This window comes from Acinetobacter seohaensis (assembly GCF_056431365.1).
The window spans coordinates 57,672-115,342 of the sequence record NZ_JBWKMK010000051.1 but is presented as its reverse complement, the minus strand read 5'-3'; the positions used below and the strand labels follow the sequence as shown (position 1 = coordinate 115,342).

The window sequence follows — 57,671 nt, the reverse complement described above, 5'->3', positions numbered from 1 at the left end:
AAAAAGGCTCTGAAGTTGGTGCGCATATCCTTTCGGGTGCAATTCTTGAGCCTCGCGCCATCAACGAGTTATTTCCTAACTGGAAAGAAGAAGGTGCGCCTTTAAATGTGCCTGTGACTGAAGATAAAACTTTCTTCTTGATGTCACCTGAAAAAGCTCAGCAAGCACCGCATTGGATGGTGCCTAAAACCATGCATAACGATGGTAACTACGTGATCTCGTTAGGCAACGTGGTGCGTTGGTTAGGTCAAAAAGCCGAAGAATTAGAAGTTTCTATTTTCCCTGGCTTTGCGGCATCTGAAATTCTTTACCATGCCGATGGTACGGTTAAAGGCATCCAAACTGGTGACATGGGCATTGGTAAAGATGGCGAGCCAACGCATAACTTCACACCGGGTTATGAACTACATGCCAAATACACCATTTTCGCAGAAGGCTGTCGTGGTCATTTAGGTAAGCGTTTAATCCAGCAATTCAATTTGGATAAAGATGCCGATCCGCAACACTACGGGATTGGTATTAAAGAACTTTGGGAAATTGACCCTGCAAAACACAAACCAGGTTTAGTCATGCACGGTGCAGGCTGGCCATTAAGTGAAACAGGTTCTTCAGGCGGTTGGTGGTTATACCACGCAGAAAACAACCAAGTGACTTTGGGTATGATTGTGGACTTGTCGTATACCAACCCACACATGTATCCATTTATGGAAATGCAGCGCTGGAAAACTCACCCTCTAATTAAACAGTATCTAGAAGGCGGCAAGCGTATTTCTTATGGTGCACGTGCTGTGACCAAAGGTGGCTTTAACTCATTGCCAAAATTCACCTTCCCAGGTGGTTCTTTAATTGGTGATGATGCAGGCTTCTTAAACTTTGCCAAAATCAAAGGCTCTCATACCGCCATGAAGTCTGGCATGCTTTGCGGTGAAGCAGTATTTGAAGCGATTGCTGCAGGTGTCGCAAAAGGCGGTGACTTGGCGATTGCTCGCGTAACTGAAGGCGAAGATTTCTTTGTGAAAGAGCTAACGGCTTACACTGAAAAATTCAACAACAGCTGGCTGAAAGAAGAACTTTATAGCGCACGTAACTTTGGCCCTGCAATGCATAAGTTTGGTCAATGGATGGGTGGTGCGTTTAACTTTATCGACCAGAACGTGTTTAAAGTACCATTTACTTTGCATGATTTAGTGCCTGATTTCAGCGCACTCAAAACTGTAGATGCAACCAGCTTTAAACCGAACTATCCAAAACCAGATGGCAAGCTGACTTTTGACCGTTTATCTTCAGTGTTCGTATCGAATACCGTACATGAAGAAAATCAGCCAGCACACTTAAAGTTGACAGATACCTCTATTCCAGTGAACGTAAACTTACCTAAATGGGATGAGCCTGCACAGCGCTACTGCCCTGCGGGTGTTTATGAAATCATGGAAAATGATGATGGTTCAAAACGCTTCCAGATTAACGCAGCCAACTGTGTTCACTGTAAGACTTGTGACATTAAAGACCCATCACAGAACATCACTTGGGTAACACCTGAAGGTGGCGGTGGTCCGAATTACCCGAATATGTAATTGCGAATCGCAATTGAGAAACCCAAAAGCAGTGCCTCGGCACTGCTTTTTTATACACAGTTTACAAAATTACCAAGGTCTCATAATCCCTTACATTTTTCAGGTATTTCTCTATTCAAAAGCAGGCGATTGAATAACTTTCCTTGTTATGCTGTTTTTGCTTATTTTTTATCTTTTCTATTTTTAGTTTTTTATTTCGTTTTTTTCAGACTTGAACAACCGAAAATGTTGTTTTGTCAGCTTTTATACAATGCTATTCGGCATTTTATGCAGCACTTAGCACGGTAGCAAAATGTTGTAGATGCTGACTAAAACTGACTTGAGTGGAGTATAAAGCAGTACTTTGAGTTTTATCTTGCTCAAGCATTTGGTTGTTCTTCTTATTTTCATTAGAAGAGGAATTCCAACATGCTTAATTTAACAGACACCCTCAACCAACTTAAAAATGTGCAGGCACAACCTGCAGTCAGCTTATTTCTACCCACACATCGTACCTTTCCAGACAATCAGCAAGATGTGATTGCTCTTAAAAACCAACTTAAACAACTCGAAGAACGCCTGTTGGCAGACTATGACAAACGTCTGGTGGCACAAATTTTAGAACAGATTCATCATCAAACCAAAGATTTGAATCCCAACTACCATTTAGACAGTCTGGCTATTTTTGCCACAGCCGACAGTGCACAAGTACTGCGTCTGCCATTCCCTACCCAAGAACGTATTGTGATTGATCAACAATTTTCAGTGCGTGATTTTATTCGTGAGCTATCTTATGCAGTGCAATACTATGTGGTAGTGATCAGTCGTGAAGTTGGACGTCTGATTAAGGCCTCCAATGATCGTGTAATCCATGAGTTTTCTGTAGATGACAGCGACTTGAATGAACGACTGCCACATGGTGCATTTCCTGTTCAAAATGATAACTTATATAGCACCAGCGGTGCAGAACGTGCCACAGCCGCCAATGAAGACCGTTTACTCAAAGAGTTTTTAAACCGTGTCGATAAAAATGTGCAAACTGTACGTGCCAGTGAGCCATTGGGCTTGGTCATTGTGGGTGATCGACGCAATATCAGTTTTTATGAATCTATTTGCGACCAACCCAATGCCATTATTTTCAGTGTAGATAACGTCACTCAGCTAGAACAAGGCAGCGCACAACACATTATTGACAGTATTCAGACCGAGCTAAAAAGCCATCAACAACAATTGCATCAGCAACATGCGCAGCAACTGGATGAACTCTATGCCAGTGACCGTGTTGTGACCGATCTGCAGCAAATTTATCAGGCAGTGTTTCAAAATAATGTCGATACTTTATATGTTCAACAAGGCTACATGCAGGCGGGTTGGGTCGATACCGACCAGCAACGAATTTATCTAGATCAAGCGCACGCACCTGACAGCGCACAAGCCACAGACGATGTGATCAACCATATTATTGATGCAGCACAGCAACACGCTGCCAATATCGTATTTATTCCTGCCGATTATTTACAGTCCAAAGCACCACTGACTTTAATGAGTCGCTATGCGGTCTAAAACTCAGTCCATTTGACTGTGATCTAAAAAACAGCCATGCAGATTTATCTACATGGCTGTTTCAATCAAGATTCAAACTTCTCATTCATACGCAAATCTACGCTTTCGCATGACTTTCTCATGAATAAAACGATCAATTAGAATCGAGTCGTTACCGCCAACTGTACCCGATGACTGTCGCTATGTGATCGCCCGCTATATTCATAATTCAAATTGATAAAACTATGTTGTCCAAAGTGAAGTTGTGAACCTAAGGCAGCATGATATTGACCTTGATCGGCATGCCATGCATCAAACTTCAGTTTCTCCGCTGTGCCTACATAATGGGTATCTAAATATGCTTTTTCCTGAATCGGTTGGCTGTAATACAAGCTGCCTTGCAATTGCCATGCTGGATTCAACTGGTAATTGACTTGCAAACCTGCACCAAAATTCCAGCGCTGCATCACCAAATCATCTAAGCTGTTGACACCATCCTGCTGAGTTTGTTCGGCATGAACATAATGTTGGAACGAAGCGTCTAAATACGGTTGAATCTGCATTTTTTGACTGAGTGGATAGCTATAATCTAGACGCAAACCTGCGGCATACATTTGTCCATCAAACTGTATTTTTTGTGCTTGAGCATGACCACGCTGCGCGTCAACATCCACCTGCATGCCTTTTAACCATGCCGCGACACTTAAATCACGATTAAGCTGCTGTGCTGTCCCCATAGTTAGTGCATAGGCTTTGCTCTGACTGCTATTTTTTGAGCCTGTTTGTACGGCATCATCTAAGTTCAGTTGACTGAAATCGGCCTGCGCTGCCAAGGTCATCCCTGCCAGTTTTGTTGCCACACCAACACCTTGATGATGACTACGGCGCTCACTATTTAAGCCGACATAATCCATATCATAACTTTGGTAATCACCCGAAAACCAAAGCTGTTTGGGTTGTGCGGTTGCCAAACGCTGTGCAAACTGACGTTCTTGCTTGCTGCTTTCTTCTGCGACATTTAAAACGGTATTGGCATAAAAACTTGGATCAAGTTGATGAAACAGTTGATTCAATGCCTGCGTAGAAACTGTACTTTCAGCAGCATTGCTATAACGTATAGTTTGAGCAAAATTGTTAAATAAGCGATTGGCAAAAACTTTTTCAGCATCTTCCAGCGTTTCTAACTGTTGTTTCTGATCAAGACTTGCTAAAACTACATCTAAATTACGGGCAACCTGAGTACGTCCTTCAAGTTCAGCAGCAAGAGCCGCCACCGTTTCAGTCGATTTACGCTTTGCCGTAATCACCACATCGGTATTGATTGTATCTGCCGCACGTACAGGCTCGCCCGTTGCATTCAGTTCAGGACGATAACTAACTTGTGTCAACTCAAATAATGGATTGCTTGAGCGATAAGCATCGAACTCACGCTGTACGCCTTGTTGCGCACGTAATACGGTAGTTTGTGAACCTTGTGCAGTAATAAGTGGCTGATCAAGTGGCACTTCATCAAACAGGTTCAAAGTCCCTGCCAAATTGGCGGTTCCCGTTACCGTCAGCAAATTGCCAAAACGTGCTTTAAAACCCGCATGTTGCTGCTGATCTGCAGCAATCTGCATCGAATAGTTGCCTGTGATGGTTAAATTGCCTTCCTTTCAAGAAATGCACTGCCTGTTTCGACTTCTAAAGTGTTTTGTGAGGGTTCAAGTTCTTGAATCGTACTACCCATCTCAACTTCAGATGTATCTTGTGGTACTTCAATATCTTGAATTGCACTATCGACCAAAACGGTGTCGGTTAAAGCAGGCTCTACTGCAGGTGGAGCTACCACATCGACAGGTTGCTCTGCTTCTGACGGAGGTGATTCAAGTGTAGGTATCGTATCAGGCTGATTGACATCATTATTTTCTAAAACGGTAGCATCATCGCTAGGTACAGCATCATTGCTGTCTAAAAGTGAATCTTCAGTTGGTGATGTATTGCCATGATCTGTACTGCCACCACTCAAACCACCACCATTGGATGATACATCGCCATGATCTAGCTCTAAATTCACAGGAGGTTGATCGGTAATGGGTGCAGATGGTGCGACAGGTTGCTCTACTCCGCTGCCAATGCCTTCATTTGTAGTCGGTTGATCTTCTTGGCTGACATTTTCTGCCCCCAACACATCAGTGACTTGAACCGTGCTTGACTGAGAGCCTGAACCCGATGAACAGCCTGAGATACTCATGGTCAATAAACACGCCACACTCAGTGGCTTTAAAGAAAAGTTTTGCTTTTTATCTAAAATCATACCGTACTCAATCAAAATGATGATAACGCAAGATTTATTGATGATTGATCACGTAAAAAATTAAGCAGATTTTGCTCAGTCTAAATGGCATATTTTTTTAAGATAAAGACAATCAGTTAAGCCCCCCAAAATTATTTTTCTTAACTTGACTACTTTAATGCGACAGCTTAATCAGCTTTTTCAGCCTTATAAAACATAAACACTGCCATATAACATTCAAACCAAGCAAAACCCCAAATCTGCTTAATTTTATCCCCAAATGTTCTGCAATCGAACTCAACAAACTGATCGCATTATAGGCTAATTTCTCCATATATTAAAAAATATTTAAAATAATTTTGTTAAAAATCAACAACTAAACAATAGACTAAACTCACACTCTAAAAATTATTTCTTATACAACACACAGAGCTTTGTTAGATTTTGCACAAGCACACAACTTGCCCTATCAATGCAGAAAAGTTGAAAAGTCCCTTAAAAAATGTGTAGCAGATAACGCAACTCGTGGATCGTTTCGCCATTTTTTAACTCAAACTGTGAAGCAGGTTGGATTGATGCAAAATTGATGAAAAATTAAAAATAAAGTTGAACGTCATGGCTAAAAACACAAAAGGCATATTTCAACTTGCATGAATTGCAAATGAAATATGCCTATATGGATCACATGACTATTTTATCGTGTTTAAATTATAGTGTTCTAAAAGTGCTGAGGCTAATTTTTGCCTATTAGCCTTTTTTCACCAAATAATGAAATTCTTTATTGCCTTGCTCATCTAAGCGTTCTTCTTGCAATAACAACTCATGCCCCAAATGCATGCAAAATTTTGGAATATCCCAAGACGTCGAATTGTCAGTTGCAAACACTTCAACCACATCGCCAGACTTAGATTTGCGAATGGCTTGATGCAGCATCATCACAGGTTCAGGGCAACGCAAACCGCGGGTATTCAGTTGAATACTAGGTGTGACAGGAAGTTCAGACATGCACAGACTCGATATTAAAACATCGGGCTAGTTTAGCATAAAGCGCAGCCTTGTTTTATGTGTTCCCGCTACGCACAGCAACACATCTCGTGACGTAATTGCCGTCATTTTCTCCCAAGATTAGCAATAGACAACTGTATTTTCTAAGGTATGATTAAGCTAAGTTTTTTAGATATAAAGAGTCTTTAGGAAAGATCATGCACGAGGAATCAGGCCCATCGTGGGGTATGCGTGGCCTAAGAAAATGGTTAGGCACTGCACCAGAAACCCGCGATGAATTGCTAAAATTAGTACAAGATTCACGTCGTTTTTTAGAACCCGATACGGTGGCAATGCTCGAAGGTGTTCTGGATTTACCTGCCACCAAAATCCGTGAAGTCATGACCCCACGTACCGCCATGATTAGCTTACAAGAAGATGATGAGCTACTCGACATTTTGCATGTACTGGTCGAATCGGCACATTCACGTTTTCCTGTGTTCTCATCTGACCAACCCGACAACGTGGTGGGGATTTTATTGGCAAAAGATTTATTGCCTTTACTGACCGAACAAAGAACCAAAGTCGATATTCGCGCCTTAATGCGTCAGCCGTTATTTGTGCCTGAAAGTGCTCGTTCAGACCAAGTATTGCGTATGCTCAAAAACACCCAAACCCATATTGCAGTGGTGATTGATGAGTATGGCACCACTTCGGGCTTGGTTACTTTAGAAGATATTTTAGAAGAAATTGTCGGTGAAATTGAAGATGAACACGACAATATTGACGAAGAAGCAGAATACATCATCCCCGATCACGACCCAAAAACGGCAAATACTTGGTTAGTACAAGCACTTACACCAATCGAACATTTTAATAATGTTTTAGATGCAGATTTTTCTGACGATGAAGTAGAAACTGTGGGCGGTTTATTGCTTCAGGAAATTGGTTTGGTGAGTGATTTGCAAGGACAAGTGATTGTGATTGGCAACTGGGAGTTTACCATTCTTGAAGCAGATGCCCGCACTATTCATCTGATTCGAGCCGTACGTCAATGAGGACTTTTTTTTCCAAGCTGTCTAATCCTGCAGAACATCAACAACTGCCCTTAATTTATCCATTAATCATTGCCCTATTGGCAGGTGCAGTGTTTAGTTTGGCACTTGCTCCCTATCATTACTGGTGGATTGCCTTACTTTCACCTGCTTTGCTGTATGCGACTTTAAGCAAACGCACCCCGAAACAGGCCTTTTTGATTGGTTGGTCTTACGGGATTGGGTTGTGGTTTGTCGGAGCATTTTGGCTCTATACATCCATTCACGTCTATGGCGACACCAATGCCTTTTTAAGCGTGCTGATGATTGTCATTATGGCGCTGTTGATGGGTTTGTTTACTGCCGTACAAACGTGGTTATATCGTCGGTTTTTCCCTGAAACACCACTGACTTTTGCACCGCTATGGGTATTTTTTGAATGGGCGAAAACTTGGGTCTTTACAGGTTTTCCATGGCTGTTTGCAGGTTATGCCTTCACCGAACGCTTTTTGGATAGCTATGCACCGTTGTTTGGTATTTTCGGGGTGTCTTTTGTGGTCATCTTGCTGGCCTGTGCGTTGGTTGAAGTCCTTAAAAAGCGTATCTTCTGGCTGATTCCATCGGCAATTTTACTTTTGGGTGCATGGGGTGCAGCACAACTCAGTTTTGTAACTGCAAAATCTGAAAAGCCACTCTCGGTTTCTCTGATTCAAGGCAACATTCCTCAAGACTTAAAGTGGCTAACCGAATACCAAATTAAGACCTTGGAAATTTATACCCGCTTGACCCGAACTGAATGGGGACGCGACATTATTGTTTGGCCTGAATCATCCATTCCAATGTTCCAGACCGATATTGAACCGTTTTTGGATGCCATGAAAACACAGGCTGAAAAAACGGGCAGTTCGTGGGTGACAGGTATTCCGTATTGGGACTTGCCTGAATCACAAGTGCAGCAACATCCAATGTATTACAACAGCATTATGGCAACGGGAGATGCGGCTGAAGGCTTGTATAAAAAGCAGCGTCTGGTGCCTTTTGGTGAATATATTCCGCTTTCAGGCTTACTGAGTTGGGTACTACCTGCGATGCAAAATGACCCATCCATGAGTGGTTTTTCACGTGGAGCGTCTGAGCAAAAACCGCTTGCAATTAAACAGCATCATTTGGGGGCAGCCATTTGTTATGAGGTGGCTTATCCGAACCTGACCCGCCGCAATGCTAGCCAAAGTGACTTTTTGGTAACAGTATCCAATGATGCTTGGTTTACGGGTACTGCAGGGCCATTGCAACATTTACAAATGGTACAAATGCGCGCCAAAGAAAATGGACGCTGGTTTGTTCGTGCCACCAATACAGGTGTGACCGCATTTATTGACCATCATGGGCATATTGTCAAACAAGCGCCAATGGATCAGGAATTTGTGCTGCGTGGTGATCTGCCTGCCATGCAAGGTCAAACACTGTATACCCAACTCAGCGATTGGCCTGTGCTGATTTTCTCATTGCTGTTGTTAATTATGGGGTGGATTTATCGACCACGTCAGGTGGATGTGTCGTTTAAATCACGTCGTTAATAGTACTGTTCAATAGCGGCTAGAAATAACCATTCATAAAAAAACCGAGCATTAAGCGCTCGGTTTTTTTTGGAGTTCACTGAATCAATATATAGACTCAACTCATCTTCTATTAAGGCTGATAATAAATGTCGGCATCGGTACCTTCACCACCCTGCTGACCATCTGCACCAAAAGAATATAAATCAAATGGACGACCTTCTGAACCCGGAATCACATATTGGATGTCATTATCCCAACTGTCTTTCGGATAGCCCCCTTTCACATAACCGCCTGGCAACCAGTTTTTAGCCGAAGCAGGCTGATTCACCAAGGCATCTAAACCACCGTCTTGCATTGAAGGATATTTTTGATTATCGAGTTTGTATTGATCGAGTGCGCCAGCCACACCTTTTAAAGTAATAACCGTAGTATCTACTTTGGCTTTTTCACCACGTCCCATTACGTTCGGTACGATTAAAGCCGCCAACACACCTAAAATTACAATCACCACCATGACTTCAATCAGGGTAAAACCAGACTGTTTACTCGGTTGCTTCTGTTTCATTCAATCTCTCTCATTTATTTATATCAATTCGACATTTATTTTAGATTCTGTTTGAAGAACGATGCTTCAAAACGATTTAAATCATATTGTTCATATTCACAATTGGCAGCATTACCGCAATCACAATCACCAGTACAATACTCGCCATCAGTACCAACATCAACGGTTCTAATAATGCCAACAGGGTAGAAATCAGTGTGGTCACTTCACGGTCTTGCATGTCTGAAGCACGTGACAGCATACGGTCTAACTCGCCCGAGGCTTCACCACTTTTGATCATTTGTACCATCATCGGTGGGAAATAACCACTGCGCTCTAATTGCGTCGCCAAGTTACCACCTTCAGTGACTTTTTCTGCCGCCAAATTGACCGCATCACGAATGACCCAGTTGTTACTGACCGCAGCACCAATATTTAGCGCATCCACCAAAGGCACACCCGACTGAGTCAAAATAGACAAGGTACTGGCAAAACGCGCGGCATTAATCCCACGTGATAATTTTGCAAATAACGGCAACTTTAAGGTTAAACGGTCAAAGGCATAATGCCCTGCGGTGGTGCGTAAAAAACGCACCAACAACAATACCCCCACCACAGAAGCCACCAGTAAAAACGGCCATGCAACACGAATAAAATCACTGGCTTTCATTAATGCCACGGTGATCCACGGCAAGGCATCTTTGCTCTGATCAAAGGTTTTAACAATATCGGGTACGACATAAGTCATTAAACCCATCACAATCGCAAAAGACATCAGCATTAAAATGATGGGATAAATCATCGCCCCTTGAATTTTTTTCTGCATGGCAAAGCGGTTTTCGGTGTAATCTGCCAATTGTTCCAGAATTAAATCCAAATGCCCCGAACGCTCGCCTGCGGCAATGGTGGCAATATATAAGTCTGGAAAACGCCCCGATTGTTGTAAAGCATTGGCCAGTGAATAACCTTCCAAAACTTTGGAACGCACCGACATCAGCAAATTTTGCACATGGGCTTTTTCACTTTGTTTACCCACAGCGCGAACGGCTTCTTCCAAAGGAATCGCAGCAGCCACCAAAACCGATAACTGACGGGTCAGCAAAGCCAAATCATAGGCGGTGATTTTTTTCTGAAACCATTGTTTGCCACTGTGTTTATCTTTTTGTTCAACGGTATCGACACTGACAGGAATCCATTCTTTGTCACGTAATTGCTGACGGATTTGTCGTGCAGAATCACCCTCTAAAACACCTTTTTGCTGCTTCCCTGAAGCGTCAATGGCAGTAAATTGATATGCTGGCATTGTAATGCTCTAATTTTCCAAAATTTCTTGCAACGCAGTTGCGTCTGACCACTAAAATCATTCATATTCTTAGATATAAATTCTGTGCTCACTCTAACACATGCCAAAGTCGAGCACGAAGCCATTTTTCACAGGACGATACGACTTTTTCTATGCCAGATTCCACTTTAGACCCACAGCCTGTTTATCGTATTCGAGTGGCTGTACCCGTATATCTTTACGACTGCTTCGATTATATGCTCAGTGCAGCACAATATCAGCAAGCAGAAGTGGGCGCGCGGGTCTTGGTTTCTTTTGGTCGGCAAAACTTGGTCGGAATTATTGTCGAAAAACTGGCACTCGACACCCCAATTGATCCACGTTTTAAACTCAAAGCCATTAGCGAACTGTTAGATGAGCAAGCGATTTTAGACCCTAAAGTTTTAACTTTGTTGACATGGTCGGCACAATATTATCAATTCCCGATTGGTGAAGTGATGCAAAGTGCCTTACCTAGCTTATTGCGCCAAGCCAAACCCTATAATTTATTGGCACGTACTTGGAAATTGTTGGATGCACATGCCGAAGCTAAAATTACACGCTCAGAAAAACAACAAGAAGCCTATAAAATTTTAAAGCTGCATCCTTCGGGAACTTCTGAAAATATTTTAAATTTGGCAGGCATTGAAACAGCAACCCTAAAAGCCTTGGCGAATAAAGAAATTTGCGCATGTGTTTTGGAAGCCCAAGATTTTAGCCCAATGCCAGTGACTTTGGCGCAAATGCCTTTAACCCCTAATCCAGATCAGAAAAAAGCCATCGACAGCGTACTTAAAGTACGGCAGCAATATAAGGCATTTTTACTGGATGGTTTAACGGGTAGCGGTAAAACTGAAGTGTACTTACACATCATGCATGAGGTACTAAAACAGGGCAAACAAGTGTTGGTGTTAGTACCTGAAATTGGTCTAACGCCACAAACCATTAGCCGTTTCCAATCGCGTTTTCACTGCCACATCGCCCTCTTACATTCAGGTTTAAATGATTCCAAGCGTTTGCAGGCGTGGCAAGCCGCACAAACGGGCAAAGCCTCGATTATTTTAGGTACACGTTCTGCGATTTATACCCCATTGCCAAATTTAGGCTTGATTATTTTAGATGAAGAACACGACCTGTCTTTTAAACAGCAGGAAGGTTTTCGCTACCATGCCCGTGATGTTGCGCTCTATCGTGCCCATCTGGAAAATTGCCCTGTTATTTTAGGTTCGGCAACTCCAAGCATTGACAGCTATGCACTAGTCGATCAAGGCAAAATGCAATGTCTGGAATTAAATCAACGCGCGGGCACGGCACTCATGCCCAAAATCCACCTGATTGATTTAAAAATTGCCAAAAAACAGCACGGTATTAGCCAACAATTGATTGATGAAATCAAAAAACGCTTGGCTAAAAAAGAACAAGTTTTGGTGTTTTTAAACCGACGCGGCTATGCACCCGTATTGATTTGTGAGAGCTGTGCATGGCAAGCCAAATGCCCGAATTGTGATGCCAACTTTACCTTGCATCATCAACCTTATACACATTTGCATTGCCACCACTGCGGTACGATTCATCGTAAACCTGAGCAATGCCCTGCCTGCAACCATGCAGAACTCAAACCAATTGGCATGGGCACTGCCAAAGTCGAAGACAGTTTAAACGAGCTGTTTCCCAATGTAGATGTGATTCGGGTAGATCGTGACTCAACCAGTCGTGTTGGCAGTTGGCAAAAAATTTATGACCGTATTCAACGCAGCGAACCACTGATTTTATTGGGCACGCAAATGCTGGCCAAAGGGCATCATTTTCCGTATGTGACATTGGTGGCAATTTTAGATATTGATTCAGGCTTACTTAGTGTGGATATTCGCGCACCTGAACGCACGGCTCAACTGATTGTGCAAGTGGCGGGACGTGCAGGGCGTGGTGAGCATAAAGGTGATGTTTATTTGCAAAGTGTGCGTCCTGATCATCCACTTCTCACCACATTGGTCGAGGGAGATTACCGCAAGTTCGCCAAACAAAGTTTAAAAGAACGCAAAGCTGCACAATTACCGCCTTATCGTTACAGTGCTTTGATTCGCTGTGAATCTAAAAGTCAGGAATTAAACCAGCAATTTTTACAACAACATGCACAATGGCTTAGAGAACATTCAGAACAATTAATTGAAATTTGGGGGCCGATTCCTGCGCCAATGGAACGTAAAGCAGGACGTTTCCATGCACACATGGTGTTGTTGTCTAAAGATCGGGCACGCTTACATTTTTATATCAGGAACTGGTGGCAAAATATGTTGCATGAAAAGCCATCCAGCATGAAACTAAGTTTAGATATAGATCCGCAAGAATTTAGCTAATACTGTAAATTGAAACTTAGCTGTATCAGCACTTATTTCAATAATCCACCGCTTTAAACTTTGGATGACCACATGTCCTTATTGTTACAAATAACCATTTTTCTAGGCGCTTCATTGGTTTTGGTTCCCTTACTAAAACGCTTTGGTATTGCGACCGTATTGGGCTATTTGTTTACAGGCATTTTGCTAGGGCCTAGCGTATTCAATATTGCCAGCGACCCCGATGATATTCAGGAACTGGCAGAATATGGTGTGGTGTTCCTGATGTTTATTATTGGCTTAGAACTGCGTCCACAACGGCTGTGGGAAATGCGCAAGCCCATTTTTGTTTTGGGTAGTTTACAGGTCGGCATCACGGGTATTCTACTTGCAATCTTGGCTTTTTTTGCCTTACAGCAAGGCATTGCCTCAAGTGTGGTGATAGGTTTTGCACTGGCACTTTCCTCTACAGCCTTTGTGCTACAAATGTTGCAAGAAAAGCAGCAACTCAACAGCAGTTATGGACAACAATCCTTTTCCATTCTGCTGTTTCAAGATATTGCCGCCATTCCTTTAATTGCCATCATTCCCATGTTAGCAGGTGCAGAATCGACTCATCATGGCATTGCTTATTTTGCTGCAATCATGGCGACCTTTAGCGGTTTGTTCTTATTTAGCCGTTATCTCATGCGTCCATTTTTTCGTTTTGTGGCTAAAAGTGGCGCACATGAACTGATCACTGCTGTCGGTTTATTCATTGTACTTGGCGTGGTCAGCATTATGGATGTGCTGGGCATTAGCACCACCTTAGGTGCATTTTTAACAGGCGTATTGTTGGCAGATTCCGAATTTAGACATGAGTTAGAAGCCAGTATTGCCCCATTCAAAGGCTTATTGCTAGGCTTATTTTTTATGACCGTCGGGATGAGCACCGAACTGGCAATCTTAATGAATACCCCTTGGCTGATTGTAGGCGGTGCATTGCTGCTCCTGCTCATCAAACTGATTAGCCTCACGGCCATTGCCCGTTATTTCCAATATTCTTGGCGCAATAGTTTGTTGTTGGCGACTTGCTTGGCACAAGGCGGTGAGTTTGCCTTTGTGGTGCTCAGTGTCGCACAAAGTGAAAGTGTGCTCAGCCAGGCCATGCTGCAACCACTGACCTTAATTGTGACTTTGTCGATGGTGTTGACCCCAATTTTATATTGGTTGATGAGCAGTCAAATTATTCCTCGCTTAGAACGTGAAAAATCGCCTGAATATGACGAAATTCCCGATACACATCACCCCATGATTATTGCGGGTTTTGGTCGTTTTGGACAAATTATTGCCCGTGTGGCGTACTTGCAGCATCTGCACTTTACTGCCATCGACAGCAATATGGATAAAATTGATTTTGTGCGGAATTACGGCGGTAAAGTCTATTATGGCGATGCCACTCAACCTGAAATTTTACGTGCCGCAGGCATCGAGCATGCCAAAATCTTTATTCTAGCCATTGATGATATTGAAGACTCAATGAACGTGGCACGGCATATTCGCCTGAATTATCCAGCGCTAAAATTACTGGTACGCGCTCGTGATCGTCATCATGTGCACTTATTGCGCGATTTAGGCGTTACCTATATTTGGCGTGAAACGTATTTATCCTCTTTAGGCATGGCCTATCAGGCTTTGCGCGATTTGGGCATTAATGAAAAAGATGCCTATAAAAGCATTGAGTTGTTCCGTGATTATGATGAACAACTCTTGGCACAACAGCAGCACATTTATACCGATGAACAAAAAGTATATGAAACCCATCGTAACGCTTTGGCAGAACTGGAACACCTGTTTGAAAGTGATGCACAAAACCGTGAAATGCCCTTGGGTGTCGATTTAAAACGCGGCTTGCATAGCAGTCATATTGATGTAACACGTGATGCAGCAAACTGACTTGTGTTTTACAATATTGCCACCATTAAAACAGGGTTATGGAGAATTTTATGTCTGATTTACGCCAACGCTTTTTTATTGAAGATAGCCCTGTTCGTGGTGAAGTAGTTCATCTCGAAGAAGCTTTGCAAACCATTTTGAAACAACGTGATTATGTGCCTGCGGTACAAGTGTTGTTGGGAGAAATGCTTTGCGCCACTGCCCTACTGGCCAGTACCCTAAAAATTAAAGGGCGCATTAGCTTACAAATTCAGGCATCTGGCACATTTAAATGGGCCATGGCGGAATGTAACCACTTGGGTGAAGTGCGTGCGTTGGCAGACTACGAACAAGACCCGCGCTTTTTAAGCGCTGAAGACAGCAGTACCGTCCTGAAAAGTTTGGTCAGTCCTGTACTGTTTATTAATATCGAGCCTGAATTTGGTGAGCGTTATCAAGGTATTGTGCCTTTGGACAAAGCCAATTTAGCTGAATGTTTAATGCAGTATTACGACTTATCGGCACAAATTCCAACTCGTATTGTGTTGGCAAGCAATGCCGAACGTGCGGGCGGTTTGCTGATTCAATTGTTGCCGCGTAACAGTGAAGAAGAACAACAACGGGTCGATGAAGATTTATGGCCGCGTGTGACCATGCTGACTGAAACCTTAAAAGCGGAAGAATTGACTGATTTAGACGTCAATGAAATTTTGTACCGTTTATACAATGAAGAACAAGTGCGTTTGCCTGAAGTGGAAGCCTTACGTTTTGGTTGCACTTGCTCCAAAGAGCGCTGTGCCAATGCCTTAATGCAAATTGGTGTTGCTGCGGTACGTGAAACTTTGGAACATCAGAACCCTATTACTATGGATTGTCAATTCTGCAGCACACAATATAGCTTTAGTGCCGAAGAAGCCTTAGGTTTATTTGGAGAACATCTCAGTTAAATGGCATGGTGAATACCATGATTAATATGTGATGCAATGCTGAAAATTCATCAAAAATGAGCAGTACATTCTGCTCATTTTTTATTTACGTGATGACCATCGTCAAAACCTATTATTTTATTACTTTTCATGTGATTAATTTCACAAAACTTTCATGCAATTACTAGAAAATACCGCGTAAATTGGGTATAAATAATCCCATATTTTTTTTATGCCTTTATATATTTTAGGCTGCTTCTTCTCTGGGATATTGATTTTATGAACACCCTGTTCTTTTCTCGTTTAGCATTCATCAGCGCGATTTGCTGTTCAAGTTTAGCTTATGCAGCCAATGCAGACCCACTTTTGGGCAAATGGAAAACATTAGACTACCGCACAGGTTTTTCATTGTCTGACGTAGTCATGAGTAAAGATAAACAAGGTGCGTATGCCGCTACGATTATAGAACTACGTGCGGTTCCTGGCGCACCGCGTTTGGAAAATTGCACACTCTGTACGGGTAAAAATAAAGATAAGCCACTGTTAGGTTTTGTGCCATTAAGTCACTTAAAAGCTACGCCAAGCAATCAAATTGAATTTTATGAAGGTGACTATTTAGACCCACGCACAGGTAAACAATATAAAACTCGTGCACGTTTAAGCAGCAATGGCAAACATTTAACCCTTTATAATGTAGACCTTGCCACCAATGCCAGCCGCAAAATGACGTGGGTGAAATACTGATTTTATTCCTCACCAATGCGATAAAAGCTGTGTTCTGCACACTTTTATCGGAATGATTAGATTTAAATTACCAACTCCATAACACTTATATCTTTTCCTGCCTGACATCTCACACTGCTCAATTTGCTTGTTTATTACATTCTTGCTATAAAACCCGAAATAGAATTTTTACTCTATTTTTTAAAATAACAATTTTGGGGATGCTGTTCATGAAAATAAATTTCAGAGGGATTTTTGCGGGTTTCGTTTTAACAACCCTCTCAAGTGTTGGCTTTGCAGAAAGCGATCTACTGGTCGGTAAATGGAAAACCATTGATGATCGCACAGGTTATTCACGTGCCGATGTCGAAATTCGCAAAAAGCCAGATGGCACTTATGAAGGCATTATCGTGGAAACCCGTAATATTCCGGGTGCAGAAAAAATGGTGATTTGTAGCAATTGTCCAGGTAACTTAAAGAACAAGCCTTTTATTGGCTTGCCATTTATTTGGGGCTTTAAACAAGATACCAAAAACCCACGTGAATTTAACCAAGGCCATGTTTTAGACCCTATTGGCGGTAAAGTTTATAAAGGCAAAGCACGTTTAAGCGCTAACGGTAAGCGCCTTACCTTACGTGGCTATGTGGGTGTTTCGGTGATTGGTCGCAGCGTGACTTGGGTAAAATACTAATTTTAAAAGCTAAAACATTGATTTACAGGGTTCTTTTTAAGAACCCTTTTTATTACCAAATTTTGAAACAATCCTTTTAAACACCATACGACCGTTCAATCCAAAATATTGAAATAAAGGATGGCATTGAATAAAAAATAGACTAATATCTATAAGACATCTATACGCACAAGCCAAATTGACACATCAATATAACAGGCGTGAGCACAGCAAAGGGTTGGCTGAATTTCACCAAAGGAATACAAATAAAAGATTCTATTACAGCGTACACAGGCTAAATTAAAGAGAATCACTTATTGGATATCCACCAATTATTGATGTAAAGCAATCCCTCATTTCAGGCGAGCCAACTCGTTTGAATTCGATCAGAAGGAGTATGCCATGACCACTATTTTATATCGTGAAATCACTTCAGACGGACAGCACACAGAAATTATTGAAGAATTTACCCAGTTAGATTTAAAAAAATTTGCCGAAGCGTGTGGGCAAAGCCCTGAATGGGTCTTACAACTTTTAGAATATGACATCCTGCCTTCCCGCCCTGCCGAACGTATCCACCAATTTTTTGGTGAAGATGTCAGCCGTGCACGCCAAGCCTATCGGTTGCAACGTGATTTTGATGCCAGTTTTTCAGCTGTCGCCATGATGCTTGACCTGATTGATGAAGTGCAAAAATTACGTAAAGAAGTTAAACATCTGAATTTTCAACATAGTTAATCCTCACGCTCTAGTTGTGTGATTCATCACCTTGCTAGAGCGTTTTTCTTTCTATGCCCGTAAATTTTTTTGATGAGAATGATCTACACAATGAAAACTAAAGACTGCAACAAGAAGATTAAAAATATGTTTCCTGAGTTTCGTGATTTAATTCAGGGATTACGCGACAGCAATCCACATTTTTCAAAAATTTTTGAAGATCACGAACAGCTAGACCGTGAAATTAGCCAGTTAGAGCTTGATCCTGTGCATCAGATTAATGATGACATTGAAGCGCTGAAACGCAAAAAATTAAGACTGAAAGATGAAATGTATCACTTGCTGCTTAAAGCGCAAAATGATCAATTAGCTTAAAAGCTCATACAAGTCTAAACCGTACATCTAAATGCAATGATATGCAGGACACAGCAAGAAAAGGCAAAAAGCAAAAAAGATGGCGTATTCAAGTCTGAAAACAGCATTCAAAAAACTGCCATCTTGAGCTAAGTGTCTGCCTATCTGGTTCAATCTGTGGATAAGCTTATCAGTCCTATGGATAACTTTTGAGGTCTGTGGACAACTTTTATCAACGAATTATCTTGTGACATATATTGGATGTGGAACTCAATTTATCACCACATCTGCAAGTCTATCTTCTGGATTATTTAATTTTAGTCAGTTTTTCGACTTCTTTAATGGTGCCTTTCACGGTTTGCTTAATGGGTTCATAGTCTAAAAACCAAAATAAATTCATGGTTTGGTCATTATGTTGCTGTGCCAACATATCAATCACACTTTTTTCACCCAGACCGACAAGGTGCCTACGATAAAAATAATACAGCAACAACAAAGTAGTCATCACCATTACCCCAAGCATGATCCAAAAGGCCTGTGCGTGTTTCAGCCCTGGCATAAACTCAAAGTTCATACCATACACCCCTGTAAATAAAGTCAAAGGTGCAAAAACTGCGGTAATGATGGCTAAAATCCGCATGTTTTCATTGGTCTGGTTGGCAATAGCAGAAAAATGCAGATCAATTGCGGTTTGCACTGCAGAGCGTAAGCGAATGGTATGCTTTTGAATTCGTTCAATGTGACTGGTCAAATCATCCAAACGTACCAAAATAATATCCTGCCGTTCACTACGTTTTTTGCCACGTAAATGTGGGTAGTTATCGACAATTTCATCACGCAATTCCTGCAAGGCTTCTATTTGCTCTTCACATAAATTTTCAACTTGCTGAAACGCCATATTTTCTTGCAGCAATTGATGCCAACGGGTAAAACGACGATGTCCCTGCAACAACTCTTGTTGCCAATATTCCACACGGCGGGTTAGCGGCATGCGAATATCCAAGTAATCATCCGCTACCAAATTCAGTAAACGCAACGTTAAATCTAATGGTGTTGCTGCCAGTTTGCGTGCTTTATTCTGTTCTTCAATCGGGCGTTGTACCGCTGCTTCCACACGTGACAAATAGCTTTCCATGACTTTATTGCCCTGTTCCCGCACACTAATCAAAATCTGCGGTGTCATAATAAAGCTCATCGGCGTAGTGGCCAGTCCAAAAATCCGTTCATGTTTCTCCCCGACTTGTTGCCCTGTTGCAATACGGTCTTCGGGTGTGATCAGTTTACGGAAAATCAATAAGTCATAATCATCTAAAGTATCAAACGCACATGGATGCTCTATATTTAAAATATCGCGCACATGATATTCATTGAGCGATAATTGACTGTACTGAAAAATCTCTTGTTGCCACTGTTCTGCACGGTTAAGCACATCATCACGGGTGCAATCAATCCAGATAAATTCAGGCTCAAGCCCTTCAATTGGCTGTTTTTGCACATAAATATTGGTTTTATGATTGGTATGCAGATAAAAATAATAACTTTGCATAGAACGGGCACTCTATTTCAGTTTTCTTGTACGGTTTTTTGAGATTTTAAGATGTACTCAGTTTAAGCATGGATCAGGCTTCTTTTCAAATACATGCTGTAATTTATGCCGCTTTTCATACAACAAAGATGGTTTGTACGATGCAACAAAATTTTTAGCATAAAAAAACCCGCATTCAGATTGAATACGGGTTTTTTGACCATTTCAGATCATCAACACAGCATTACGCTTGTTCGATATCTTTCATAGTTAATTTGATACGACCACGGTTGTCTACATCAGCAACCTGTACTTTCACTTCCTGACCTTCTTTCAACACGTCTGCAACGTTGGCAATACGCTCATTTGAAATTTGAGAAATGTGAAGTAAACCGTCAGTACCCGGAAGGATATTTACGAACGCACCGAATTCAACAATACGGATTACTTTACCTGTGTAAATTGTACCCGGCTCGATTTCAGCAGTTAAAGCCTGAATTTTTGCAACAGCAGCTTGTGCAGCAGCTTTGGTTTCACCAAATACGCGCACTGTACCGTTGTCTTCAATATCAATTGCCGCTTTAGTTTCTTCAGTAATTTGGCGGATGGTAGCACCACCTTTACCAATCACGTCACGAATCTTGTCTGGGTTGATGTTAATCACTTGGAAAGTTGGTGCATGCATTGAAATTTCTGGACGCGCACGTGAAATCACTTGGTTCATTGCATTTAAGATATGCATACGACCTGCATAAGCTTGGTTTAATGCAACTTCCATGATTTCTTCAGTGATGCCTTCAATCTTGATGTCCATTTGCAATGCAGTAATACCGTTGGCAGAACCCGCAACTTTAAAGTCCATGTCGCCAAGGTGGTCTTCATCACCCAAAATGTCAGAAAGTACCGCGAAACGCTCGCCTTCTTTCACTAAGCCCATTGCGATACCCGCAACTGGTGCTTTCAATGGAACACCTGCATCCATAAGTGATAACGATGCACCACAAACAGACGCCATAGAAGATGAACCGTTTGATTCAGTGATGTCCGATACGATACGAATCACATACGGGAAGCGATCTGCTGCAGGAAGAACTGCTTGCACACCACGACGTGCCAAACGACCATGACCAATTTCACGACGTTTAGGGCCAGATTCACGACCTGTTTCACCTACTGAATATGCAGGGAAGTTGTAGTGCAACATGAAGTTGTCAGTTTTAGTACCCGATAAGGTATCAACCATCAAGGCATCACGTGTATTACCTAAAGTAGTGGTAACCAAAGCCTGAGTTTCACCACGGGTAAACAATGCAGAACCGTGCGCACGGTCTAGAACGCCAACCTGTACGTCAAGCGCACGAACGGTTTTGGTGTCACGACCATCAATACGTGGTTTACCAGACAAGATGTTGTCACGTACGGTACGGTATTTAAGATCTTCAAAGAGTTCGTTCAAGTCATCTGCAATGCCAGTTTCGTCATTTTCAGGAACGAATTGCGCAACTGCTTCTGCTTGAAGTGCATCTAATGCAGCATAACGGTCTTGTTTGATCGCAATGGTGTACGCTTCAGAAATTTTTGCTTCAAACGCTTCTTTTAGTTTTGCACGAAGGTCTTCGTTTTTCTCTGGAGCAGTCCAAGTTGACTCAGTTGCACCTGCAGCCGCAGCAAATTCTTTGATCGCTTGAATCGCGATTTGCATTTCGTCATGACCGTAAAGCACTGCGCCTAACATTTGGTCTTCTGAAAGTTCTTTTGCTTCAGATTCAACCATCAATACAGCAGATTCTGTACCTGCAACCACAAGGTCAAGGTCAGATTGCGCCATTTGTTCAAAGTTCGGGTTAAGCACGTATTCGCCGTTGATTAAACCCACACGCGCCGCACCAATTGGGCCACGGAACGGTGTACCTGCAATTGCAAGTGCAGCAGACGTACCTAACATTGCAGCAATGTCAGCTTCCATGGTTTTGTCAGAAGATACAACAGTCGCAGTAACTTGAATTTCGTTGTAGTAACCTTCTGGGAACAACGGACGAATTGGACGGTCAATTAAACGTGAAATTAAAGTTTCTGCTTCAGAAGCACGGCCTTCACGCTTACCATAACCACCTGGGATACGACCTGCAGCATATTGTTTTTCTTGATAGTTAACAGTCAGTGGGAAGAAATCTTGACCCGCTTTTGCTGTTGGTTGAGCAACCACTGCAACCAATACAGTCACGCCACCCATAGTAATCATTACCGTGTTGGCTTGACGCGCTACACGACCAGTTTCAAGTACAACTTGGTGCTGACCAAATTGGAATTCTTTACGAATAATATTAAACATCGACATGTTTTATTTTTTCCTAGTTCTTGTGAACAATTATTCTCGTGGAGACCCCTAAGGTTTGGCATTCACAATACAATTGTTTAGGTAAATGACAAAGCTTAGAAGCCGACCTCACTCGAATGAAACACGATTTTTAAACACAAAGAAGGAGCGAATCATTCGCCCCTTCCACTGATCTAGCCAAGGCTAGATATACTTTAGTTTTCAGTAATACAGCATTCAACATGCAATAGTCCGAAAATAAAAGCTTAAATCGAATTAACGACGTAAACCTAAAGCAGCAATCAATGCGCTGTAACGAGTCACATCTTTGCCTTTAAGGTAGTCAAGTAACTTACGACGTTGGTTAACCATACGGATTAGACCGCGACGGCTATGGTGGTCGTGTTTGTGCTCTTTGAAGTGACCTTGTAAGTCATTGATTTGAGCAGTTAAAAGCGCTACTTGAACTTCTGGTGAACCAGTGTCGTTTTCAGCACGAGCAAATTTAGCGATGATCTCTGCGCGATCTGCGTTTGTTAAAGCCATTCGATTTCTCCGAGATGCTTAATAAAAAGATTTGATACCGATCAATTGATTGCTCAATTGACTGCCGTGCATCACTACAGCAAGGGCATTATTTTAAGGCAAAAACGTGCCGATTGCAAAACAGAACGACAAACAAGCACTTTTAATTTTGAGATGTACCAATAAAAGTATGATTTATGCTAAGGGTNACTGGAATATTTTGCCGTTAAAATAAAACAGCCCGAGCATAGCTCGGGCTGTTTTTTGCGCTGTAGTTTCTTGTCTTATTATTCTTATTGTCTTGTTTATTGTGGTTATTTGCGCGTTTTCGCGTCTTATTCTCTGAACATTCCTGTTCTTGCTTTCACGTCCTTGTGTGGTAGATTTTGCCACAATACTAAAGTGAAAGAAGTCGTATTTCTCGTATCTGTTTGTAAGCTTTTTCTTACAACAGGTAAGCATTGTCAGCATTTTGCAAATCACCCAAACTTACAGGCATAAAAAAGCCCTGTAGTCTCTCCCAAAACTACAAGGCTTAGCGGCTGTAAGTTTCCTCTTCTCACTCACGTCCTGTCAGTTCGCTGTCTTTCGACATTTATCGTTATTATTCTGCGATTATGCTCAACTATCCCTATTGAGCTTTTTATGTGAAGTCATCTTCTCAAAAAGATCTTGAAATCTCTATGCGCAAATTTCTCGAATCAATGTAAGCCATTTCGTACAAAACCATCTCTTATTCAGTTTTACTTAACAATCCAAAGCGTCATTAATTCTGGCTAATAAACCACTGCTGCGACGGGTACGAATCATCAAAGCTTGCTGCAAAGCTTGCGTATCCACCAACAAACTTACGACTTTTTTAGCACGGGTAATGGCAGTGTAGATCAGCTCCTTACTCAGCAAGTTTTTTGCCGCAGCATCCAACACCACAGCTGTATGAGTAAATTCAGAACCTTGCGATTTATGAATAGTAAGTACAAATGCGGTTTCAATATTTTTAGGTAAGCGTGTTGCAGGCACCCACTTATTTAAACTTGGAAAATATACTTCAAACTGGCGCTGATCATTCTGCTCTCGCATAAAACAGATGCCAATATCACCATTCGACAACCCCAGTTGATAATCGTTATAGGTCATCATGACGGGGCGTCCTGCATACCAATCGCCATGTTTGGTTTGTTTTAACTGTTGCAACAAGCGTTTTTCAATCTGCAAATTCAGTTGTTGTAAACCCAAATGACCATGACGAATTGCGGTTAAAATACGGTAATCATCAAATACATTCACCACATTCTCAACATGCGCTTGAAATGCTGTACTTGATTGTTCCAAGCCCAAAGTATGTGCTTTTAATACCGCTACATAAGCCTGATAACCATACATCAGCTGATCATAATAATGCGCTAAATTTTCCGCTGAAATTTGCCCATTTTGCTGAGGTAAATATTGCAGTTGTAGGGCATCTATTTCGACTTGCTTAAATTGAATTGGCTTTAATTCACCTGCTGCCACGACTTGCTGTTCAAACTCAGCCAAAACCTGTGCAGGAGAATGTTCTTGCTGAATAAACTTCGCCATTGCGCCAATTTTTGCACCTTCAGCAAAACGACGTGTGGTCACTAAATTGACACGGTTATTTGCGAGTTCAGACACTTGCTGTAAATCGGCCAATACTGTACCGACATCGACTGAAGCCAATTGATTGGCATCGCCCAACAGAATTAAACGTGCCTGCGCAGGAATGGCAGCCAATAACATCTGTGACAGGCTTAAATCCAGCATCGACGCTTCATCGACCACAATCACGTCATAAGGTAGAGGTTGTTTAGCGTGAAAACGTGGCTTGCCTGTATTGCCTAAGCCCAATAAACGATGCAAAGTCACGGGTCGTAATTGACGTAAAGCATCGACATTAAACATTTGTAAAGCTTGACTATTCAAGGCATTTTGCAAAGCTTCATCCATCCGCTGTGCCGCTTTGCCTGTTGGTGCAGCCATCGCAATCCGAATATTTGGCAAAGCTTGATTAAGCACCGCAACAATATGCGCCAAAGTATAGGTTTTTCCTGTACCTGGCCCACCAGTGATAATACTTAAACTTTGAGTTGCCGCAGTCTGTAACGCTTTTTGCTGCTGTGGATCTTGCAATAAATTAAGCTGTTCGGCTTGTAATTCAAAGGACAAAGGCGGCTGCGCCTGAATCCGTAAAATATCGCTAGCAACCTGATGTTCCAGTTTCCAGTAGCGATACAAATACAAACGCTGCCCATCAAATACAAACGGTGCAATTTGTGGATCAGGATTTAAAGCGCTACGCTGCAAGTTCATGTACAAATGTTGCAATGCCGCCACTTGTTCTGCGGTTGCAGGAATACAGCTATCCCCTTGCTGAATAGCATCGAGTACCTGTTGCATCAAAATTTGCGCTGAAGCATCAAAAGTGACATTGCTAAATGGCGGCTGACATAGGTAATCCATCCACGCCTGCATTGGCGTTTGAGCTGAATTTAAGTGAATATGCTTGTTTTCCACACAGTTATCCTCAAAGTTATCCACAGGATAAGCAATTGTTTTATTAAGTCGATAAGCTGACTTAGCGTTATTTTTTAAGTTCAAAGTAACCCAATATTTGATCTAGTTGCAGAATAAATTCCGCATCTGGCCGCCAATGACAAACCCCTTGCCCTGCTTGCCCCTGCATACCACGCAAATACAAATAACTGGCTCCACCCAAATGTTGCCGAATATCATAATCTTGCAAACGACTGCCCAAATAACGGTGCAACGCCACCAAATACAAGGCCGCTTGTAACCAATAACTCGATTGGGTCATGTTGTGTTCAAGGTTGGTTTTTTCATAATCGCGCTGATCGGCACCCAAATAATTACTCTTATAGTCGGCAATGTGATAACACTGCCCATCAAAATAAACCAAGTCAATTGAGCCTGTCAGATAACGCGCAGTAGCGGCTTCATTTAAATCTTGAATAGGATGTCCCGCATCTTCAAACAATTGCTGAATTGCTTGAATAAATAAGCGCTGATCTGCCAACGCCAAATAGAATGGAAACTCTGATAAATAATGTGCAGTAGATAAGGCGGAAAGCTGGAAAGTATCGTGCAAAGGAGTATTCAACACATCCTTCAGCCACTCGGTCATGTGCGCAAAAATATCTGCTTCCTGCACAGTCGCGCTGCCTTTGGCAGTGTCGAGTTTTGCAATCAAATCTACCAATAACACATCTGAATTAAACTCTTTGTCGTTATGAAAACGGCGTTTGACTTCTTCAAAAATGTCATCATGACTGGCTTGAAAGTCGATATATTCAAAGAGTTTATGTAAAAAACTCCCCGCTTGAGTACCACGCTGAAAATTAGCTTTGATCCATGCAATCGGTTGAGCCACCTGTACAATTTCCTGTTCCGCTTCGACAGGTTCCTGATTGATTTCATCGGCAGCGGCAGCCTGCTCCTCGCTTGCCAATGCCAAAGTATCGCTACGCATGGCGGCAGGTAAATGTTGTGCCAAGCCACTAAAACTGGTTTTGGTTCGTGGATAAAAGCGACGCTGCGGAAAATCTGCGGCTTCAATCTTAATTTCTTGCACTTGTTCGAGTTGTAATGCTGCCGCCAATTGTGTCAGAGGTGCTTCATCACAGCTCCACGCTGCTGCAATTTCTGCTGAACTTGGCGCTTGTAAACGCCAAACATTTAAACCAGCGGATTTTGGTGCAGCCTCTTTTTTACCTTCTTTTGCAGGCGTAGGCTGTTTTAGCATCGCATAGACCCGATAACTAGCACGGGTGAGTGCCACATACCAAAGCCGATTCAACTCTGCCAAACGGCGCTCACTGTGCTGCTGCATTGCTGTGGCATCTATGTCTTTATGTTTAATGGCAATGATACGTTGCTCAATGCCTTGCTCTTCCTGCGTTGCAAACACCAAAGCAGACTTGTCAGATTTGGGCGGCTGATCTGCCGACATCAAAAAGACCACTTTAAACTCCAAGCCTTTGGACTGGTGAATGGTCATCAATTTCACGCCTGCCGCATTAGAAAGTTTTCGTTCAATTTCCCAATCGCGTTTGGCAGGTGATTCAACTTGCTGTAAATACCAGTAATACAGCATGTAAGCCCCTTGATGGCGTTCACTTTGACGACTCAGCAATTCGGTTAAATGGCGTAAATTCACCACATGCCGTTCATTGTCAAAACTGCGTTTTGCCACCAAATTTTCCCAAATTTTAAATAAGTTCAGGCAGTAATTCCATGCGGTTAAAAAGCCTTTATTGACCCACATTTCCCGAATGCAGTCGAAGTCATAAATAAACTGACCTAACCCCTGTTGCTCAAGTTCAATCAACTGTTGCAAGTTATAACCCAATAAACGTGTCAGTAAGGCACGCTTGACCTTGGCTTCATCATAAGGATGTAAAATTGCAGTTAAAATTGCCGCCACATCTTTGGCTAAAAAGCCTGTAAAAACACTGCGCTGACTACTTCTATTGACCTGAATTCCAATCCGTTCAAGCTCGTATTGGGCTTGATCAAGCTTTTGATGACTGGTCGATAAAATGGCAATATCATCGGCTTGTAAAGCGACTTTGCCTGAAGAGTGATCAAAATATAAATCGCCTGCAATGCCTTGATTTAATAACTCGCGAATTTTTCGTGCAATTTGAATGGACTCATCCTGATCATGTTCCACCGTTACCCAACGCAGCGGTGCGGGATTGGCCTGTTGCCGATCCATTAAGGCAGGATGAGGACGTGAACCTGCAATGACAGGATCATAAATCACTTTTTCACCAAAAGCGGGTTGGCGTTGAAATAACTCATCCACCACACTGACCAGCTCTTTCACTGAACGATGATTTTGTCTGAGCGAGTAAATGCGACCTTGTTTTTTCAGCACATCATCGCGGGCATTGTTATAGGTCAGCATATCACCACCGCGGAAACCATAAATCGCCTGCTTAGGATCGCCCACCATAATCATACAACCACGCGCATACCACTTTGGATTGCGCCAAATTTGTGCCAGCATGTCATCTTGATCTTGGTTGGTATCCTGAAATTCATCCACCAAAATCAGTGGATAACGCGTATGCACAAACTGTGCAAAACGCTGCCCACGTTCTCCCTGCAAAGCTTCAGCTAAACTGCGAATTTGTTGGGCAAAAGTGGTTTCCCCTTTTTGCTGTAAAAGTTGCGGTAAACGCTGTTTGACGTGTTGTACCAAATAGAATTTTAAATTGGTCTCCACCAATTCAATTTGATGCTCAAAATTAAGTTTGGCATCCACCACTGCTTTGATTTTTCGGATCACAGGATGATCAAAAAAAGCATCTTGCACCTCTTGCGTACATGGTGCTTTCGCTTTGTTAAAAATTGATTTTCTGAGCTTACCGTCTTGGTTCAAATATAGTGCAAAGACCGCATTAAACAATGCGGCAAGATGTGAATTAAAATAATGTTCTAAAGGGCTGTGCTTAATTTTTTCAATCAGTTTTGGCAAAGTCACTGTAAATAGTGGCTGCAACCCCTTCTTATCACTCCCCGCGACATAATGGGAAAAATTAAAGCTATATTCACCATCATAATATTCTTTTAATTCTTCAATTTGCGTCATGGTGATACTGGCTAAATTCTGCAACGCCTCTGCTAAATCCTGAACCTCCAACTGTGCCTGATCTATGCCTTGAATCTCTGCCGATGCAAAATTCAAACTGGTATTGACCAGACCCTCATAATCGGCTGCCGATTTCAACCGCCCACATAACAGCATATAGTCCACAACATGCTGAGGCTGCGCCTGAATCCATTCTCGCAGCACATCATGCACCAATTGTTCGGTATAGACCGATGCTTGGTCAGTAATATTGGCGCGCTCAATTTTGCCGCTTTCAAAGGAGAATTCACGCAATAATTTTTGGCTAAAGCTATCCAGCGTTCCGACAAATAATTCATCGAGTTGTGCAATCACCAAGTTCAAACGTGAACTGGCATAGTCCAGTTTTAAGCGATATTCCTGCAGAACATTTTTGAGTAAAGGATCTTGTAGTTGTGCAATTTTCTCTGCAAGGGCGCGTTGATCTAAAGACTGATTTAAACACTGGTCGATATATTGTTGGGTTTCAAGCAAGCGTGCACGAATACGACTTTTTAGCTCGGCTGCGGCGGCACGGGTAAATGTGGTCGCAATCACTTGATTAGGCAAATAATCTTTCAGGAAAATCCGCACCATCAAACTAGATAAAGTATAGGTTTTTCCTGTACCTGCCGATGCTTCAATCCAATGCAAGCCTTTAAATTGCATCTCTTGAATTGGGTCATAACAAATTGGGAATAGGCTAGATGAGTTCACGCAGATTCCCCTTGTTTTTGAAGATTTTTCGCAGATTCATAATTTTCAATGATGGGCTGATACAGTCGATGGCTATATTGCTGAAATGCCTCAATCAACAACGGTTCAGTTTCACTGTCTTGAAAAATAAATGACCAGTCTGGGTGATTTTTCTCACTTTCATCAATAAAGCTCCTCCTAGCACCGTCATGCCAATGTTTTACGAAGCTTTCCATGTTCAAAACCTGATCGGACTGAGCTTCATCCCATTGGATTTCAAATTCTTTTTTATCTTTCATTTTTAAAACTAAAGCCGCAGGCAATAACACAGGATATTGCTGTGCGTGTTTCCAGAACTCAAACCACTGGGCTAAATACTCGTGTGCTTGCTGTGCATTGATATTGGCAAAATGAATCACCGCATCTTTACACACCACAATCCGCTCTAAATCTTGATGTTCTGTGTTCTGATAGGCCACCCAAAACAAATATTCCAACCACACTTCGGCATATTTTCTTGGTCTGGCACTCGCTGCCACCACGCTACACCAAAGCTTTGTCGGCTGTTCAGGCACTTGAATACGGATATGCAGATGCGGATTCATTTTCCAAAGCTGTTGCGTTGTTGTGGTTGCCTCGTCTGCAAATTGCTGGAGTGTGTCACGTAAATATTGCTGTTCTTGCAGTCCCGTTTGAAACGTGGCATTTAAGGTTTTACCCACAGGCAAGGTATCTTGCAACAAGCTTTCTGCATCTTGCTCGCCATGTTGCAGTAAAAAATCACGCACACTATATTTTTCCAAGCCATTTAAAATAAGCGGCTCGTGGTTCATTGCAGCAGTGTCGGATTGTAAATTTTCGACCCCAATCGCTTTTAAATAGGCACGCGCAGGGAAACACACATCTCGAATCCATTGCATACTGTCGAGTACCACCACGTCTTGTGGCAATAATGGATATTCACCAAACCATGCTTCGCGTGGTGTGGTTTCTTGCTGCATTTGTTTGGCAACCCGATACCATTGATCTTTAAAGCGAACTTCACGGCTTTCGGCAAAACGCAGTTGATCAAAAGGTTGCAAACTATGTAAGTGATAAAGAGATTTCAATTGTGCGGGAATCTCGACACCATTCAAATTTAAGCGTGAATCGCTAGCTTCATCGGGATGTTTCACAATCAACTCCAAATGCTGCACAAATTCCTGCACCAGCACGGATGGATCGCGCACCTCGCCATCACTGACATCAAAACCGTTATAAAATAACCAAACACTGTCTTGCGCCAACAATAAACTATCTAAAAATGCCCCTTGATTATCCTCAATGCGTGAACGATCTCCCAGTTGTGGTTTTAATAATTGCATCAAATCAAAAGCCAATTGCTGGTCACGACTTGGGAACACGCCATTGTCCAAATTCAGCATCACAATCAGCTTATACGGCAGTGGACGAATTGCACCAATTTGGCTAAAGGTAATGGCGCCCGATGGACTGGCTTGTTCGAGTTGGGTTTCGAGCTGGGCTGAAATTTCTTGCAGAATATAATCCAGCGGTAAGCTTAAATGACGCAAATCTTGACCCGACTGCACATCAAAATAACTGGCTAAGGTCAGCATACGGTCATGTTTTTGCACCAAACTAAACACCGATGCCAACACATCTACCCCTGCATCCTGAAACTCACTCAGGTCTTGCATCAGTTGTTTAAGCCAATATTCCACCGTTTTGGCTTGCCCCAATTCATGCTGAATTAGCCAATCACGGCGCTGTGCAAAATCCTGATAAATTTGAACCAGTTTAAAAATCAATTCAAAATCGCTACTTTGCACATCGGCATAACTTAAAGTGTGCTGAACCACGCAATGCTCTGGCACTGCAACGCCCAAAGCCAAACGATCTAAAGCAAACTTTAAGCTGAACCGATAATCTTGATCATCTGCACTCAGGCTGCGTTTTAAATGCTCGGCATCTAAACCACGTTTAAAACCTGCATTGGCCAACAACTCATTCATGCGCTCAATATTGTTTAAATTCAAGGCATAACGCTGTTGTGTGGCAGCTAAACTCAACCAGTCACCAAACTCCTCAAAGCTAAAACGTCCTTGTACCAACGCTATACGCCCAACCACCGCACGCCAAGCATTGTGAATATCTAAAGAGCTGATACCTGCTATTTGAATAGGCAAATACACACTATCTTGACTGAGTTGATGCCCTAAAGTAGCTTGATTCTGCTGTGCTTTTTGTTGTCCTTTCTGATAGAGATCACGCTCACTTGGCGGTGCAGCAAATACGCTGCGAATTAAAGACTCTTGTTCTTTGAGTTTCGGACTCAATACCAAAATATCACTGGCTTGGCGGCTGTCATCTTGTCCTAGCCATGCAATTAAACGATCTTTGAGTACCTCAAGCTGACGTAAACTTGAATGACACACATGAATTTGCAATGACTCATCGGCAGGATCTAAGTCATACGCCTGCGCGACTGGCTCAACCAAATTCAATACATCCGATTGAATTTTACCCAGTAAATGCTGCGGCTCTTCTTCAGGGAAAAGATCATACCACTCGCCTTCATCACCACTTGACAACGCCGCCAATAAAGAAAAGTGATCACGTGCCTGTTTACCAAAGCGTGTCAGCAAAGGATGATGTGACTCGCGCATATCGGCATTAAATTCGCCATTATATTTTTTGATATATGCAGCAATATCATCATCACTTACGGTTTTATTTTGACTTTCCATCTCACGAATAAAACGACTTTTGATTCGCGCATCCATGTTTAATTTCCACTTAGGATCGACCATGTCTGCCCAATATTCTTGCGATGGGTTGTAATGCAGAATAAAAATATCCATATACTGCGCCAAACGGCGGATAAACAGCAACTGACTTGGCGGCAAATCCAATAAGGTAAAAATCACCAACTGTTTGGGTAATTTGTTAATACACGAATTTGGATTTTCAGGCTCGCCCAAAGCTTGCCAAAATTGCAGATCAATCTCCTGCATTTTTTCAAAATCTGCATGAAAAATATGCAACCACAACCAACTTTGCCATTGCTCTAATTCTTCGGCTTGCTCTTGAGTAAATGCGGCTATTTCCAATGCCGCTTGTTTTTCTTCTTCGCTCTCAAAGTTTTTAGGGATATAAATTTGCTGCTTTAAGTTCAGGCGTTTCTGTTGTCCCCAAACCGCTAACCAATTGCTTTGACATTGGCAGACACCCTCGCAGCCTTTTTGGCAAAAACCACGATAAACCATGTAATTGCTAAATAAACGTGAAACTTTATCTGCCACCCAATACAGCATGTTTTGCTTTTTGAGCTGCTTTTCTAAACCCTGTGACAATTGCTCTGCGCTGTCATAAATTCGCTGAATCAAACGATGTAAAGCATGCTCGGCAGGAAGTGGGTTTTGTTCGTGTTGTATCCACGGTTGTAAGTCATAAAACACACGCCATTGCATCACAATACGCGGAATATTTGCCTGACGCACCCGATCTTTATCGTCTAAAACTGCCTGATAAGCGGCCCATTGAAAGGCACGAATACGATGATGAAATTCAGTATTGGCACTAATGCCTTTTTGCTCGGCTATTTTTTCCGTCAGCCACTTTTCTACTGCCACTGAAGGCACAATAAAATGCTGGGTTTGTAGCACCTGAAGCGGATTCGATGTCGGTTGACGTATGGTTTTCAGCATTTCATTGACTAAAACTTCTATACGTTGGCTTTGTATGACATGAATCGCCATAAGGTATCCTTTAATTTATTTTGAATAAGAATGTATTAAATGTACTAGAAGGCCGTTGATCTATCATTTGCCTCAAGCACAACAAAAGAATAAAGATTATTGGCTATACACTTACAACGGTGTATGCCACTTTACAAGCATACTTTTATTGCCTACTTTATTCAAAAAGTGCTTTGAATAAAGTGGTTTAATTTACCAAACAGCATACGATTATCCGCCATTTTAAGGTTGTATTTATGATAAAAAGAGAGACAATTCCAGACAGTATTGATCCAAGCCTAGACTTGGAAATGATTCGTGCAGAATGCCTAGAACTGGTCAAAAAACGTGCCTATTTTTCTGCAGGTGCAGCCGTCATTCCTGTGCCGTTCTTAGACGTTGTCATTGATGTGGGCATCTTGTCGCAACTGATTCCAGAAATTAATGCACGTTTTGGCTTATCTCCTGAGCAAGTCAGCGTGTATGATCCTGAAACCCGAAAAGTCCACTGGAGCGAATTGCGTAAACGCGGTGTGGAATTTTCAGGCTTAGTCGTGGCGCGTACTGCAGTAAAAAAATCCCTGAATAATGTCGCAGCCAAGTACATCACCAAACAAGTCACCAAGTTTATTCCATTGGGTGGACAAATGGTGGCAGCAGGTTTGGGTTATTTTATTATGAAAAAAATTGCCGAAACGCATGTTGAAGAAAGCTATAAACTGGCAAAAAGCATTCAGCTTAAACAAGCCAAAGTTGTGAATGCTTAATTTTTAAACTAAACAGACTCAAATTCAGCTAACTTAACACGCAGTCTTTGCATCCTCGAGGCAGATTATTCTGCCTTGAGTTGTTTCAAGATGGTTCTTAAAATTTCCAAACGTGCTGCATTTTTGTCATTACTCGGAATGATGTGCCACGGTGCATATTCGGTACTGGTACGTTGCAGCATATCTGCCGCTGCCACCAAATAATCATCCCAACGGCTACGGTTGCGCCAGTCTTCATCTGTAATTTTAAAACGCTTATGTGCGGTTTCCTGACGTGCTTTAAAACGCAGCTCCTGCTCATCTTTACTAATGGCTAACCAAAATTTGATGACGACAGTTTGATGATCATTTAAGTCTTTTTCAAAACGGTTGATTTCGTCATAAGAACGCTGCCATTCCAGTGGGCTAATCAAACCTTCTACACGTTCTACCAATACCCGCCCATACCAAGAACGGTCAAAAATATTGATTTTTTCTTCAGGCAGAATTTTCGTCCAAAAACGCCACAAATAAGGACGACTGATTTCAAAGGCTTCAGGTGCACTAATGGTGTAAATTTCGTATTCACGCGGATCCAGTTTTTTTACAATCCGTTTAATCGCGCCGCCTTTGCCTGCTGCGTCCATTCCTTCAAAAACAATGCTGACATTACGGTTATCTAAACGCAGTGCATCTGCCACTTTTTTCGTGAGTTTCTTTAACTCTGCTTTATAGTCATCCTCATTGACCGATTCAGATACAGGATTAAGCAAAACTTCTGGAATTTCTGCAGCTTGCCAAGTGATGCCCGAACTGGTCGGATGCACAGGACAATGCTCTAAAGCACGTAAAATATGCTGTGCAAATTGTTGATCGCGGATGGTTTCATCTTCGCAATCAATCATAATCCAGTCATCGGTAAAGCGTTGGCGCAGCTTTTGCAAGCTGTCATATTGCTTTTTATTGCGCCAATCCAAGCCGTGCAATTTATGCCAATGCACTTCGCTCGGTTCCATATCATCTAGTCGTTTTTGTAGTGATTTCCACGATAAATCGAACCAGATTTTAATGACATCCACATGGTTATTTTTTAAGTCTTCTTCATAGGCACGCATTTTTTCGACATAGTTATCAAACATGGTGTCATCAATTTGTTTAGACACATGCATGGCTGTGCTTAATAAGTCACTATACCAATTGCCAAACATCACCATAATTTGACCTTCGGCAGGAATAAAACGTGCATAAGGCTGCCAAAGTGTCTGTTTGGGATTAAACGGGTGCGGCGCATCGGCTTTTACCCTTAAATAACGCGGATCGACCCATTCTCTTAATTGTTTAACCGATTCACCCTTACCCGCCAATTCAATGCCGCTCACTAAAATCAGCAAACTTTTGGCATTTTTTTCACCTTTGGTATTTTTTAAAGCATATTGGGCTTCAATTAGCTCGACTGAAAGTTGTTCTTCTTCCATGAGTTTAAATTCAGTATGTGCTTGTGACATCATCTACCCTATTGTTGTGTTATTTAAGCTCTGCTGATCATTCGTCTATATTTACGATATTAGAATGAGCGACAGACTTTGATCAGTATACGAATATCGACCCATTTTTTAACAACTTTTCGCGTATTTTTGTAGATTAATCTCACACACTGACCTTTGCCGTTTGGAATTCTGTGTAATTTGTCATAGCGACGAGATCAAACTCACATTAAGATTTGCCCATTCAACTCAATAATGAGACACCCTATGTCTAAACTTGCTGCTTTAGATGAGCTGTTAGAACTGTATTATCAATTTAAATATCATAAAAATCCTATGCTTTTTCAACGCTTACAAGATGTTCAAGCATGGCAAAAACAGCGTATGCAACGCACCCATGCCACACAGTTTGCCGAAAAGCACAATGTCTTGATGGCTGAATATTTTTTAAACCGCTTATATGGCGGTCCAGATTTTGACGCTTTGGCAGGTCAAATTGCTCGCCTACTGAAATATGCACACAAAGCTGAAAAAATCATCCCTGAAAATGCAATCAAAACAGGGACTTCTGGGGTAAGTCTGGCGATTTTGGCAGTGCAGTTAGATGAACAAGTCGCGATACAATTGCTACAGGACTATCCTGAAAATATGCCTTTAAATGATGAGATGATGCGTCTGACTTATTTAAAGCTCGATCAGGGCGAAGCACGCTTAAAACAATTAAATATGTTGGATGAACTGGGTAAAAACCTAGATAAATATATGCGCTCTTTTGTGGTCTATACCGCTTTTAAAATGTGTAAAGGCGCGGCGCAAAAATACAGTTTTCAAATTATGTATGAGTTTATGCAAGATGGCTTTTTAGCCATGAAACCATTAAAGTCTGCAGAGAAATTTGTGAAGCAATTTACTACCACAGAACGGGAAATTATTGCCAAAGTACATGCAGGTGATTTACATCCATTTTCATAATCCCAATGTGTGAAATAACCAACACTTATTCAGCACACTTACGCTATCTTTGGTTTTTTCTGTATATTATTCATAACAATTGCATGATGATTACTGTACAAGTGCTTAGAATCTGTCATCATGCATACACTGCAGCCTTAAGCCTTTTTATCCTGAGGAGTGACTCCAATGTCGAATGAAAATCAAACGCCTACCGCTACTCCCGAGTCGGCACAACCAACAGACAAAGTGAGTCCATTCTTAACCGAACCTCTACCGCAAGGCGCTCCACAAGGTCAGCAACAATCTTTAGAACAAAAATTAACGGATACACCTGTTACGGGTTCAGTGCCAAAATATAATTTGCCGCGCGGTGCCAACACAGGCAATGTCGGTGCAACCACACACTTCGGCTACCAAACCGTCAGCAGTGAAGATAAAGCCCAGAAAGTCGCAGAAGTCTTCCACTCGGTTGCAAGCAAATACGACATTATGAACGACTTAATGTCATTTGGTATTCACCGCTTATGGAAACGCTTTGCGATTAATATGTCAGGTGTACGTCGTGGTCAGCGCGTACTGGACATTGCAGGCGGTACGGGTGACTTAGCCAAAGTCTTTAGCCGTGAAGTTGGCCCTACAGGTCATGTGGTACTGTCAGATATTAACGAATCTATGCTGAATGTTGGCCGTGACCGTCTAATTGATGCAGGCTGTACCAATGTCGATTTCGTGTTGGCGAATGCCGAAACTTTAGAACCATTTGAAGACAACAGCTTTGACTTACTGACTATTTCATTTGGTTTACGTAACGTGACCGATAAAGATGCAGCTTTGGCAGCGATGTACCGCGTACTCAAGCCGGGTGGTCGTTTATTGATTTTAGAATTTTCAAAACCAGTATTTGAACCGTTCTCAAAACTCTACGATTTATATTCATTCACAGCATTGCCATTGATGGGTAAAATTGTCGCAAACGACTCAGAAAGCTACAAATACTTGGCTGAGTCTATTCGTATGCACCCAGATCAACGCACTTTAAAAGGCATGATGGAACAGGCAGGCTTCCAAAACTGTGATTACCACAACCTGACTGGTGGTATTGTTGCCGTTCACCGTGGTTTTAAACTCTAAGGCGTACCGCAATGTGGTCAATTCTCGCCCTTGGTGCAGTTGAGAAACTGATTCATCATGTTATTGATTTGGATGCGATTACTCGCATCCAGCTCAACCAACTACACGGCAAAATGTTGCGTGTGGTGCTCGATTCGCCACAGCTTTCTGTAGATGTCTTTTTTGATGACAACAAAGTTCGTTTAGAACCTACTGCAACAGGTCACAGCGAGCAGCCTTCTATTTTTGAGCATGAGAAGCGCTCTAGCTTCGCAAGGTTTGATCAAGCGCAAAATATCAGCCCCGCAACGGCCACTTTGCATGTTAAAAATGTGGTGCAATTGCTTAAACTGTTGCTATCCGATGAAGTGGGCAATATTCCCCTACAAGGTGACTATCATCTTTTACAAGATATTCAGCGCATTATGCAGCAGGCTGAACTAGACTTGGCCGCACATTTAAGCCCTTGGATTGGTCCTGCTTTGGCTCATGAAGTTGGCAAAATTCAGCTTGCACCCAAGCATTTAAAACGCAGTCTACACAGCCATTTGTTCTTTGCTGAAGATGCCCTAAAAGAAGACAGTGGTTTATTTGCCCCACGCTGGCAAATGGATGACTTACAACAAGATACGCGCATTTTTCAACAAAATTTAGACCGTGCCGAAGCCAAAATCCAACAGCTACAAACGCAGCTTGATGCACAGCCAGATACCGCTTCTGACACCTTAAACTCCACTCAGCCCTAGGGAATAAGTCTTTATGATTCCGCACGTTTCACGTTTACTCGAACTTTGGCGCATTGCCGCGCACTATAGACTCGACACGTTGTTTCCTGCGGAAGAACTACCAGAAAAGGCACGTCATGCACTCAGTTTTATTCGCATGCACCCTGCGGCTTGGTCAAGTAAAGAGCGTAAAAACCCGCTGAAGCTCAAAGAAGCTTTAGAAGAAATGGGACCACTGGCGATTAAACTTGGGCAATTACTGTCTACACGTCGTGACCTGATTCCGCCTGAAGTTTTACAGCAATTGGTGTTGCTACAAGACCGTGTCAAACCATTCGGTTCTGACGTGGCACAAATGCGAATTCAGCAATCGCTCAAGGCAGACATCAACACCCTGTTTGCCCGTTTTGATGAGCAACCTTTAGCAGCAGCCTCCATTGCGCAAGTCCATACCGCTGCCTTGCATGATGGTCGTGAAGTCGTCGTTAAAGTCACCCGTCCCGATATTCGCCAGCAAATTCTACAAGATTTTGAAATTCTGGAATGGCTCGGTGCAGCACTGGAAAAACGTCTGGAAGCGGCACGCGCTCTACATTTATCTGAAATTATTCAGGACTATCGTCAAATTATTCTCAACGAACTGGATTTGACCTTAGAAGCGGATAACACCCGCCGCATGCGTCACTACTTTACAGGCTCAAGCATGATGTACGTGCCTGAAGTCTATATGGACAGTAAAGATGTGATGGTGGCAGAGCGCATTACAGGTGTGCCAATTTCCGACACGGCAACCTTTGATCGTTTGGGGATGAATCGTGCCGATTTGGCAGAAAAAGGCCTCACGATTTTCTTTACCCAAGTGTTCCGTGACAACTTTTTCCATGCCGATATGCATCCTGGCAACGTCTTTGTGGAAACCATCAATCCGAATAATCCGCGTTTTATTGCGCTAGATTGTGCGATTATGGGCGAGCTGTCCAAGCATGACCAAATGACCGTAGCACGTATGTTGCTGGCGGTGATGAACAGCAACTTTATGCAGCTGATTCAAGTGGTGCACCAAGCAGGTTGGATTCCACCGGGCACAGATCAAGATGCTCTCGCCCGTGAAATGCGCCGTACTGTCGGGCCAATGGTGTCTAAACCGATGCACGAATTGGACTTTGCAGGCATTCTGATTCAGGTCATGGATATTGCACGTCGTTTCCATTTGGAAATTCCACCGCAATTGATGCTACTCCTGAAAACATTGGTGCATGTTGAAGGCTTGGGCACAGACTTATATCCAGAACTGGATATCTGGAAACTGGCAAAACCAATTTTAACGGATTGGATTAAAGCCAATATGAATCCAGTCAAAAATGTCAAAGAAATTGGGCAGCAAATTCCCGACCTGTTACTGGGTGCGCAAGACTTACCAAGTTTAATGATTGACAGTTTAAATGGTTTAAAAAACCAATCGGCTTGGCATTCCAAACAATTGCATGAATTACAAAGCATGCGTCTACAAATGGAACATCAGCAAAAACGCAGCTGGATTTTTGGCAGCATTATGGCCATTTTCCTCTCCATTGCGATTATTGCACCGTGGTATGTCTCTATTGTTTTAATCGCGTTGGCAAGTTTCTTGGCGATTTGGCGTATAGCTAAATAAAGCCACATTGCTTGATAACAAACTGATTAGACGATAAAAAAATTAGAAAGCCTGTTTTAAAGCAGGCTTTTTTATCACGCTGATTTTCTCTAACTCATCCTAAAAACTACCGCATGACTCATCAGTCACCAAGTGATGCCTCTCGCCATTGTTGTAAATATCACCACACCTACAATTAATGCACATTTGTAGCGTTATAGATCAAGCATGACTCAGATTTTGCATAAACGTGCCCCTGCACTCAATATTCGCGCAGGACATCTGGCACGCCAACTGATTGAACAAGAAGGCTTACATGCCCAACACGTCGATATTATTCCAGGTGCAGCAGGCGGCCCCAAAGGTATTGGCATTCAAGGCTTAGACCAAGCTATTTTTGGCGAGTTTTTTGCCCAAGCCCCAAAGCGTCGTACTGTGGTCGGTTCTTCAATTGGCAGTTGGCGCTTTGCCAGTATTTTGGCGTGGGGCGCAAAACAAGGCACTGAACGCCTGTCCGATTTATATACCAACTTGTATTTTCATAAAAAAATGTCGCGCCAAGAAGTCGCTGAGATTTGTCAAAATATGCTGTTTGAACTGATTCAGGGACAGCAACAACAACTGATTCAGCATCCTGACTATCACCTCACGGTCATTTCCGTCAAAGCTCAACATATTTTCCAAAGTGACCAAGCCTTGCCTTTGCTAGCATCTGTGGCTGGAATTATTGGTAGCAATGCCATTGCGCGCAAACATAACCGCTTATTTATGCAACGCGTCATCAGCCAACCTGCGCAAGGTCAGCAGTTTATGGTAGAGGATGATTTTGTCACCCATTACCAAGCCCTGAATGAGCAGAATGTCGCACCGTGGCTGCTCGCCTCAGCGTCTATTCCCGGGGTGATGTCTGCTATTCGTGACATTCCTGATGCGCCCGTGGGCAGTTATCGGGATGGTGGCTTAATTGACTACCATCTAGATTTACCTTACCAAAGTCAGGGCATTGTGCTGTACCCACACTTTACCGACAGCATTACCCCTGGCTGGTTTGATAAAATGTTGAAGCATCGTAAAGCCAATCCTGAAAATCAGGCCCGGACACTCTTGCTATCACCTTCGGCAGAATATTTAAGCAGCTTGCCTTTAGGCCGTTTGCCCGATCGTAAAGACTTCACCTTAAAAGGTTTAGATCAGGCACAGCGCATTCGCTTATGGAAACAATCGGTGGCAGAAAGTCAGCGTTTGGGCGATGAATTTCTGGAAATGGTGGAAAAACAAAACTTCCCTCAATTTATGCAAACGCTTTGACAGTACAAATCTGGCAAGATAATTTAGGTAAATTGTCTTGAATCACGTACACTATAGGGACGATGCAAAATCGTGCGCTCAGAAAATAGCGTCCATACAATTTAAATTAATTTTGGTGAACAACTCATGAATAACTTGCAATGGCTCGATGAAGTAAAATTTAACGAACAAGGATTAGTGCCTGCCATTGCACAGCATCATCAAACAGGACGTGTGTTGATGGTGGCGTGGATGAACCGTGAAGCCTTGGCACTGACTGCCGAAAAAAATCAGGCGGTGTATTTTTCACGTTCACGCAATAAATTGTGGCACAAGGGTGAAGAATCTGGACACTTTCAAACTGTGCACGAGATTCGTCTGGACTGCGATGCCGATGTGATTATCCTGCAAATTGAACAACATGGTGGAATTGCTTGCCACACAGGGCGTGAATCTTGTTTCTATCGCAAACTCACCGCCAATGGTTGGGAAATTGTAGATGCACAGCTGAAAGACCCGAATCAAATTTATGGTGAACAAGCCGCCAATGCTCACACCTTAGCCATGAGCCAATCAAAGGCACAAGCTGAACAGGTTGAAGTTTTGGCTTATTTAGGGCAAATGATGAGCGAGCGCAAAACCGCTAATCCTGACTCATCTTATGTAGCCAAGCTATACCATAAAGGCTTGAATAAAATTTTGGAAAAAGTCGGTGAAGAAACCGTAGAAGCCATTATCGCAGCCAAAGACTTCAACACCGAAGCCAATGCCAACAATAAAAATGACCTAATTTATGAAGTGGCCGATTTATGGTTCCACAGCATTGTCATGTTGGGTTATTTCGATATTGAACCGCAAGTGGTACTGAATGAATTGGCTCGTCGTCAAGGTTTATCAGGCTTGGTTGAAAAAGCCAACCGTAGCCATTAACGCGAAAAGCCAACCCTGATCTGTGTCTGTAATCACCAAGCCTCGCCCGACCTATGAGCAAGCCACTGCTATAGATAATGCACGTCTGGGCAAATCTTTTAAAGTGATTGCCTATGCAGGTACAGGTAAAACCACGACCTTACAAATGATCAGTGATGCCATGCCAGAACGGCGTGGCATGTACTTGGCATTTAACAAAGCCATTGCCGCAGAAGCACAAAGTAAATTTCATCGTCAGGTCGATTGTCGTACATTTCACTCGCTTGCATATCGCAGCGTTCCACGTGGAGTCACCGACAAATTACGCCTACCCCGTTTAAGTCCAAGTTTTATTGCCAAAGAGTATCGTTTAGAACCGATTACCCTTAGACGTATGATGGGCGGACGCTATGAAAAATATGTGTTGATGCCAAGTCGTTTAGCCAGTTTGGTGGCCAATGCTGTGAGTCATTTCTGCTCGACCAGTTCGCAATACCCTGCCCCACGACATTTACAAGCACCCAGTTGGTTGCATCCAGAAGACATCGACACCTTACAAAAGCATCTTTATCCTGCGGTAGAACGACGCTGGTTGGAGTCAATTGACCCGAATCATCAGGCTGGCATTGGACACGATATTTATCTGAAACTTTGGGCTTTGTCCGAACCCAACATTCCTGCCGATTATGTGCTGTTTGACGAAGCTCAAGATGCCGACCCGCTCATGTTGGGCATTTTACTCAAGCAACGTAATACTCAAGTGATTTATGTGGGCGATGCGCATCAGCAAATCTATGCTTGGCGTGGTGCAATCAATGCCATGCAGCAATTACCTTTGCCTGAATCACGGCTGACCACATCATTCCGTTTTGGTGAAGAAATTGCCCTGACCGCCAATGCCATTTTAGGTGGGCTGAATGAAACCGTGCCACTCTTGGGCAATCCAGAATTACATTCCAAAGTGGTCAACAAACCGCATACCAAAATGCGCGATGCGATTTTATGCCGTACCAACGCCCGTGCCATGGAACTGCTACTGGCAGGTTTGGTACATGGCGACAAAGTCAGTCTGCAAGCCGACCATGTGCGCTTAAACCGTTTTGTCGATGCTGCCGCGATGCTCAAACAAGGCAAACGTGTGACCGATGTTCCTGAACTGGCATGGTTTAACTCTTGGCATGATGTGCACGAATACTGTGAAACCAACGATGGCAGTGACATTAAGCCTTTGGTCAAACTGGTGGATGATCACGGCACTGATCCACTCAAACGGGCGTTGGCAAAAATCACCCCAATTGACCAAGCCGACTATATTATTTCGACAGCGCATAAAGCCAAAGGTTTAGAATGGAATCGGGTACATATTGAAGACGACTACCAATTTAAACTGAACGACAAAGAACATAAAATTAGCGATGAAGAATTAAGATTGCTGTACGTGGCATGCACACGTGCTAAAGTCAGTTTAAATATTCATCATATTTACGATTTGGTACAACAACTGAAAATAAAAATGCCGACATCGTTACGCAAAGCGGTGGGGTAATTGCAGCAGGTGCGCTATGAAAATTACATCGGTTCATTTCAGACACATCACCCATTTTGCAGACCTAAAACTCGAACTCAATTATCACGACCTGCCCATTACGCTTATTTTGGCAGACCAAAGCGCGGGTAAAACCTCGCTGTTACGATTTAGTTATCAAGCACTGACTTGGTTTGCCGCTCGCTATAAAGACTTACGCACTGCGGGTTTGGTCATGCAAGATCAAGATATTTTATTCAATCGCTTGCAAGCTAAAATTGATGTTTGTGTGGAAATTCCGGCAGACATAGGCAGTTTGGCAGAATCAAGCAACACGCAAATTGAAAGCACCCAACATTGTGACTGGCAATTATATAAAACCCTGAATAGTAGCGGCGTAGGAGTAAGCAAAGCAGAAACCGCCAAGCTTGAAAAAATGGTGCAGCTCTATCAACACGCCATTAAACATGACCCGATGCAAGGTCTACCGCTGATTGCCTACTACCCTGCAGAACGCTTCGTGAATGAAGTTAATTTACTCAATAAAAATAATCCGCTGATTTTACAACCTGGACATGCCTACGAAATTGCTGCGATTCCATTCACGACATTTACTCGTTTTTTTGAATGGTTGCGGGAAATTTCCGATATTGAAAATGCCCAAAGTGCGCAGCTTTTACACAAGCTATATCAGCAACAACAAAGCGAACTCGCACAAACCCTGAATCAGTCCTTATTGCATGCCTATACCCAAATGCATGCACCGAGTTTACAAGCACTGAAAGATGCCTTACAAATCGTGCTGCCTGAAATTGAAGACCTATATCTACAACATCTGCCTAAATTACAACTCATGGTGCGCTGTCAGGGCAAAGATATGCTGTATCAGCAATTGTCGAACAGTCAGCGCAACTGGATTGCTCTGGTAGGCGATATTGTACGTCGCCTCTGTTTGCTAAACCCAAACAGTTTGTATCCGTGTCGCGAGGGAGATGGTATTTTGTTGATTGACCAGATTGATCATCAGCTCGATCAACAACAGGCCGCACAAATACTGACCCGTTTACATCAAGCTTTTCCGCGCTTACAAATTATTGCCACAGGCAACCGCAGCGAACTTTTGGAACAAGCGGAACGCTTTCAATGTTTAAAACTGGAACATCAACAGCTGCATCCCATCGCATGGCAAAGTTTACAACCGCAGTTTGCAGAAATTTATGCTGATGTGCTAGAAACCACTCACACGACAGAAGACGTCAGCCTACAAGAACAAAACCCAACACAATTAGGCACGGCTGAAATTTTGCAGCAGATTCAAAACCATTTAACTGCCGAACAAAAACAGGAATTGCTGCAACGCTTACAGCAATTGGATAGTGAGCCAACACCTGATCAATTGCCTGAATCTTAATTGCCGAAGTCTTTCAAGGCATACTTGGGCAAAAAGCAAGGAAATACTTTATCCCGCATATAACAGACGGTATATAATGACTTTGCTGTATGCAAAAAAAATTGATGTTGTTTTATTCATGTAATAAAATCAGATTAATTTTGAACTTTTATAGTAAAATCCGATTTTGCTGTAGTTTTTAAAGTTGCGCAATACAACTTTTTATACCTTGAATAGTGTCTATTGACCTTTCAAACACGGTGAATGCTGTAAAAATGCAGCAGATGCAGATCAACTTCATCCATAGTTCAACTAGGTTGTAGATTGACGCATCTAAATATTTTTAACACAGCTTTAACCAAACCAAGCACAACCTTATTCGCTGCATCGTCAGCGAAAGATCAGCATATTTTTTGCTGCTTGAGCCGCCTAGCCATGTAAAATTATTTTTGCATGATCTTGTTTTGAGTTTAAGTTGCGACAATACGCTCATCAAAACAATAGACTACGTGTTTACTGACACGACTGATTGGCTTTCAAGATTGAATCTTTTGGATGGTGTGTTGCTGTCCTGTAATCCTTGGAAGATAAGATTCATCCTTTAGGTTTTCAACCTATTCACGACAATGGATATGAGTGTGCTACCGATTATTATATTGTTACCGTTAGTACTGGGCACAACCCTTGTCTCGTGGCTGAAACAATTTTCACGCGGGGTAACGGCTTTAGGGGCGATTGGCGTCAGTCTGAGCAGTCTTATTCTGCTCCTGACTCAAGCAAAAGCAGTCTTTAATGGCGAAACGATCATTCAAACATGGTCTTGGCTGCCACAGTTGGGGATTGATTTAAGCTTTCGTCTAGATGCGCTTGGTTTATTATTCTCCTTGCTGATCACGGGGATCGGCACACTCATTTTTATTTATGCCTATTATTATTTAAGTCCACAAAACTCGCTCAGTAAACTCTATGTTCTCCTCATGCTGTTTATGGCTGCCATGTTGGGAATTTCGCTCTCCAATAACCTGATTTTGTTGCTGACTTTTTGGGAACTGACCAGTATTTCCTCTTTCTTATTGGTGGGTTATTGGAGCAATTACGAGGCAGCACAACGCGGCTCACGTATGGCACTGACCATTACAGGCATGGGCGGACTCGCCATGCTCGGTGGTTTTGTGTTATTGGCGCAAATCACAGGCACCTATCAAATTGACCAAATCTTAATGATGACTGAACAAATTCAAAGTCATCATTTATTTGTACCAACTTTATTGCTGATTTTATTGGGTGCATTTACCAAAAGTGCGCAATTTCCGTTTCACTTCTGGCTACCCAATGCCATGGCTGCACCCACGCCTGTTTCTGCCTATCTACATTCGGCAACGATGGTCAAAGCAGGGATTTTCTTGCTGGCGCGCTTATTGCCAATTTTTGCAGGCGCAGCGTTATATCACAACCTAGTCACCTTTATTGGTCTATTTACCCTGTGTATGGCAGCATTCTTTGCCATTTTCAAAGAAGATTTAAAAGGCTTATTGGCGTATTCCACCATCAGTCATTTAGGTCTGATCATGTGCTTACTCGGCATTGGTTCACCGTTAGCAGTAGCTGCTGCAATTTTCCACATCATCAACCACGCCACCTTTAAAGCGGCCCTGTTTATGATTGCAGGAATTATCGACCACGAATCAGGCACACGTGATTTACGTAAACTTAGTGGCTTATGGCAACTATTACCCTTTACCGCCACCCTCACTATGATTACCGCGGCCTCTATGGCTGGCGTACCGTTGACCAACGGCTTTTTGTCCAAAGAAATGTTCTTCACTGAACTGGTAGCAAACTTATCTGGCCCTGTACTGTTGGTTTCTGCAATTGTTGCGACACTGGCGGGTATTTTTGCAGTGGCCTATTCAATACGTTTGGTACACGGCGTTTTCTTTGATGGTCCAATTGGTAAAGATGTCCCAAACAAAGAAGCTCACGAACCTCCGTTTGGCATGCGTGCACCCGCAACTTTATTGGCTGTTTTATGTATTTTAGTCGGCTTGATGCCTGCCTTATTGGTCGAGCATATTGTCAATAGCACGACTCGTGCCAGTACCCAACTGTCGCAGTTTGAAGGCACACATCTGGCAATTTGGCATGGCTTTAATCTTCCCCTGCTGATGAGTGTTATTGCACTGCTTGGCGGGATCATTTTCTATTTCTCGCTCGCCAAAGGTGGAAAAATCCGTGAAATTGACCTCGACCCACATTTAGGTCAATTCCAAGGCAAACTGCTGTTTGAATTATTCTTAAAACATTTGCTACAAGTTTCACGCAAAATCAAACGTAAAACCGAAAATGGTTCACTGCAAAGCTATTTGGTGTGGATCATTGCTTTTACGGTATTCATGGTCGCGCTACCATTATTCAATCAGGGATTAACAACTGGCACACGTGAACTCACACATGCGCCTATGATTGCCATTGTTTTATGGTTATTGCTGTTCTCTGCCTGCTGGATGATGCTGTGGTTCCACCATGAGCGCATCAAAGCTGTCTTAATCAGCGGTGCAGTTGGCTTGGTCGTCACCATGATGTTTGTCGGACTGTCTGCTCCCGACTTGGCACAAACTCAAATCACGGTTGATGTCGTCACCACTGTTTTATTGCTGATGAGTCTATCGCTGCTCCCACAATTGACCCCGTATGAATCTAGCCGTTCACGTCGTTGGCGAGATGCCTTCATTGCGATTGGTGGCGGCATTGGTATCGGCTGGATTGCGTGGCTGGTTATGACTCGCAACCACAATTCAATTTCATGGTTCTTTAATCAGCAATCCATTCCACTCGGTGGCGGAACCAACGTGGTCAACGTCATTTTGGTGGACTTCCGTGGTTTCGATACCTTTGGCGAAATTACCGTCTTGGGCATTGCCGCGATTGGTACGCTGTGTTTAATGGATGGTATGCGTGCTCACGGCACCATCATGACGCAGGGTTTAACTTATCGTTTTAATCCTTCACCGTTGATGTTACGTATTACCGCCTCATGGATTTTACCTATCGCCCTTGTGGTCAGTCTGTATATTTTCTTGCGCGGTCATAACTTACCAGGTGGTGGCTTTATTGCAGGCTTAATTACCGCAATGGCGCTGATTATCCAATACATTGCGCTTGGTCAAGACCAGACCGAACAAATGCTCAAAGCCAAATCTGGACGTTTATACGAAATTTGGATTGGTGTGGGTTTAAGTATTGCAGGTCTGACAGGACTTGCCGCATGGTTCTGGGGACGTCCATTCCTCACCAGTGCACATATTTATGTCAATCCTCCGATTATTGGTGAAATGCACCTCGCTTCGGCTGCCTTATTTGATGTAGGCGTGTATGTCACAGTGGTTGGCGCAGTAATGTTGATGATTTCTGTCTTGGGCGACTCACGTCACTCAGGCATGTCTGGCCCACTTCCAAAGGAGTAATGCAATGATTAGTATTGAGTTTTTAATTGCGTCTGCCATTGGAATGTTAGTCGCGACAGGGATTTATTTAATTTTACGTGCCCGTACCTTTCCTGTGGTTTTAGGTTTGGCGATGATTGGTTATGCCGTCAATATTTTCTTATTCAGCATGGGGCGTATTCAGCTCAATGCACCTGCAATTTTGACTGAAGCTTCAAAAGTCACCGACCCATTACCACAAGCCTTGGTATTAACCGCAATTGTGATTGGTTTTGCCACCACCGCATTTATTGTGCAATTGGCGCTGCGTAGCCGTTATGAAACAGGGACAGACCACGTCGATGCCAAAGAAGAACATCCACTGCTTGACCCACGTGAGGATGAGCCATAATGACTGATTTCCTCCAATTTTGGCTACAGCATTCACCTATTTTTAGCATCCTGATTCCAACCTTTACCGCATTTATTTTAGTGCTATTAGGCAATCCGGGCTTTGGTTCACTCTCACATGACTGGCGTCAGCCATGGCGTCGTGGCATTAGCTATCTTTCTGCCACACTCGGTTTAGTCACTGCAATTAGCTATTTAATTCAAGTCAGCAGTGGGCAAATTATTATTTATAATTTGAGCGAATGGGCCGCCCCGTTTGGCATTATTTTAGTGCTAGATCAACTGTCTGCCCTCATGTTGGTACTGACTTATTCACTTGCCTTGCCATTACTGTGGTTTTCCAGCAAAAAATGGGATGAACGTGGTCGCTATTTTCATACCATGGTGCATTTCCTACTCATGGGACTTTGCGGTGCATTCCTCACAGGCGACTTATTTAACCTGTTCGTATTTTTTGAAATCTTGTTGCTCGCCTCGTATGTGTTGTTATTGCACGGTCAAGGCAAAGCACGTTTTCAACTCGGGATTCATTACGTCACCATCAACCTGTTGGCCTCTGCCCTGTTCCTAATTGGTTTGGGGATGATTTACGGCAGTGTCGGCAGTTTAAACATGACCGATGTGGCACGTCTTATTCCGCTACTCGATGCTGATGCACATAAAATTGCGGTGGCAGGTGGCTTACTGCTATTTGTGGTATTTGGTATTAAAGCCGCTATGCTTCCTGTCGGTTTCTGGCTTCCTAAAACCTATGCCGTGGCGACACCCCCTGTGGCAGCCTTATTCACCATCATGACCAAAGTGGGTGTGTATGCCATTTTGCGGGTCAATGGAACCGTATTTGATGATGCACTGAGCCATAAAATCCTACAAGACTGGTTGCTGCCGATTGGTCTAATTACCTCACTGTATGGGGTCATTGGCGCAATTGGTGCAGAGCGCTTACGTCGTTTTGTCGGTTTTATGATGCTGTCTTCGATTGGTACGATCCTGATCGCCATTTCGATGCTGAACACACAGGCATGGTCAGCCGCACTGTATTACTTAGTACACAGCACCTTAATTGCAGCGGCTTTCTATTTGCTGTGTGGCTGGATTACCTCACAACGTGGCGCATTTAAAGATCACTTCAATATTGCCCCGCAAATGAAGCAACACAAAGTACTGGCAATCACATACTTCATGATTGCCTTAATGATGGCAGGTTTGCCACCGTTTAGTGGCTTTTTGGGCAAGGTCTTTATTTTGCAAGCCACCGCCAATATGGCACATCAAGGCTGGATTATTGGCATTATTCTCTTGGTCAGCTTGCTGAGTATTATTGCATTCACCCGTGTCGGCTTTATTTTATTTTGGCGCGCGACCAAACCTGAAGATGATGCGCAAACTGAATCCTATTATGAATATCAGGCACTACCTGCGATTGCACCGCCCCGTAATGACCGTGTCATTTATTTTCTCCTAACGGGTTTAGTGCTGTACGTGGTATTTGCCAATCCAATTCAACAATATATGCTGAAGACTGCACAGCAGATTCAACATAATGCGGCCTATGAAGCACTGATTCTGAAAAAAGACCGTGCTGCAAATGTGATTAGCGTACAACCTTATGATCCATTGTACTTACCTGAAACCAAGTACGGTGGCGAAGCAATTGACACCAATGCACATTTAATTCCCTATGTGATTGATCCAAACACCTTGGAAGGCGAGCATATTTCTGACTATAAACAACGTCAGATTCAACAGCAAAATCGTGAGGAAGCACAGCAACCTAGCGATACTCAACTCAAACCTGCGGAGCCCTAAACATGCAAAAAACGAGACCAAAAACTTCGTTTTGGGATAACCTGCTGCCACACCCGTTTGTATCTGTATTGGTGGCACTGAGTTGGCTGATGTTGGCGCATAGTGTTTCTGCAGGGAATCTGTTGATGGCACTGGTCTTGGCGTTCTTGATTCCTAAATTGATCCAGCCCTTTATTGCGCGTACACCAGACATCAACTGGACTGCAGCCATTCGCTTATTCTTTGTGGTGGTCTGGGACATTATGATTTGTAATATTCGTGTCGCAAAACTGGTGCTTGGCCCAACAGACCGTATGCAGCCAAAATGGTTCCGTGTCCCTCTCGAAACACAACACGAACAGGTCAACAGTATTTTGGCGATGATCATTACCACCACACCGGGCACGGTTACGGCAGGTATTGACCAAGACCGCGGCGATATTTTGGTACATGCCTTAAACACTGCAGATGAAAGTGTAGATATTCAAGACATCAAAAATCGTTATGAAAAACCGCTGATTGAAATTTTTGGTGCACAGTCAGGAGAAAAGCAATGATGATTCTGCCTTATGCACTTGGAATCTGCATGGTTGCGATTACGCTGTCCATGTTTATGTGCCTATATCGCCTGATTATTGGCCCTTCAATTGTAGACCGCCTGTTGGCTTTGGATACCTTGTTTTTAAATGCAACCTGCTTGGTAGTGGTTCTGGGTATCTATTGGACCAGTACCTCATTATTTGAAGGTGCGTTATTGGTGGCGATGCTAGGCTTTGTGTCTACTGCAGCACTGGCGCGTTACTTCACCAGTGGTCATGTGATTGATTAAGGAGAATGAACATGCAATTACTCATGGAAATTTTAGTGTCATTCTTTTTAATTATTGGCGCATTTTTCATGTTGGTGGGCGGCATTGGCATGGTTCGCCTACCCGACTTATTTATGCGACTACATGCCCCTACAAAATCCAGTACTTTAGGACTGGGAAGTTTCTTAATTGCAGCCATTATTTATGCGGCATTTGAAGGACGATTTGGCTTTGCCGAAGTCTTAATCACCCTATTTGCATTTATTACCGCACCTGTTTCTGCCAATTTAATGGCACAGGCAGCACTACATTTACGTTTACGCTCGATGAGTGGCAATGTGCCTGAAACCTTAGATCGTCCATTACCGTGGCAACGCCAACGTCGTAATTTACGTCGTTATGAAAAAAAGTCTCATGATGATTTGGTCTAGAATATTAGCCAGGCATTAAAGAAAAGCATCGTATCGGATATAACCTTGCTTACATTGCAAAAGCTCAAACATGATAGACAAAAAAATGCCACCCGAAGGTGGCATTTTATATCATCACTGATTTATTCTTCATCTTGCTTAGGTGCTGCAGGAGGTAAATCTTTTACCGCTTCTGCAATCAAACCAAACATATAGTTACCATAGGCATTGGTTTTATCGTAGTGAAAACGCAAACGCGGGGTAATACGTGTCTTAATACGACGGCTTAACTCATGGCGCAAGAAGCCTGATGCTTTATTCAACACATCCAAGGTTTCTTTATTTGCCGTTTCGCTTTGCTCATCGCCTAATTCACGTCCCATGACGGTCACGTACACTTCCGCATATCCTAAGTCTGGGCTCACCTTCACTGCAGAGATGGTCACAAGACCACCTAAGCGTGGATCTTTCAGCTCTTGGCGAATCAGTTCTGACAGCTCACGCTGTACTGTATCCGCCATACGCTTCAGACGTTGACTACCCGCCATTAAAGACTCCGTTTAATCAATTGAACATCGTACACTTCAATCTTATCAAGTGGTTTGATGTCTTTATAGCCTTTTACTGCAAGACCACATTCCATACCTGCGCGAACTTCTTCCACCACGTCTTTATAACGACGAAGTGACTCAAGCTCACCTTGGAATACCACCACATCATCACGTAATACGCGAATTGGTTTGTTACGGTGAAGTACGCCTTCAAGTACCATACAACCTGCAGCTGCACCGAACTTACTTGAGTGGAACACTTCACGCACTTCTGCAACACCCAAAATAGTTTCACGGTGTTCAGGTGCAAGCTTACCGCTCATCGCATCTTTCACATCATCAATTAATTGATAGATGATGCTGTAGTAACGAATGTCAATACCATCGGCATCGGCTTTTTGACGCGCAGTATTGTCAGCACGTACGTTAAAGCCCAGTAATACAGCTTCTGAAGATTCTGCAAGCGTAACGTCAGACTCAGTGATCGCACCTACGCCTGAACCAATCACACGTACACGTACTTCATCGGTAGACAACTCGCCCAATGCAACAATCAAGGCTTCCAAAGTACCTCGTACATCGGTCTTCAATACCACATTGACAAATGGAACGTCTTTTTTGCCCATTGATGCCATGATGTTTTCAAGACGCATTGCGCTTTGACGCTCAAGACGTTTTTGACGCTCACGATCCATACGCGCATCGGCAACTTCACGTGCTTTCTTCTCGTCATTTACAACAAGAACTTCGTCACCTGCCATTGGCGCTTCAGGTAAACCTAAAATTTCAACTGGAATTGAAGGACCTGCAGATTTAATACGCTTACCGTTTTCATCAGTCATGGCACGTACGCGACCATAAGATGAACCTGCAAGTACCAAGTCACCTACATTCAAAGTACCGTTTTGTACCAGAATTGACGTCACTGCACCGCGACCTTTATCTACACGCGCTTCAATCACCACACCTTGCGCTGCACCTTCTTCAGATGCTTTCAATTCCATCATTTCTGCTTGAATTGAAATTAAGTCAAGAAGTTCATCAATACCTTGACCTGAATGCGCCGAAACCATTGCAACAGGTACGTCACCGCCCCATTGTTCAGGTACGATTTCTTTGGTGGTCAATTCATTCAATACGCGGTCTGGATCAGCCGATTCTTTGTCCATTTTGTTAATGGCAACAATAATTGGCGTACCCGCTGCACGCGCATGGTCAATGGCTTCTGCAGTTTGTGGCATCACACCATCATCTGCCGCAACGACCAATACCACGATATCTGTCGCTTTCGCACCACGTGAACGCATTGCAGTAAACGCTGCGTGTCCCGGTGTATCTAAGAAGGTGATAATGCCTTTATCGGTTTGTACGTGGTATGCACCAATGTGCTGGGTAATACCACCCGCTTCGCCTGCAGCCACTTTGGCACGACGAATACGGTCAAGTAATGATGTCTTACCATGGTCAACGTGACCCATGATGGTCACCACTGGTGGACGTGTCGTTTGAACACCACGTGCCTCTTCAGCAGCTTCAAGTAAGTTATCTTCAGCTTGCGTATCAGATACTAGAACTGGGTTGTGGCCCATTTCCTCAACTACAAGTGCTGCAACTTCTTGCTCAATCGCTTGGTTTTGCGTAACTAACTCACCCATTTTCATGAGTGATTTAATAACTTCGCGTACTTTAACTGCCATTTTTGCAGCCAAGTCCGCAACCACAATCGTTGCACCAATTTCAACATCATAAACTTGTTTTTTAACTGGTTTTTCAAAGCCGTGCTTGTTGGCTTGGCTCGTTTTCAAACCGCGTTTATGTGGGTTTTGGCTGAAAGATTGCTCTTCCTGACCGCGACGACCACCTTTTTTCGGTGAACGTGTATTGGTGGTACTGGTACCACGCTTGATTTCGCGGTCTTCTTTGGCAAATGAATCTTCATAAGCCTGACCCACAAGACCAGCCGCCAATGGAGAATCATCTACCACGCGAATAGTAGCTGTTGCATCTTCATTTGAGTATTTAGATGCCATCTGACGCATTTGCTCAAGCGTACGTTGCTGCGCTTCTTCAGCCGCTTTACGACGTGCTGCTTCTTCAGTCGCTTTCAACTGAGCTGCTTGCGCTTCACGTGCTTTCTTTTGCTCAGGCGTTTCAGTGACCTTCACTGCTTGCTTCACAATTGGCTTGTTGGTTGACTTACGTTTCACCACAACCGCAGCTTTCGCAACTTCTTGCTTGGCTGTTTCTTGCTTCGCTGCTGCACGCATTGCATCTAAAGCTTGTTTCGCTTTTGCAGCACCTGCTTGAGGCGCGTCTGCTTTCGCTTTGCTCTTTTCTGCCACGTCACGTGCTTGCTGTTCTGCTTGCGCTTTTTCAGCTGCTTCCGCCTGTGCTTTTGCCAGTGCTTCCGCTTTAATCTGTTCAGGATCAGGCTTTACAAATGTATGCTTCTTACGAACTTCTACATTAATCGTTTTCGCTTTGCCCGAAGTACTTGCCACTTTAGCGGTACTGGTGGTTTTACGTTTCAACGTGATTTGTCCTGCATTACCCTCTTGACCGTGAACCTTTTTTAAATGGTTCACTAGGGTACTTTGTTGTTCAGTGGAAATAATATCGTCAGCCTTACGCTGTGGTAAACCTGCGTCACGAACCTGTTCCAGGAGTTTCTCAACTGGACGACCTACACTGAGCGCTAACTCTTTAATCGACTTGTCCGTCATATATTACCTCCTAGTTAAACCATGATTCGCGCGCTTTCATAATCAATTGACCCGCTTTATCTGTACCTAGACCTTCAATATCTTCGATATCGTCAGTCGCTTGGTCAGCTAAATCATCAACTGTGATGACACCACGAGCGGCAAGCGCATAAGCGATCTCTTGTGTCATGCCTTCCATTGCTAGAAGTTCTGCACTCGGATCTTGGATATTTTCTTGCTGTTGCAATGCGTCTGCCAATGCCACTTCTTTGGCACGACCTTGTAACATTTCAACAATTTCTTCATCTAAATCAATTTCGTCAAATGTTTCCGCAGGAACATACGCAATTTCTTCTAATGAAGTGAAGCCCATTTCTACCAATGCCATCGCCAAATCTTCAGCAATGTCTAGACGTGAAACAAACAAGTCTAAGTATTGTTGCGCTTCATTTTGCTGACGTGCGTGATACTCTTCTTCAAGCATCATGTTCAGCTTATAACCTGTGAGTTCAGAGGCTAAACGTACGTTTTGACCTTGTGAACCAATTGCACGTGCCAACTGATCGCTGGTTGCGAAAATAATGTCGGCAGTACGTTCTTCTTCATCAATCACAATACCCGATACATCGGCTGGCTCTAAAGCACTGGCGATATATTGTGCTGGATCATCAGACCACACCACAACATCAATACGCTCACCATTTAACTCTTGCTGTACCGCTTGGATACGTGTACCACGCATACCAATACATGCACCTACAGGGTCAATACGATGGTCGTTGGTTTTTACTGCAATTTTTGCACGTACACCCGGCTGACGCGCTGCTGCTTTAATTTCGATGATTTCTTCAGAAATTTCTGGAATTTCTTTTTTCATCAATGCAATCAGCATTTCAGGCTTGGCACGTGACAACAACAATTGTGCACCACGACCTTCACGGTTCACGCTGTACAAAATTGCATTCACACGCTGCTTAGGACGCAAAATTTCTTTGGCGATCATTTCTTCACGCGCCAAATATGCTTCTGCATTGTCGCCCAAATCAATAATAAAGCCATCTTTGGTTTGCTTTTTCACTTCACCGTAAATCAGCTCGCCTACTTTGGCTTCATAAGCATCTGCAACCAATGCGCGTTCTGCTTCACGAATTTTTTGCACAATCACTTGCTTGGCAATTTGCGCAGCAATACGACCGAAGTCAATTGACTCAACCTCAAGTTCGCGAATATCGCCAATTGACCACTTTGCAGGGTCTACATCAGAAATTGCATCTTGGCATGCAGGCATTTCATGATCTTCATCTGCCACCACTTCCCACTGACGGAAAGTGCTGTAGTCACCTGTTTTACGATCAATTTCCACACGTAAACGTGCTTCTTCTGAGTTTGTGCCTTCGTAGAATTTCTTTTTCGTCGCAGCAACAAGAGCCTGTTCAAGCGCCTCAAAAATTGCCTCACGACTTACACCTTTTTCGTTACTAACCGTTTCAACGACGGTAAGAATTTCACGTGCCATAAGTCACCTATTCGTTCAGATTCTTATTAATTTGATTAATCTTGGTAAATCAGGTTTGCTTTATCAATATTGTGACTGTCAATCTCCAATACCTGCTGTTTTTCCACTTCGACCTGAATGGTTTCATTTTCCAGATCTACAGCAACCAATTTCGCTTGAAATTTACGACGGTTTTCTACAGCACTGATTAAACGTAACGCAATGGTTTGCCCAATATATGCAGGCAATTGCTCTAATTGGAAAAATGGACGATCCCAACCCGGAGAGGATACTTCAAGTGCATATTCACCTGAAATTGGATCATGCACATCAAGCATTGCACCAACTTGCTGGGTTACACGTACACAATCTTGCACACCAATACCACGACCTTGCTCTAATTCGCCATCTTCATTTAAGACAGGTTCTGCATTTTCATCGACAGCTTTGTCGATATAAATACGTAACAAAGAACGCTTACCTTGTGGAATAAACTCGATTCCCCAAAGATCCACATCACATGCTTGCACTGCTGGCGCAATTAAGTCCTGAAGTGCTTGAGTTTTATTTGATAGCTTCATTTACTCTCGTCATTCTGCTGCGGTTCAATGGTCTTATTTGACCACTACACATTCATACAAACTATAGTAGTAGTGAAACATGACACTTTGACTTTAGGCCGCGCACGGCTTGTATCGACACTACACGATAGCCAATAAAAAAGGGCGTAATCGCCCCTATTCTTGCACAGTAAAACCAATATCCACTGTGCAAAAAGGCCCACCTAGTTGTGAGCCTCTTTAGAAACTTGGTTGCGGGGATTAGACTAAATCTAACCATCTTTGCTAGTTTATTATGCTGAATTCAATCAACTAAAACTAACGTACCACACCATTAGAAACTTGGTAGCGGGAGCTGGATTTGAACCAACGACCTTCGGGTTATGAGCCCGACGAGCTACCAGACTGCTCCATCCCGCATCAACGTGCAAAAATTATATACAAATATGAATAAGTTTTCAATCAAACTTAGCATTTTTGCCTGACTTAAGTTGCACCTTAGTCAGTATAAAGCGTAAAACTCATATTAGAGCATAATCACACTTTTAAAATATTGGTAGCGGGAGCTGGATTTGAACCAACGACCTTCGGGTTATGAGCCCGACGAGCTACCAGACTGCTCCATCCCGCAACAACATGTAAATACTTATCTCAACCTAAAATAATTTAAGTTGCCTACGCTTAATTCACGATAAGCTTAGGATTGATTGGTAGCGGGAGCTGGATTTGAACCAACGACCTTCGGGTTATGAGCCCGACGAGCTACCAGACTGCTCCATCCCGCATCAACAGATTTGCTGCTTAACACCAACTTATGTTTTCTGGATTATAAGTTGGTGCGGAAGGGGGGACTTGAAC

42 protein-coding genes and 4 tRNA genes (2 of these 46 cut by a window edge) are annotated in these 57,671 nt (G+C 42.9%); 26 read left to right on the top strand and 20 right to left on the bottom strand.

Going from position 1 to position 57,671, the window contains the following annotated elements:
• Positions 1-1,574 carry the 3' portion of an electron transfer flavoprotein-ubiquinone oxidoreductase gene (locus tag AC07E5_RS09465; protein WP_004975965.1) on the top strand. Its footprint begins 139 nt before the window's first position, so 1,574 of the gene's 1,713 nt are visible here — the last part of the coding sequence; the start codon falls outside the window, past its left edge; its stop codon occupies positions 1,572-1,574.
• A gap of 408 nt (positions 1,575-1,982) precedes the next feature.
• Positions 1,983-3,116: an AOC03_06830 family ribosome hibernation factor gene (locus tag AC07E5_RS09460; protein WP_179996339.1), complete on the top strand. Its 1,134-nt coding sequence runs from the start codon at positions 1,983-1,985 to the stop codon at positions 3,114-3,116.
• A gap of 137 nt (positions 3,117-3,253) precedes the next feature.
• Here the strand turns inward: AC07E5_RS09460 and AC07E5_RS09455 are convergent, their stop codons facing one another.
• From AC07E5_RS09455 to tusA, 3 genes are all read right to left on the bottom strand, one after another.
• Positions 3,254-4,714, bottom strand: coding sequence for an autotransporter outer membrane beta-barrel domain-containing protein (locus AC07E5_RS09455; protein ID WP_498625307.1), 1,461 nt, complete (start codon positions 4,712-4,714; stop codon positions 3,254-3,256).
• A gap of 20 nt (positions 4,715-4,734) precedes the next feature.
• Complete coding sequence (locus AC07E5_RS09450; RefSeq protein WP_131261088.1) at positions 4,735-5,391, bottom strand: hypothetical protein; 657 nt, start codon at positions 5,389-5,391, stop codon at positions 4,735-4,737.
• A gap of 726 nt (positions 5,392-6,117) precedes the next feature.
• Positions 6,118-6,375, bottom strand: coding sequence for a sulfurtransferase TusA (tusA, locus tag AC07E5_RS09445; RefSeq protein ID WP_004975955.1), 258 nt, complete (start codon positions 6,373-6,375; stop codon positions 6,118-6,120).
• A gap of 197 nt (positions 6,376-6,572) precedes the next feature.
• On the opposite strand from tusA, the gene AC07E5_RS09440 reads away from it, so the two are divergent.
• Together AC07E5_RS09440 and lnt are read left to right on the top strand one after the other, a co-directional pair.
• On the top strand, positions 6,573-7,412 hold the full coding sequence (locus tag AC07E5_RS09440; protein ID WP_004975954.1) for a CBS domain-containing protein: 840 nt from the start codon (positions 6,573-6,575) through the stop codon (positions 7,410-7,412).
• Complete coding sequence (gene lnt, locus AC07E5_RS09435; RefSeq protein WP_004975952.1) at positions 7,409-8,965, top strand: apolipoprotein N-acyltransferase; 1,557 nt, start codon at positions 7,409-7,411, stop codon at positions 8,963-8,965. Before AC07E5_RS09440 ends, lnt begins: the two co-directional genes overlap by 4 nt.
• A gap of 112 nt (positions 8,966-9,077) precedes the next feature.
• On the opposite strand, the gene gspG is transcribed toward lnt, so the two are convergent.
• Complete coding sequence (gene gspG, locus AC07E5_RS09430; protein ID WP_004975950.1) at positions 9,078-9,512, bottom strand: type II secretion system major pseudopilin GspG; 435 nt, start codon at positions 9,510-9,512, stop codon at positions 9,078-9,080.
• A 76-nt stretch (positions 9,513-9,588) separates the two neighbouring features.
• Complete coding sequence (gene gspF / locus AC07E5_RS09425) at positions 9,589-10,794, bottom strand: type II secretion system inner membrane protein GspF (protein WP_004975948.1); 1,206 nt, start codon at positions 10,792-10,794, stop codon at positions 9,589-9,591.
• A 152-nt stretch (positions 10,795-10,946) separates the two neighbouring features.
• Here gspF and AC07E5_RS09420 point away from each other — a divergent pair, with 152 nt between their 5' ends.
• From AC07E5_RS09420 to AC07E5_RS09390, 7 genes are all read left to right on the top strand, one after another.
• Positions 10,947-13,169, top strand: coding sequence for a primosomal protein N' (locus AC07E5_RS09420; protein WP_004975947.1), 2,223 nt, complete (start codon positions 10,947-10,949; stop codon positions 13,167-13,169).
• Between the two features lie 72 nt (positions 13,170-13,241).
• Positions 13,242-15,083, top strand: coding sequence for a monovalent cation:proton antiporter-2 (CPA2) family protein (locus AC07E5_RS09415; RefSeq protein WP_154321101.1), 1,842 nt, complete (start codon positions 13,242-13,244; stop codon positions 15,081-15,083).
• Positions 15,084-15,133: 50 nt separating this feature from the next.
• Entirely contained in the window at positions 15,134-16,009 is an 876-nt protein-coding gene (hslO, locus tag AC07E5_RS09410; RefSeq protein ID WP_004975941.1) for an Hsp33 family molecular chaperone HslO, read from the top strand.
• 258 nt (positions 16,010-16,267) lie between these two features.
• A complete protein-coding gene (locus AC07E5_RS09405; protein WP_004975938.1) occupies positions 16,268-16,732 on the top strand; it encodes a DUF2147 domain-containing protein in 465 nt (154 codons plus the stop codon).
• A 209-nt stretch (positions 16,733-16,941) separates the two neighbouring features.
• Positions 16,942-17,403 carry a DUF2147 domain-containing protein gene (locus tag AC07E5_RS09400; RefSeq protein WP_096901331.1) on the top strand — a complete coding sequence of 154 codons (462 nt, stop codon included), beginning with the start codon at positions 16,942-16,944 and terminating at the stop codon, positions 17,401-17,403.
• 381 nt (positions 17,404-17,784) lie between these two features.
• The gene (locus AC07E5_RS09395; protein ID WP_004975930.1) at positions 17,785-18,120 is read left to right on the top strand and encodes a chaperone modulator CbpM; all 336 of its coding nucleotides are present in this window, start codon (positions 17,785-17,787) and stop codon (positions 18,118-18,120) included.
• A 90-nt stretch (positions 18,121-18,210) separates the two neighbouring features.
• Complete coding sequence (locus AC07E5_RS09390; protein WP_131261090.1) at positions 18,211-18,474, top strand: HP1242/YdcH family protein; 264 nt, start codon at positions 18,211-18,213, stop codon at positions 18,472-18,474.
• 286 nt (positions 18,475-18,760) lie between these two features.
• Here AC07E5_RS09390 and AC07E5_RS09385 read toward each other — a convergent pair whose 3' ends face one another.
• The 6 genes from AC07E5_RS09385 to AC07E5_RS09360 all read right to left on the bottom strand — a co-directional run bounded on the left by AC07E5_RS09385 (position 18,761) and on the right by AC07E5_RS09360 (position 32,924).
• Positions 18,761-19,999, bottom strand: a complete 1,239-nt coding sequence (locus tag AC07E5_RS09385; protein ID WP_167845736.1) for a magnesium transporter CorA family protein — start codon at positions 19,997-19,999, stop codon at positions 18,761-18,763.
• 223 nt (positions 20,000-20,222) lie between these two features.
• Positions 20,223-22,310: a polyribonucleotide nucleotidyltransferase gene (gene pnp / locus AC07E5_RS09380; RefSeq protein ID WP_171257431.1), complete on the bottom strand. Its 2,088-nt coding sequence runs from the start codon at positions 22,308-22,310 to the stop codon at positions 20,223-20,225.
• 261 nt (positions 22,311-22,571) lie between these two features.
• Entirely contained in the window at positions 22,572-22,841 is a 270-nt protein-coding gene (rpsO, locus tag AC07E5_RS09375) for a 30S ribosomal protein S15 (RefSeq protein WP_004975922.1), read from the bottom strand.
• Positions 22,842-23,567: 726 nt separating this feature from the next.
• A complete protein-coding gene (gene recD, locus AC07E5_RS09370) occupies positions 23,568-25,310 on the bottom strand; it encodes an exodeoxyribonuclease V subunit alpha (RefSeq protein ID WP_498625311.1) in 1,743 nt (580 codons plus the stop codon).
• A gap of 109 nt (positions 25,311-25,419) precedes the next feature.
• A complete protein-coding gene (locus tag AC07E5_RS09365; protein ID WP_498625310.1) occupies positions 25,420-29,139 on the bottom strand; it encodes a UvrD-helicase domain-containing protein in 3,720 nt (1,239 codons plus the stop codon).
• 44 nt (positions 29,140-29,183) lie between these two features.
• Positions 29,184-32,924, bottom strand: a complete 3,741-nt coding sequence (locus AC07E5_RS09360) for an exodeoxyribonuclease V subunit gamma (RefSeq protein WP_498625302.1) — start codon at positions 32,922-32,924, stop codon at positions 29,184-29,186.
• A gap of 236 nt (positions 32,925-33,160) precedes the next feature.
• On the opposite strand from AC07E5_RS09360, the gene AC07E5_RS09355 reads away from it, so the two are divergent.
• On the top strand, positions 33,161-33,670 hold the full coding sequence (locus AC07E5_RS09355) for a hypothetical protein (RefSeq protein WP_004975913.1): 510 nt from the start codon (positions 33,161-33,163) through the stop codon (positions 33,668-33,670).
• A gap of 65 nt (positions 33,671-33,735) precedes the next feature.
• On the opposite strand, the gene pap is transcribed toward AC07E5_RS09355, so the two are convergent.
• Positions 33,736-35,154, bottom strand: coding sequence for a polyphosphate:AMP phosphotransferase (gene pap / locus AC07E5_RS09350; protein WP_104852966.1), 1,419 nt, complete (start codon positions 35,152-35,154; stop codon positions 33,736-33,738).
• A gap of 246 nt (positions 35,155-35,400) precedes the next feature.
• On the opposite strand from pap, the gene AC07E5_RS09345 reads away from it, so the two are divergent.
• From AC07E5_RS09345 to AC07E5_RS09280, 14 genes are all read left to right on the top strand, one after another.
• Positions 35,401-36,105 carry a DUF8198 family protein gene (locus AC07E5_RS09345; RefSeq protein ID WP_004975910.1) on the top strand — a complete coding sequence of 235 codons (705 nt, stop codon included), beginning with the start codon at positions 35,401-35,403 and terminating at the stop codon, positions 36,103-36,105.
• A 168-nt stretch (positions 36,106-36,273) separates the two neighbouring features.
• The gene (gene ubiE / locus AC07E5_RS09340; protein ID WP_004975907.1) at positions 36,274-37,218 is read left to right on the top strand and encodes a bifunctional demethylmenaquinone methyltransferase/2-methoxy-6-polyprenyl-1,4-benzoquinol methylase UbiE; all 945 of its coding nucleotides are present in this window, start codon (positions 36,274-36,276) and stop codon (positions 37,216-37,218) included.
• An 11-nt stretch (positions 37,219-37,229) separates the two neighbouring features.
• Positions 37,230-37,943 (top strand): ubiquinone biosynthesis accessory factor UbiJ, encoded by a 714-nt coding sequence (locus AC07E5_RS09335; protein ID WP_286417193.1) that lies wholly within the window; start codon positions 37,230-37,232, stop codon positions 37,941-37,943.
• 13 nt (positions 37,944-37,956) lie between these two features.
• On the top strand, positions 37,957-39,576 hold the full coding sequence (locus AC07E5_RS09330) for an ABC1 kinase family protein (protein ID WP_096901336.1): 1,620 nt from the start codon (positions 37,957-37,959) through the stop codon (positions 39,574-39,576).
• Between the two features lie 207 nt (positions 39,577-39,783).
• Positions 39,784-40,863 carry a patatin-like phospholipase domain-containing protein gene (locus tag AC07E5_RS09325; protein WP_004975897.1) on the top strand — a complete coding sequence of 360 codons (1,080 nt, stop codon included), beginning with the start codon at positions 39,784-39,786 and terminating at the stop codon, positions 40,861-40,863.
• Between the two features lie 126 nt (positions 40,864-40,989).
• A complete protein-coding gene (gene hisIE, locus AC07E5_RS09320; protein WP_004975893.1) occupies positions 40,990-41,772 on the top strand; it encodes a bifunctional phosphoribosyl-AMP cyclohydrolase/phosphoribosyl-ATP diphosphatase HisIE in 783 nt (260 codons plus the stop codon).
• 22 nt (positions 41,773-41,794) lie between these two features.
• Complete coding sequence (locus AC07E5_RS09315; RefSeq protein WP_498625300.1) at positions 41,795-43,297, top strand: UvrD-helicase domain-containing protein; 1,503 nt, start codon at positions 41,795-41,797, stop codon at positions 43,295-43,297.
• Positions 43,298-43,313: 16 nt separating this feature from the next.
• Positions 43,314-44,687 (top strand): AAA family ATPase, encoded by a 1,374-nt coding sequence (locus AC07E5_RS09310; RefSeq protein WP_180169855.1) that lies wholly within the window; start codon positions 43,314-43,316, stop codon positions 44,685-44,687.
• Positions 44,688-45,292: 605 nt separating this feature from the next.
• Positions 45,293-48,130, top strand: a complete 2,838-nt coding sequence (locus tag AC07E5_RS09305; RefSeq protein WP_104852961.1) for a monovalent cation/H+ antiporter subunit A — start codon at positions 45,293-45,295, stop codon at positions 48,128-48,130.
• Positions 48,131-48,134: 4 nt separating this feature from the next.
• Positions 48,135-48,500: a Na+/H+ antiporter subunit C gene (locus AC07E5_RS09300; RefSeq protein ID WP_004975886.1), complete on the top strand. Its 366-nt coding sequence runs from the start codon at positions 48,135-48,137 to the stop codon at positions 48,498-48,500.
• Entirely contained in the window at positions 48,500-50,308 is a 1,809-nt protein-coding gene (locus tag AC07E5_RS09295; protein WP_498625298.1) for a monovalent cation/H+ antiporter subunit D, read from the top strand. Before AC07E5_RS09300 ends, AC07E5_RS09295 begins: the two co-directional genes overlap by 1 nt.
• 2 nt (positions 50,309-50,310) lie before the next feature.
• Positions 50,311-50,844, top strand: coding sequence for a Na+/H+ antiporter subunit E (locus AC07E5_RS09290; protein WP_225531135.1), 534 nt, complete (start codon positions 50,311-50,313; stop codon positions 50,842-50,844).
• Positions 50,841-51,116 carry a monovalent cation/H+ antiporter subunit F gene (locus tag AC07E5_RS09285; protein ID WP_004975880.1) on the top strand — a complete coding sequence of 92 codons (276 nt, stop codon included), beginning with the start codon at positions 50,841-50,843 and terminating at the stop codon, positions 51,114-51,116. Before AC07E5_RS09290 ends, AC07E5_RS09285 begins: the two co-directional genes overlap by 4 nt.
• 11 nt (positions 51,117-51,127) lie before the next feature.
• Positions 51,128-51,526 carry a Na+/H+ antiporter subunit G gene (locus AC07E5_RS09280; RefSeq protein WP_004975877.1) on the top strand — a complete coding sequence of 133 codons (399 nt, stop codon included), beginning with the start codon at positions 51,128-51,130 and terminating at the stop codon, positions 51,524-51,526.
• Positions 51,527-51,648: 122 nt separating this feature from the next.
• Here the strand turns inward: AC07E5_RS09280 and AC07E5_RS09275 are convergent, their stop codons facing one another.
• The 8 genes from AC07E5_RS09275 to AC07E5_RS09240 all read right to left on the bottom strand — a co-directional run.
• Positions 51,649-52,053: a ribosome-binding factor A gene (locus AC07E5_RS09275; protein ID WP_004975876.1), complete on the bottom strand. Its 405-nt coding sequence runs from the start codon at positions 52,051-52,053 to the stop codon at positions 51,649-51,651.
• On the bottom strand, positions 52,053-54,779 hold the full coding sequence (gene infB, locus AC07E5_RS09270) for a translation initiation factor IF-2 (RefSeq protein ID WP_180060887.1): 2,727 nt from the start codon (positions 54,777-54,779) through the stop codon (positions 52,053-52,055). The genes AC07E5_RS09275 and infB overlap by 1 nt, the downstream gene beginning before the upstream one ends.
• Positions 54,780-54,789: 10 nt before the next feature.
• Entirely contained in the window at positions 54,790-56,274 is a 1,485-nt protein-coding gene (nusA, locus tag AC07E5_RS09265; protein WP_131261098.1) for a transcription termination factor NusA, read from the bottom strand.
• 35 nt (positions 56,275-56,309) lie between these two features.
• On the bottom strand, positions 56,310-56,834 hold the full coding sequence (gene rimP / locus AC07E5_RS09260; RefSeq protein WP_004975871.1) for a ribosome maturation factor RimP: 525 nt from the start codon (positions 56,832-56,834) through the stop codon (positions 56,310-56,312).
• A gap of 322 nt (positions 56,835-57,156) precedes the next feature.
• Positions 57,157-57,233 (bottom strand) — tRNA-Met (locus AC07E5_RS09255).
• Between the two features lie 134 nt (positions 57,234-57,367).
• A tRNA-Met gene (locus AC07E5_RS09250) sits at positions 57,368-57,444 on the bottom strand.
• A gap of 77 nt (positions 57,445-57,521) precedes the next feature.
• Positions 57,522-57,598, bottom strand: a tRNA-Met gene (locus tag AC07E5_RS09245).
• Between the two features lie 49 nt (positions 57,599-57,647).
• Positions 57,648-57,671, bottom strand: a tRNA-Leu gene (locus AC07E5_RS09240); it runs 61 nt beyond the window's last position.

Excerpts from the sequence above, each read along its gene's own strand:
- AC07E5_RS09390 (WP_131261090.1), top strand. The coding sequence starts at position 18,211 with ATGAAAACTAAAGACTGCAACAAGAAGATTAAAAATATGTTTCCTGAG.
- hisIE (WP_004975893.1), top strand. The coding sequence starts at position 40,990 with ATGAATAACTTGCAATGGCTCGATGAAGTAAAATTTAACGAACAAGGA.
- AC07E5_RS09295 (WP_498625298.1), top strand. The coding sequence starts at position 48,500 with ATGACTGATTTCCTCCAATTTTGGCTACAGCATTCACCTATTTTTAGC.
- AC07E5_RS09395 (WP_004975930.1), top strand. The coding sequence starts at position 17,785 with ATGACCACTATTTTATATCGTGAAATCACTTCAGACGGACAGCACACA.
- AC07E5_RS09450 (WP_131261088.1), bottom strand. The coding sequence starts at position 5,391 with ATGATTTTAGATAAAAAGCAAAACTTTTCTTTAAAGCCACTGAGTGTG.
- rimP (WP_004975871.1), bottom strand. The coding sequence starts at position 56,834 with ATGAAGCTATCAAATAAAACTCAAGCACTTCAGGACTTAATTGCGCCA.
- AC07E5_RS09415 (WP_154321101.1), top strand. The coding sequence starts at position 13,242 with ATGTCCTTATTGTTACAAATAACCATTTTTCTAGGCGCTTCATTGGTT.
- AC07E5_RS09385 (WP_167845736.1), bottom strand. The coding sequence starts at position 19,999 with ATGCAAAGTTATTATTTTTATCTGCATACCAATCATAAAACCAATATT.
- nusA (WP_131261098.1), bottom strand. The coding sequence starts at position 56,274 with ATGGCACGTGAAATTCTTACCGTCGTTGAAACGGTTAGTAACGAAAAA.
- AC07E5_RS09460 (WP_179996339.1), top strand. The coding sequence starts at position 1,983 with ATGCTTAATTTAACAGACACCCTCAACCAACTTAAAAATGTGCAGGCA.
- AC07E5_RS09330 (WP_096901336.1), top strand. The coding sequence starts at position 37,957 with ATGATTCCGCACGTTTCACGTTTACTCGAACTTTGGCGCATTGCCGCG.
- AC07E5_RS09400 (WP_096901331.1), top strand. The coding sequence starts at position 16,942 with ATGAAAATAAATTTCAGAGGGATTTTTGCGGGTTTCGTTTTAACAACC.
- pap (WP_104852966.1), bottom strand. The coding sequence starts at position 35,154 with ATGTCACAAGCACATACTGAATTTAAACTCATGGAAGAAGAACAACTT.
- AC07E5_RS09335 (WP_286417193.1), top strand. The coding sequence starts at position 37,230 with ATGTGGTCAATTCTCGCCCTTGGTGCAGTTGAGAAACTGATTCATCAT.
- tusA (WP_004975955.1), bottom strand. The coding sequence starts at position 6,375 with ATGTCTGAACTTCCTGTCACACCTAGTATTCAACTGAATACCCGCGGT.
- AC07E5_RS09290 (WP_225531135.1), top strand. The coding sequence starts at position 50,311 with ATGCAAAAAACGAGACCAAAAACTTCGTTTTGGGATAACCTGCTGCCA.
- AC07E5_RS09285 (WP_004975880.1), top strand. The coding sequence starts at position 50,841 with ATGATGATTCTGCCTTATGCACTTGGAATCTGCATGGTTGCGATTACG.
- AC07E5_RS09455 (WP_498625307.1), bottom strand. The coding sequence starts at position 4,714 with ATGCAGATTGCTGCAGATCAGCAGCAACATGCGGGTTTTAAAGCACGT.
- recD (WP_498625311.1), bottom strand. The coding sequence starts at position 25,310 with ATGCAGGCGTGGATGGATTACCTATGTCAGCCGCCATTTAGCAATGTC.
- AC07E5_RS09405 (WP_004975938.1), top strand. The coding sequence starts at position 16,268 with ATGAACACCCTGTTCTTTTCTCGTTTAGCATTCATCAGCGCGATTTGC.
- ubiE (WP_004975907.1), top strand. The coding sequence starts at position 36,274 with ATGTCGAATGAAAATCAAACGCCTACCGCTACTCCCGAGTCGGCACAA.
- AC07E5_RS09280 (WP_004975877.1), top strand. The coding sequence starts at position 51,128 with ATGCAATTACTCATGGAAATTTTAGTGTCATTCTTTTTAATTATTGGC.
- AC07E5_RS09360 (WP_498625302.1), bottom strand. The coding sequence starts at position 32,924 with ATGGCGATTCATGTCATACAAAGCCAACGTATAGAAGTTTTAGTCAAT.
- infB (WP_180060887.1), bottom strand. The coding sequence starts at position 54,779 with ATGACGGACAAGTCGATTAAAGAGTTAGCGCTCAGTGTAGGTCGTCCA.
- AC07E5_RS09355 (WP_004975913.1), top strand. The coding sequence starts at position 33,161 with ATGATAAAAAGAGAGACAATTCCAGACAGTATTGATCCAAGCCTAGAC.
- AC07E5_RS09420 (WP_004975947.1), top strand. The coding sequence starts at position 10,947 with ATGCCAGATTCCACTTTAGACCCACAGCCTGTTTATCGTATTCGAGTG.
- gspF (WP_004975948.1), bottom strand. The coding sequence starts at position 10,794 with ATGCCAGCATATCAATTTACTGCCATTGACGCTTCAGGGAAGCAGCAA.
- AC07E5_RS09305 (WP_104852961.1), top strand. The coding sequence starts at position 45,293 with ATGGATATGAGTGTGCTACCGATTATTATATTGTTACCGTTAGTACTG.
- AC07E5_RS09310 (WP_180169855.1), top strand. The coding sequence starts at position 43,314 with ATGAAAATTACATCGGTTCATTTCAGACACATCACCCATTTTGCAGAC.
- AC07E5_RS09345 (WP_004975910.1), top strand. The coding sequence starts at position 35,401 with ATGTCTAAACTTGCTGCTTTAGATGAGCTGTTAGAACTGTATTATCAA.
- gspG (WP_004975950.1), bottom strand. The coding sequence starts at position 9,512 with ATGAAACAGAAGCAACCGAGTAAACAGTCTGGTTTTACCCTGATTGAA.
- AC07E5_RS09300 (WP_004975886.1), top strand. The coding sequence starts at position 48,135 with ATGATTAGTATTGAGTTTTTAATTGCGTCTGCCATTGGAATGTTAGTC.
- AC07E5_RS09325 (WP_004975897.1), top strand. The coding sequence starts at position 39,784 with ATGACTCAGATTTTGCATAAACGTGCCCCTGCACTCAATATTCGCGCA.
- AC07E5_RS09275 (WP_004975876.1), bottom strand. The coding sequence starts at position 52,053 with ATGGCGGGTAGTCAACGTCTGAAGCGTATGGCGGATACAGTACAGCGT.
- rpsO (WP_004975922.1), bottom strand. The coding sequence starts at position 22,841 with ATGGCTTTAACAAACGCAGATCGCGCAGAGATCATCGCTAAATTTGCT.
- AC07E5_RS09365 (WP_498625310.1), bottom strand. The coding sequence starts at position 29,139 with ATGCAATTTAAAGGCTTGCATTGGATTGAAGCATCGGCAGGTACAGGA.
- lnt (WP_004975952.1), top strand. The coding sequence starts at position 7,409 with ATGAGGACTTTTTTTTCCAAGCTGTCTAATCCTGCAGAACATCAACAA.
- AC07E5_RS09440 (WP_004975954.1), top strand. The coding sequence starts at position 6,573 with ATGCACGAGGAATCAGGCCCATCGTGGGGTATGCGTGGCCTAAGAAAA.
- pnp (WP_171257431.1), bottom strand. The coding sequence starts at position 22,310 with ATGTTTAATATTATTCGTAAAGAATTCCAATTTGGTCAGCACCAAGTT.
- hslO (WP_004975941.1), top strand. The coding sequence starts at position 15,134 with ATGTCTGATTTACGCCAACGCTTTTTTATTGAAGATAGCCCTGTTCGT.